This window comes from Roseibium sp. FZY0029, assembly GCF_036350355.1.
In the GTDB taxonomy this organism is placed as follows: domain Bacteria; phylum Pseudomonadota; class Alphaproteobacteria; order Rhizobiales; family Stappiaceae; genus Roseibium.
Map to the genome: position 1 here is coordinate 1 of NZ_JAZDVZ010000015.1, position 57,671 is coordinate 57,671.

Annotated in this window: 46 protein-coding genes (1 of these 46 running past the window's edge); 20 read left to right on the forward strand and 26 right to left on the reverse strand. The window is 60.1% G+C overall.

Annotated features, from left to right (window positions below; translation table 11 throughout):
• Positions 1-144: 144 nt before the first annotated feature.
• The 7 genes from V1T76_RS28075 to V1T76_RS28105 all read right to left on the reverse strand — a co-directional run bounded on the left by V1T76_RS28075 (position 145) and on the right by V1T76_RS28105 (position 7,332).
• Positions 145-900 carry an SDR family oxidoreductase gene (locus V1T76_RS28075; RefSeq protein ID WP_330563974.1) on the reverse strand — a complete coding sequence of 252 codons (756 nt, stop codon included), beginning with the start codon at positions 898-900 and terminating at the stop codon, positions 145-147.
• Positions 901-975: 75 nt separating this feature from the next.
• The gene (locus tag V1T76_RS28080; RefSeq protein WP_330563975.1) at positions 976-1,860 is read right to left on the reverse strand and encodes a dihydropteroate synthase; all 885 of its coding nucleotides are present in this window, start codon (positions 1,858-1,860) and stop codon (positions 976-978) included.
• 101 nt (positions 1,861-1,961) lie between these two features.
• Positions 1,962-2,384 (reverse strand): dihydroneopterin aldolase, encoded by a 423-nt coding sequence (locus V1T76_RS28085; RefSeq protein WP_330563976.1) that lies wholly within the window; start codon positions 2,382-2,384, stop codon positions 1,962-1,964.
• 106 nt (positions 2,385-2,490) lie between these two features.
• Positions 2,491-3,672 carry a mannonate dehydratase gene (uxuA, locus tag V1T76_RS28090; RefSeq protein WP_330563977.1) on the reverse strand — a complete coding sequence of 394 codons (1,182 nt, stop codon included), beginning with the start codon at positions 3,670-3,672 and terminating at the stop codon, positions 2,491-2,493.
• A gap of 82 nt (positions 3,673-3,754) precedes the next feature.
• A complete protein-coding gene (locus V1T76_RS28095; protein ID WP_006940425.1) occupies positions 3,755-4,495 on the reverse strand; it encodes an FCD domain-containing protein in 741 nt (246 codons plus the stop codon).
• Positions 4,492-6,312 (reverse strand): glycoside hydrolase family 2 protein, encoded by a 1,821-nt coding sequence (locus tag V1T76_RS28100; protein ID WP_330563978.1) that lies wholly within the window; start codon positions 6,310-6,312, stop codon positions 4,492-4,494. Before V1T76_RS28100 ends, V1T76_RS28095 begins: the two co-directional genes overlap by 4 nt.
• 39 nt (positions 6,313-6,351) lie before the next feature.
• On the reverse strand, positions 6,352-7,332 hold the full coding sequence (locus tag V1T76_RS28105; RefSeq protein ID WP_330563979.1) for a TRAP transporter substrate-binding protein: 981 nt from the start codon (positions 7,330-7,332) through the stop codon (positions 6,352-6,354).
• 247 nt (positions 7,333-7,579) lie between these two features.
• On the opposite strand from V1T76_RS28105, the gene V1T76_RS28110 reads away from it, so the two are divergent.
• From V1T76_RS28110 to V1T76_RS28125, 4 genes are read left to right on the forward strand one after another with little or no spacing between them, the layout of a single operon-like run.
• Positions 7,580-8,104 (forward strand): TRAP transporter small permease, encoded by a 525-nt coding sequence (locus tag V1T76_RS28110; protein WP_330563980.1) that lies wholly within the window; start codon positions 7,580-7,582, stop codon positions 8,102-8,104.
• A gap of 25 nt (positions 8,105-8,129) precedes the next feature.
• Positions 8,130-9,431 (forward strand): TRAP transporter large permease, encoded by a 1,302-nt coding sequence (locus V1T76_RS28115; RefSeq protein WP_330563981.1) that lies wholly within the window; start codon positions 8,130-8,132, stop codon positions 9,429-9,431.
• Between the two features lie 8 nt (positions 9,432-9,439).
• Entirely contained in the window at positions 9,440-11,830 is a 2,391-nt protein-coding gene (locus tag V1T76_RS28120) for a glycoside hydrolase family 31 protein (protein WP_330563982.1), read from the forward strand.
• A complete protein-coding gene (locus V1T76_RS28125) occupies positions 11,827-13,266 on the forward strand; it encodes a mannitol dehydrogenase family protein (protein WP_330563983.1) in 1,440 nt (479 codons plus the stop codon). Before V1T76_RS28120 ends, V1T76_RS28125 begins: the two co-directional genes overlap by 4 nt.
• Positions 13,267-13,339: 73 nt before the next feature.
• On the opposite strand, the gene V1T76_RS28130 is transcribed toward V1T76_RS28125, so the two are convergent.
• Genes V1T76_RS28130 through V1T76_RS28145 form a run of 4 tightly spaced genes read right to left on the reverse strand, consistent with a single transcriptional unit; the run spans position 13,340 to position 17,398 of the window.
• Positions 13,340-14,365 carry a trans-3-hydroxy-L-proline dehydratase gene (locus V1T76_RS28130; RefSeq protein ID WP_330563984.1) on the reverse strand — a complete coding sequence of 342 codons (1,026 nt, stop codon included), beginning with the start codon at positions 14,363-14,365 and terminating at the stop codon, positions 13,340-13,342.
• 24 nt (positions 14,366-14,389) lie between these two features.
• Entirely contained in the window at positions 14,390-15,493 is a 1,104-nt protein-coding gene (locus V1T76_RS28135; protein ID WP_330563985.1) for a cis-3-hydroxy-L-proline dehydratase, read from the reverse strand.
• Positions 15,494-15,515: 22 nt separating this feature from the next.
• Positions 15,516-16,448, reverse strand: a complete 933-nt coding sequence (locus V1T76_RS28140) for a 4-hydroxyproline epimerase (RefSeq protein ID WP_330563986.1) — start codon at positions 16,446-16,448, stop codon at positions 15,516-15,518.
• The gene (locus V1T76_RS28145) at positions 16,439-17,398 is read right to left on the reverse strand and encodes a dihydrodipicolinate synthase family protein (RefSeq protein ID WP_330564024.1); all 960 of its coding nucleotides are present in this window, start codon (positions 17,396-17,398) and stop codon (positions 16,439-16,441) included. Before V1T76_RS28145 ends, V1T76_RS28140 begins: the two co-directional genes overlap by 10 nt.
• 339 nt (positions 17,399-17,737) lie before the next feature.
• Between V1T76_RS28145 and V1T76_RS28150 the strand changes: the two genes are divergently transcribed.
• The gene (locus V1T76_RS28150) at positions 17,738-18,397 is read left to right on the forward strand and encodes a GntR family transcriptional regulator (RefSeq protein WP_330563987.1); all 660 of its coding nucleotides are present in this window, start codon (positions 17,738-17,740) and stop codon (positions 18,395-18,397) included.
• Positions 18,398-18,414: 17 nt separating this feature from the next.
• On the opposite strand, the gene V1T76_RS28155 is transcribed toward V1T76_RS28150, so the two are convergent.
• The 4 genes from V1T76_RS28155 to V1T76_RS28170 form a co-directional block, all read right to left on the reverse strand.
• Positions 18,415-18,741 (reverse strand): hypothetical protein, encoded by a 327-nt coding sequence (locus V1T76_RS28155; RefSeq protein WP_330563988.1) that lies wholly within the window; start codon positions 18,739-18,741, stop codon positions 18,415-18,417.
• Between the two features lie 32 nt (positions 18,742-18,773).
• The gene (locus tag V1T76_RS28160) at positions 18,774-19,454 is read right to left on the reverse strand and encodes a L,D-transpeptidase (RefSeq protein ID WP_330563989.1); all 681 of its coding nucleotides are present in this window, start codon (positions 19,452-19,454) and stop codon (positions 18,774-18,776) included.
• The gene (locus V1T76_RS28165) at positions 19,451-20,404 is read right to left on the reverse strand and encodes an ABC transporter substrate-binding protein (RefSeq protein ID WP_330563990.1); all 954 of its coding nucleotides are present in this window, start codon (positions 20,402-20,404) and stop codon (positions 19,451-19,453) included. The genes V1T76_RS28160 and V1T76_RS28165 overlap by 4 nt, the downstream gene beginning before the upstream one ends.
• Before the next feature lie 120 nt (positions 20,405-20,524).
• Entirely contained in the window at positions 20,525-21,889 is a 1,365-nt protein-coding gene (locus V1T76_RS28170; RefSeq protein ID WP_330563991.1) for an MBL fold metallo-hydrolase, read from the reverse strand.
• 375 nt (positions 21,890-22,264) lie between these two features.
• On the opposite strand from V1T76_RS28170, the gene V1T76_RS28175 reads away from it, so the two are divergent.
• Positions 22,265-23,428 carry a patatin-like phospholipase family protein gene (locus V1T76_RS28175; RefSeq protein WP_330563992.1) on the forward strand — a complete coding sequence of 388 codons (1,164 nt, stop codon included), beginning with the start codon at positions 22,265-22,267 and terminating at the stop codon, positions 23,426-23,428.
• 18 nt (positions 23,429-23,446) lie between these two features.
• On the opposite strand, the gene V1T76_RS28180 is transcribed toward V1T76_RS28175, so the two are convergent.
• On the reverse strand, positions 23,447-24,136 hold the full coding sequence (locus tag V1T76_RS28180) for a TetR/AcrR family transcriptional regulator (protein ID WP_330563993.1): 690 nt from the start codon (positions 24,134-24,136) through the stop codon (positions 23,447-23,449).
• Positions 24,137-24,261: 125 nt separating this feature from the next.
• Between V1T76_RS28180 and V1T76_RS28185 the strand changes: the two genes are divergently transcribed.
• Genes V1T76_RS28185 through V1T76_RS28195 form a run of 3 tightly spaced genes read left to right on the forward strand, consistent with a single transcriptional unit; the run spans position 24,262 to position 30,159 of the window.
• Entirely contained in the window at positions 24,262-25,506 is a 1,245-nt protein-coding gene (locus V1T76_RS28185) for an efflux RND transporter periplasmic adaptor subunit (RefSeq protein WP_442970199.1), read from the forward strand.
• Positions 25,506-28,643, forward strand: a complete 3,138-nt coding sequence (locus V1T76_RS28190) for an efflux RND transporter permease subunit (protein ID WP_330563994.1) — start codon at positions 25,506-25,508, stop codon at positions 28,641-28,643. The genes V1T76_RS28185 and V1T76_RS28190 overlap by 1 nt, the downstream gene beginning before the upstream one ends.
• 10 nt (positions 28,644-28,653) lie before the next feature.
• Positions 28,654-30,159 carry an efflux transporter outer membrane subunit gene (locus tag V1T76_RS28195; RefSeq protein WP_330563995.1) on the forward strand — a complete coding sequence of 502 codons (1,506 nt, stop codon included), beginning with the start codon at positions 28,654-28,656 and terminating at the stop codon, positions 30,157-30,159.
• A 102-nt stretch (positions 30,160-30,261) separates the two neighbouring features.
• Here V1T76_RS28195 and V1T76_RS28200 read toward each other — a convergent pair whose 3' ends face one another.
• Positions 30,262-31,146: a LysR family transcriptional regulator gene (locus V1T76_RS28200; RefSeq protein ID WP_330563996.1), complete on the reverse strand. Its 885-nt coding sequence runs from the start codon at positions 31,144-31,146 to the stop codon at positions 30,262-30,264.
• 105 nt (positions 31,147-31,251) lie between these two features.
• On the opposite strand from V1T76_RS28200, the gene V1T76_RS28205 reads away from it, so the two are divergent.
• The 3 genes from V1T76_RS28205 (at position 31,252) to V1T76_RS28215 (ending at position 35,585) form a co-directional block, all read left to right on the forward strand.
• Positions 31,252-32,814, forward strand: a complete 1,563-nt coding sequence (locus tag V1T76_RS28205; protein ID WP_330563997.1) for a proton-conducting transporter transmembrane domain-containing protein — start codon at positions 31,252-31,254, stop codon at positions 32,812-32,814.
• Between the two features lie 15 nt (positions 32,815-32,829).
• Positions 32,830-35,181, forward strand: coding sequence for a YbcC family protein (locus V1T76_RS28210; RefSeq protein WP_330563998.1), 2,352 nt, complete (start codon positions 32,830-32,832; stop codon positions 35,179-35,181).
• A 110-nt stretch (positions 35,182-35,291) separates the two neighbouring features.
• Positions 35,292-35,585: a hypothetical protein gene (locus tag V1T76_RS28215; protein ID WP_330563999.1), complete on the forward strand. Its 294-nt coding sequence runs from the start codon at positions 35,292-35,294 to the stop codon at positions 35,583-35,585.
• Between the two features lie 23 nt (positions 35,586-35,608).
• Here V1T76_RS28215 and V1T76_RS28220 read toward each other — a convergent pair whose 3' ends face one another.
• The 7 genes from V1T76_RS28220 to V1T76_RS28250 form a co-directional block, all read right to left on the reverse strand.
• A complete protein-coding gene (locus V1T76_RS28220) occupies positions 35,609-36,295 on the reverse strand; it encodes a hypothetical protein (protein WP_330564000.1) in 687 nt (228 codons plus the stop codon).
• 339 nt (positions 36,296-36,634) lie between these two features.
• Positions 36,635-38,185 (reverse strand): caspase family protein, encoded by a 1,551-nt coding sequence (locus V1T76_RS28225; protein WP_330564001.1) that lies wholly within the window; start codon positions 38,183-38,185, stop codon positions 36,635-36,637.
• Positions 38,186-38,476: 291 nt separating this feature from the next.
• Positions 38,477-39,817, reverse strand: a complete 1,341-nt coding sequence (locus V1T76_RS28230) for an HlyD family type I secretion periplasmic adaptor subunit (protein WP_330564002.1) — start codon at positions 39,815-39,817, stop codon at positions 38,477-38,479.
• A 43-nt stretch (positions 39,818-39,860) separates the two neighbouring features.
• Complete coding sequence (locus V1T76_RS28235; protein ID WP_330564003.1) at positions 39,861-41,807, reverse strand: type I secretion system permease/ATPase; 1,947 nt, start codon at positions 41,805-41,807, stop codon at positions 39,861-39,863.
• A 12-nt stretch (positions 41,808-41,819) separates the two neighbouring features.
• On the reverse strand, positions 41,820-43,787 hold the full coding sequence (locus V1T76_RS28240; RefSeq protein WP_330564004.1) for a hypothetical protein: 1,968 nt from the start codon (positions 43,785-43,787) through the stop codon (positions 41,820-41,822).
• 211 nt (positions 43,788-43,998) lie between these two features.
• Positions 43,999-44,751: a hypothetical protein gene (locus tag V1T76_RS28245; RefSeq protein ID WP_330564005.1), complete on the reverse strand. Its 753-nt coding sequence runs from the start codon at positions 44,749-44,751 to the stop codon at positions 43,999-44,001.
• 127 nt (positions 44,752-44,878) lie between these two features.
• The gene (locus V1T76_RS28250) at positions 44,879-45,592 is read right to left on the reverse strand and encodes a hypothetical protein (RefSeq protein WP_330564006.1); all 714 of its coding nucleotides are present in this window, start codon (positions 45,590-45,592) and stop codon (positions 44,879-44,881) included.
• A 730-nt stretch (positions 45,593-46,322) separates the two neighbouring features.
• Between V1T76_RS28250 and V1T76_RS28255 the strand changes: the two genes are divergently transcribed.
• Both V1T76_RS28255 and V1T76_RS28260 read left to right on the forward strand, forming a co-directional pair.
• Positions 46,323-47,042, forward strand: coding sequence for a helix-turn-helix transcriptional regulator (locus tag V1T76_RS28255; RefSeq protein WP_330564007.1), 720 nt, complete (start codon positions 46,323-46,325; stop codon positions 47,040-47,042).
• A gap of 2 nt (positions 47,043-47,044) precedes the next feature.
• Positions 47,045-47,554, forward strand: coding sequence for a hypothetical protein (locus tag V1T76_RS28260; RefSeq protein ID WP_330564008.1), 510 nt, complete (start codon positions 47,045-47,047; stop codon positions 47,552-47,554).
• A gap of 120 nt (positions 47,555-47,674) precedes the next feature.
• Here V1T76_RS28260 and V1T76_RS28265 read toward each other — a convergent pair whose 3' ends face one another.
• Together V1T76_RS28265 and V1T76_RS28270 are read right to left on the reverse strand one after the other, a co-directional pair.
• Positions 47,675-49,168 (reverse strand): aldehyde dehydrogenase family protein, encoded by a 1,494-nt coding sequence (locus V1T76_RS28265; RefSeq protein ID WP_330564009.1) that lies wholly within the window; start codon positions 49,166-49,168, stop codon positions 47,675-47,677.
• 2 nt (positions 49,169-49,170) lie between these two features.
• A complete protein-coding gene (locus V1T76_RS28270; protein WP_330564010.1) occupies positions 49,171-50,277 on the reverse strand; it encodes a mandelate racemase/muconate lactonizing enzyme family protein in 1,107 nt (368 codons plus the stop codon).
• Positions 50,278-50,407: 130 nt separating this feature from the next.
• Between V1T76_RS28270 and pdxR the strand changes: the two genes are divergently transcribed.
• The 6 genes from pdxR to V1T76_RS28300 all read left to right on the forward strand — a co-directional run.
• Positions 50,408-51,895, forward strand: a complete 1,488-nt coding sequence (pdxR, locus tag V1T76_RS28275) for a MocR-like pyridoxine biosynthesis transcription factor PdxR (RefSeq protein WP_330564011.1) — start codon at positions 50,408-50,410, stop codon at positions 51,893-51,895.
• Between the two features lie 115 nt (positions 51,896-52,010).
• Positions 52,011-53,087: an extracellular solute-binding protein gene (locus V1T76_RS28280; protein ID WP_006937073.1), complete on the forward strand. Its 1,077-nt coding sequence runs from the start codon at positions 52,011-52,013 to the stop codon at positions 53,085-53,087.
• 138 nt (positions 53,088-53,225) lie between these two features.
• Positions 53,226-54,350: an ABC transporter ATP-binding protein gene (locus tag V1T76_RS28285; RefSeq protein WP_330564012.1), complete on the forward strand. Its 1,125-nt coding sequence runs from the start codon at positions 53,226-53,228 to the stop codon at positions 54,348-54,350.
• Entirely contained in the window at positions 54,347-55,219 is an 873-nt protein-coding gene (locus V1T76_RS28290; protein ID WP_330564013.1) for an ABC transporter permease, read from the forward strand. The genes V1T76_RS28285 and V1T76_RS28290 overlap by 4 nt, the downstream gene beginning before the upstream one ends.
• Positions 55,220-55,231: 12 nt before the next feature.
• Positions 55,232-56,092, forward strand: coding sequence for an ABC transporter permease (locus V1T76_RS28295; protein ID WP_330564014.1), 861 nt, complete (start codon positions 55,232-55,234; stop codon positions 56,090-56,092).
• 8 nt (positions 56,093-56,100) lie between these two features.
• Positions 56,101-57,671: the 5' portion of a GMC family oxidoreductase gene (locus V1T76_RS28300; protein ID WP_330564015.1), read on the forward strand. The gene runs 52 nt beyond the window's last position; 1,571 of the gene's 1,623 nt are visible here — the first part of the coding sequence; it begins with the start codon at positions 56,101-56,103; its stop codon lies beyond the right edge, outside the window.

Genomic DNA, 57,671 nt, shown 5'->3' on the forward strand with positions numbered 1-57,671 from the left:
GCCGTCGATGAACCGGGTTATACGCACCTCACCCAAACCCGTCAACAACCGTTTTGAATTTTTTTGAAAGAAAATTTGCGCCCCTTTCCGGCCGGTGGATATTAACCTTTCGCTAACCATGAAAAGCCCCGGAAATGCTGGCCTTTACCCGATCGGGGAATTTCCGAAGCCCATCAGCCGCTGTCCGGCGTCCACAACCAGGGTATGTCCGGTCACCTGTTTTGCCCCCACCAGATAGACAACCGCTTCGACCACATCATCGGGGCCCAGCCCCTGCCCCATAGGGGTCAGCTTCTGCCTGGAGTCAAAGTTTTCCTGGGTTTGATCGCTCGGCAGGACCAGGCCCGGTGCAATCGCATTTACCCGAATCCCCTTTGGTCCCAGATCGAAAGCTGCCAGCCGGGTCGCGCCGTCGAGTGCGAACTTGCCACAGAAGTAGCTGAACCGTTCAGGCGACGCCGACAGCATCTGAGTATCGAGCATGTTCACGATCGCCCCACCGTCCGGCAGAGGATTCTGGTTGGCAAATGCCTGCATCAGAAACACCGGCGCCGCTGCATTGACGTTTATCAGGAACTGCCAGGTATCGATGGTGAGGTCCGAAAGGCTGTCTGTCGAAAACGCGGACGCGGAATTGATCAGCACGCTGACCGGTCCTCCCAGCGCTGCGGCAGTTTCGCCAATCAGTTCGCCAGCTGTTTCTGGCCGGCTCAGGTCTTTCTGCAACAGCACAGCTTTGCCACCTTCGGCGATGATCTCGTCGTGGAGCTCCTGCGCGCCTTCGGTGGAGGAGTTGTAGTGGAGACCCATGGCATAGCCCTGGTCCGCGAGACCTCTGGCGATTGCCTTGCCCAGCCGCTTTCCGACTCCCGTGACCAGTGCGATCCTGTCGTTTGCCATTTGCATTCCTCCGGCTGGCTCGGGTTGTCTCTATCCGCCCTTGTGAAAGTCTGGCTGAAAAGACCGGGCAGGTCTTCAGGCAAAGTCCTGCAGGTTCAGGACCGGCTGCACGCGCGGTACTTCATGGCTGCGCACCAGGTTGGCTTTCGACATGACCGCGAGAGTGGCCGCACTTGTCTGCGCCACCCGCACCTCGTCGCGGAACAGATAGACAGCGCCTGTCAACTGCACCGTCACAGGCCAGCCGAGTTCGCGCAAGCGGAAGGACTGAAGAATGCTGTCGGTCTGGTAGCGGATCCGGTCCGGCCCGTCCGGCAGATGCAGTGCAAAGCCGAATCCGGGGTCGACCCACAGCCGCTCGATGCCGGCTTCCGTCGCCAGGTGGATCCGCTCACGAAAGAATGTGAGCTGGTGGTCGAAGATATCTTCAGCCGGCGGCAAATAATCGTCGGACCGGGCGTTCTTGCCCGGTGTGTAACACAGCACGATACCGGCCTGGTGTTTGGCGATCGCCTCATAGAAGGCAGGATCGTCCACCCGTCCCGTAAGGTTGACGACCCCGGCTCCGGCTTCCAGCAAGGCAACGCCCACTTCCGGATGATAGGTTTCGACGGAAACGAGAATGCCTTCCTCGGCAAGCGCCTTTACAACGGGCCGCATACGGTCGATCTGCCGTTCGGCCGCGACGATGTCCGCTGTCTCGCCGGTCGATTCAGCTCCGATATCGACCATCGCCGCCCCCTCCAGCGTCATGCGCCGGCCGCGATAGAGCGCCGCCTCGAAGGTGTGGCAGACCGTTTCGCGATAGGTGCTGTCCGGCGACAGGTTCAACACGCCCATCTGATAGGTGCGGTCCTCGAACCTGCGGCCGAACTTTTCAAATTCGAAGGTCCTAATCGGCGCTTCGAGGGCGTCGCGATACTTGAGCCAGAGCGGCAGCAGGCGGTCGGCGGAAATCATGTGAGGCGGGGCTCCCGGTGTCGAACCTCTTGCCCGGCAGAACGCCGGACGGGATCAGGCAGGTTTCTGGGCAGATAGGCAAAAGCGGCAGGAGGGCAAGGTCACCTGGCCGGCCGGCGGCGCCGGATGCGAATGCCAACACCCGAAGCATCCTCGAAGATGTCCGGCTTGGTGACCTTCACGCTGACGTCTTCAACCAGCTCATTCTTCAGAACGAACTCGGCAACAGCTTCGGCCCAGTCCTCGACCAGATCGATGTGGCCGCCGGACGCCGCTTTCTGCTGGATGAATTCGACCGCGTCGGCATAAGAAACGAAGGCGCCGGTTTCGCGCACGATCCGACGGTAGCCGGCCACCGTCCGCATCTCGATATCGAAGCAGACGGTTTGCGTGCGGTTTTTCTCGCTGTCCAGAATGCCGATCTGCGCCGCGGCTTTCAGTCCTTCGATAAGGATGACATCACGTCCATCCTCGGCAAGGGTATCGCCATTCATTTCCATAAAGGTCTCCGGGCTTGCAGGCATCACCGGCTCCATCGCCTCTGCCGTGAACTGTGTCGGGGCGTGACCCCAGCACAGGGATGTAACCTGAACCGGCCCCCGGTCAAGCTCTCCGCCTTGCCCGAAAAACCTATTCCACTGCCGTACTGAAGGTGTCCAGAACGTCCACGGCACGTGTCACTCCGCGCAGCTCCGCCAATCCGCGCAGTCGTCCGATTGCCGGATACCCGGGCGTCGACACGCCATTGAGGTCGTTCAAAATGCGATGCCCATGGTCGGGCCGCATCGGGATCACCCGGCCTGTCTGACGTTCAACGCGCCGCAGGGCACGGATGATCGCAACCATGTCGATATCGCCCTCAAGATGCGCGTCCTCGTGAAAGCTGCGCGGGTCCTGCTCGCGCTTCGTTGCCCTCAGATGGGCGAAGTGGATCCGCTGGCCCAATCCATCGATGATTTTAGGAAGATCATTGCCGGCGCTGACACCAAGCGAGCCGGTGCACACGGTAAAGCCGTTCGCAATCGACGGGCTCATGCCCGCGATGCGTTGTAGATCTTCAAGCGAGCCGACAATCCGCGGCAGCCCGAAGAGCGAGCGTGGCGGATCGTCCGGATGGATGGCCAGCACGGCGCCTTCTTCCTCGGCGGCCGGCACGACGATTTCAAGAAAGTTCTGAAGGTTCCGGAAAAGCTCTTCCCGGCCGATACCGCGATAAGAGGCCAGGCGCTCGCGGAACGTATCAAGCGTGTAGCTTTCTTCCGAACCGGGCAGCCCCGCGATGATGTTGGCGGTCAGCCGATCCCGTTCCGCGCCGGACATTTGCGTGAACCGCTCTTCGGCAAGGGCAAGATCTGCCTCGCTGTAGTCGGCCTCAGCGCCCTCGCGCTGAAGGATGTACAGGTCGAATGCGGCATAGGCTGCAAATTCGAACCGCAAGGCAGTCGCCCCGTCTTCAAGTTCGTAATCGAGGTCCGTTCTGGTCCAGTCCAGAACGGGCATGAAATTGTAGCAGATGGTCTTGATGCCCTGGCGCGCCAGAGCCCGAACCGTGTCCGCCCAGTTTGACGCCAGTTTTTCCCATCCCGGCGCGCCGGTCTTGATACCTTCATGGACCGGGATGCTCTCGGTCACGGTCCACGTCAGACCGGCCCCCTCGATCATGCTGCGGCGGGAAGCTATTTCGTCTTCCGGCCACAGACACCCGTTCGGCATGTCATGCAGGGCGGTGACGATTCCGCGTGCTCCTGTCTGGCGGATATCCCTCAGGGAGATGGGGTCCTGCGGTCCAAACCAGCGCCAGCTCTCGATCATCGCCTTTGGTCTTTCTTGTTGTTATCGCTGAAGCGTTTTGCGTTAGGAAAAGGGTAGCCCATTACAGGTGCCAGGACGGCCCTCAGGGCGCGGCCCGGGCCGGTGTGTAAAGGTAACCATCGAAATCCGGGTCACCGACATCGGAAAGCTCAAGCAGGGTCAGGCGAACGTTTTCCAGATGCTGCCACATGGCCTGACGGGCCTTGTCCGAATTGCGATGGCGCAGCGCTTCCAGAATCTCGGCGTGGTCGTCCAGCCATTTGGCCCGGTAGCTGAGATCGAAGATACGGTCGTGCAGCCGCGCCCACATGGAACTGTTTTCGCGCTTGTTCCAGAGGTCTTCCACCTGGTCGACCAGAACGCTGTTCTGGGTGGCCTCGGCGATCTGCCGGTGAAACTGCCTGTCGGCGGTATAGTCTTCCTCGCCGTTCTCGATTGCCCTGCGCTCCAGATCGAGCGTCTCACGCAGGTGAATGATGTCGCTTTTGGTAATCGTGGTGGCGGCAAAGCCGGCGATGCTGCTTTCCAGAAGCTGGCGGGCCTGCAGCAATTCAAAGGGCCCGTAATCGGCCTTGGGAATATGCAGCGAAATCTTTTCGCCGGCCGCCACATAGCTGCCGGAGCCCTTGCGTACGTCCAGATAGCCTTCGATTTCCAGAACGATAAAAGCTTCCCGCACCAGGGACCGGCTTATGCCGAGTTCCACGGAAATCTGCCGCTCGGTCGGAAACTTGTCGCCGGGCCTGTAGCCCTCCTCCTCGATGCGCCTTGCGAGAAGTTCGGCGATTTCCTGGTACCGTCGCTTTGCAGGATCGCTGGTCATGAGGCCTTCCTTGCACCCTCCCCGGCCGTTGCAATCTCGCGATAATAGTCGGCCAGGATATGGAATGCTTTTTTCTTGGTTTTCTTGTCGGCGGCAATCAGCCCCTTGTGATTATAGCCGTTCTGGAAAATGTTTTGGCGCCGCTCAACACGGAAATCGTACAGGATCCACGGCGACATACCCTTGATATAGCCAAGTTCGCGCAGTGTCGCGATCTGCTTTCTGTAGACTTCGGCCATATAATCTTCGCTGAACAGACCGGATCTGGGGCCCTTTTCGCCGATAACCCCATCGGCGCCGGTTTCCGAGATCACCACCGGACGGTCCGGGTCGGAGTTCTCGCCGATTGCCGCTAGGTCGTCGAAATTCTCTTCGTACCAGCCGTAATATTCGTTGAGGCCGATGATATCGATATGGGCGGCCAGCCTGTCTTCGATCCGGTTGCGGGCATGGTTCACAAGGCAGGCGGCTGACGTCAGCCGTGTCGGGTCCAGGCGTTTGCAGGTTGCCGCCAGACCTTTCATGAAGGTGAGACGGTCATCGGTGTCCGGATTTTCGTTTCCGACAGACCAGATGACAACACTGGCCCGGTTGCGGTCGCGCTTGATCAGTTCGGACAGCTGGTTTTCAGCATCCCGGTATGTTGCCGGATTGGCGAAGTCGATGGCCCAGTAGACCGGAATTTCCTCCCAAAGCAAAAAGCCAAGTTCGTCCGCAATCTGCGCGGCCCGCTCATGGTGGGGATAATGCGCCAGACGCAGATAGTTGCAGCCGAGATCTCGCGCATGCTCAAACCGGCGGCGCAGATCTTCTTCGCTCGTCACCTTGCCAAGGGTCGCATCGTCCTCGTGCACGGAAATCCCGCGCAGGAACAAGGGCGCCCCGTTGAGAAGAATATCCGTTCCCTTGCGTTCGATCTGGCGAAAGCCAATCCGGTCATTCACCCGGTCTTCGCCGCAAGTCAGACGGACATCGTAGAGGACAGGTGTTTCCGGGCTCCACAGCTGCGGCCGGGCGGCAATATCGATCGCGCCCTTGCCGTCTTCATCCAGCGCAATGACCTGTTCGACGCCGAGCCCGGGAATTGACAGGGTCGCGGCCTCTGCCTCAGGACCGTCCACCGTAACCTCGGCCCTCAAGATGGAATAGGTGCCGTCCGGCACCAGATAGACAAAGACATCCTTGATCAGGGTCCTGGGCGTTTCAAAAAAGGAAACCTCCCGGTAGAGCCCACCATAATTGAACCAGTCGGTGTTGCGCATCGGCACGCGGTCGCGTGTCCGGGTGTTGTTGACACAAGCCATGATCCAGTTGCGGCCGGTTTTCAGCTTGCCCGTCAGCTCGACGCAGAAGGGCGTCGACGCACCGTAGTGGTTGCCCAGAAATTCGCCGTTCAGGAAGATCTTGCAGTCGTAGCTCGCCGCACCGAACCGGAGGAACTGACGTTTGGAGGTATCCACGGCCTCAATGTCGAGAGGCCGCGTGTACCAGGCGCTGCCTTCGAAGAAATACCATTTCTCCTTCACCATCGCCCAGTTGGAAGGCACCGGCACCGTTTCCCCCATGTAGGGATCATAGTCCCAGGGCTCCGTGCGGTCCTCGGGGGCCTCCGGCAGCATGGCGAACCATTTCTGCCGAAGGCCGGTGTCGAGAAGATCAACGCAGAAAGTCCACTCGCCATCGAGGCTTTCCGATGCCCGCCCGCCCATGAAGATCAAGCCGTCATGATTCAAAGACTGCGTGTTGAAAGGCACGTCATAGTCTTCGTCATGCAGCGCCTGCAAGGCGTTGTCGGCAAGATGGGAACGTTCGAGCATCGGTCGGTCTCCGGGGGGACTTTCAGGTGTTGTGGGGTGTTACTTCGCGGTAGCCTTGATGCGCTCGATCAGGTCAGCAACGACCGGAGACTTGGCCGCAGCTTCTTCATGCATCGGCAGAACGGCCTCGATAAACGGGCCTTTTTCCACTTCGATGAACTCCACACCGAGCTCGTTCTTGGCGGTCTCGATGGCTTCCGCGCTCATGGCGTCCCACTGCTTGCGGTGGAAATCCATGGACTCGCGCGCAGCCGTGCGCATGGCTTCCTTCTGCTCGTCGGTCAGATCGTTCCAGGAGCTGGTGGAGATCATCACGACAGACGGGATCATGGTGTGGCCGTCGTCGGAATAGAACTTGGAGACTTCACCGTGGCGGGCCGAGGTGAGGGCGATCGGGTTGTTTTCCGCGCCATCGACAACGCCTTGCTGCAGGGCACTGTAAAGCTCACCCCAGGCAATCGGAGTCGGGTTGGCACCGAGCAGCTCGACCATGCGAATGGCGGATGGGCTCGGTTGAACGCGGATCTTCATGCCCTTCAGGTCGGCCGGGGAATGGATCGGCTTGTTGGCATAGAAGGAGCGTGCGCCTTCAATGTAATAGGCAAGGCCGATAAAGCCCTTGTCTTCGGACGAGGCCAGAATGTCCGCGCCGATGTCGCTTGTCAGGACGTCGTAATAATGGTCCGCGCTGACGAAGATGTATGGCAGGTTCAACGCGCCGTAGGATTCCTCGAAGGCTTCCAGTTCGGAGGCGTTGGAGCGTGCCATGTCCAGGGTGCCGTTCTGCATCAGCTCCATGGATTCACGCTGGGTGCCGAGCTGTGCGTTGGCGTAGATGCGAATTTTAAGATCGCCGTTTGTCAGCTCTTCAACGCGGTCAGCCATGAACTGCATCGACTTGTGCAGCGGATGGTCTTCCGGGTTGTTGTGGTTGAGGCGAAGCGTCTTGGCGCTGGCGGCAGAGCTCAGAGCGACGACGCCCGCGGCCAGTACGGCCGCCAGCTTGACGAATTTCGACATGATTTCCTCCCAATTGCAGCTATGGCCGCAGGACTTGCGTTCCTGAGCGGAACGGATCGGTTGGCCGCGGGACTTGCAAGGCCAGACCGCCGCGGATGACGAATTGTTCGTCCAATTTTCAAAATCAGTCAACCTTTTTTGGAAAATTGGTTGACCAATTTAATTTCCTGACGCATGTCTTAAAGCGTCGGAGCCCACGCCGCGCCTGTTGCCGCGGCACGAACGAGGCCTGCGCGGGAGGAATATCGTGACAGTCATCACCAGAGGCGTGGACATGATCCTGCGCCTTGTCATCATCATCGCCTTCACCGTTCTGGTCGCCTGCGTCGTCTGGCAGGTCGTTTCGCGCTACGTGCTGCAAAGCCCAAGCACGGTGACCGACGAAATGGCCCGTTTCCTGTTCATCTGGGTTGCTCTGCTGGGCGGGGCCTACACTTTCGGCCAGCGCCGGCACCTCGCCATCGACCTGCTGCCTGTCGTTACCACCGGAGCTCTGCGCCTTCTGGTCAATTGCAGCATCATTGCCGCCATCGCGGTCTTTGCCGGTGTGGTGATGGTCTACGGCGGGTTCGATCTGGTCAGCCGCACGCTGGAAACCCAGCAGGTCTCGCCGGCGCTGCGCCTGCCGATGGGCCTTGTTTATGTCGCGATCCCCTTCTCCGGGATCTGCATTCTCTATTACTGCCTGACCTTTCTGGGCGACCTGTTTCGCACTGGCCGCGGCCCCAATGATCAGGGCGACACCGCCAGCATCGGCGGCCCTCTGGACTGACACCTGACCGGGAACGAGAAATCTCATGGATATCCAATCTGTCCTCGTCCTGTTCGGGACGTTCGCCTTTCTGATGATCCTGGGCGTGCCGATTGCCTTCGCCATCGGACTTGCAGCCTTTGCCACCTTCCTGCTGTTCATGTCGTTCGACCAGTCGGTCTATATCGTCGCACAGCAGGTTGCCTCGGGGCTCGACAGCTTCACCCTGCTGGCGATCCCGTTCTTCATCCTGGCAGGCAACATCATGAACCGGGGCGGCATTGCCCTCAGGCTGATCGAGTTCGCCAAGGTGCTGGCCGGCCGCCTGCCCGGCGCACTGGCGCATTGCAACGTCATTGCCAACATGATGTTCGGCTCCATCTCCGGCTCGGCCGTGGCCTCCGCCGCGGCCGTCGGCGGTGTCATGTCGCCGTTGCAGAAGAAGGAAGGCTACGATCCGGCCTTCAGCGCGGCGGTCAACATCGCGTCCTGCCCGACTGGCCTGCTGATCCCGCCGAGCGCAACCTTCATCGTCTATTCGCTGATCACCAACGGCACCTCCATCGCCGCGCTCTTCGTTGCCGGATATATTCCCGGTATCCTGATGGGGCTAAGCCTGATGGTCGTGGCCGGCATCATTGCCAAACGCCGGGGCTATCCGGTGGCAGAACGGCCGACCGGCCAGGAGGTGATCGCCAAGACCCTGGACGCCATGCTGCCACTCGGCCTGATCGTGATCGTCATGGGCGGCATCATCGGCGGCATCTTCACCGCAACCGAGGCCTCTGCGGTCGCCGTGGTCTATACGCTCTTCCTGGGCGTGATCTGGTACAGGGAAATTTCGCCGCGGGAACTGCCCGGCATCATTCTGGAAAGCGCGGTCACGACATCGATCGTGCTGCTGATGATCGGCTGTTCCATTGCCATGTCCAAGGCCATGGCCTTTGCGGACATTCCCTATTCGATCTCCGACACGCTGCTGGGCCTCTCCGAAAACCCGCTCGTGCTGCTGCTGATCATCAATCTGGCTCTGCTCGTGGTCGGCACCTTCATGGACATGACCCCGGCGCTGCTGATCTTCACCCCGATCTTCCTGCCTGTGGTGAAGGATCTCGGCATGGACCCGGTCCATTTCGGCGTCGTCATGACCTTCAACCTGTGTATCGGCATCTGCACACCACCTGTCGGATCGGCGCTGTTTGTCGGCTGCTCGGTGGGCGGCGTGAAGATCGGCCAGGTTCTGAAACCCATGCTGGGCTTCTACGCGGTGCTGGTCGCGCTTCTGCTTCTGGTCACTTACGTGCCTGCCCTCAGCCTGTTCCTGCCGCGCCTTCTCCTCGGCTACTAGGATCTGTCATGAAAGCCCTCAAGAACTGGCGTTACCTGGAGCACTCCAGCGCCGGGATCGCACTCGACGTCGAAAACCGGCACCGCCTGACGGTGACGGTTCTCGAGCAGACCCTCATTCGCGTCACCCTGTTGAAGGACGGCGCCTACCGGCTCGACCGGACATGGGCCATCGCACCACAGGGCGACGTTCCGTTCGAGGGCCGCTCACGCGACGACCTCACCGGCTTCTCCTGCCCGGACTTCCGTCTGGAGGAACAGGACGGCAGGCTGGTTGTGGAAACGGACACGCTGCGCCTGACGATCAACACGCCGCTGGCCCTCACCTGGGAAAGCCGGCCCGCTGCCGGAGCTCCCTGGCAGGAGATCGCCCGGGACCGGCCGCAGGACGCCTACATGATCGGGCGGCGTGACCAGCGCAACCACCATTTCATGCGGCGCAGCCCAGACGAACGCTACTACGGCCTAGGCGAAAAATCCGGCAGTCTGGAGCGCAACGGCAAGCGGTTCGAGATGCGTAATCTCGATGCAATGGGCTATGACGCGCGCTCGACCGACCCGCTTTACAAGCACATCCCCTTCACGATCACCGACAAGGGGCCGCTCGGTGCGGTCGGTCTTTACTACGACACGCTGGCGCCCTGCTGGTTCGATCTCGGCAACGAGAAGGACAACTACCACCTGCCCTTCCGCGCCTTCCGCGCGGCCGATGGCGACCTCGACTATTATTTCAGTTGGGCACCAAGCGTTCTGGAAATCGTCAAGCAGCACCACCGCCTGACAGGCGGCACGGCCTTCATGCCGCGCTGGGGGCTCGGCTATTCCGGCTCGACCATGGCCTATACGGATTCGGAAAACGCGCAGGAACGACTGATGGAGTTCCTCGGCAAGCTGTCGGAAGAGGACATGCCCTGCGACAGTTTCCAGATGTCTTCCGGCTATACCGCCATCAAGGGCAAGCGGTACGTCTTCCATTGGAACACCGACCGCTTTCCCGATGTGGAGACCATGACCCGGGCCTATGCCGAGGCCGGCATCAACCTTATCGCCAACATCAAGCCGGTGCTTCTGGACGACCACCCGCTGTTCGGGGAAGTCGCGGAGGCCGGTCTGTTCATTCGCGACAGTGAAACCGGGGCGCCCGAGCAATCGCCATTCTGGGACGGTTACGGCTCCCACCTCGATTTCACAAACGCGGACACCGTGCGCTGGTGGCAACAAAACCTGAAGGACAAGCTCTTTTCCAAAGGCATTGCCAGCACCTGGAACGACAACAACGAATATGAAGTGTGGGACGACGAGGCCATCTGCGCCGGTTTCGGCAAGCCGATCCCGGTCAACCTGATCCGGCCTCTGCACAGCCAGTTGATGACGCGCGCGTCCTATGAAGCCCAGGTCGCCGATCAGCCCAAAAAACGGCCCTATCTGATTTCCCGCTGCGCCTGCCCCGGCACGCAGCGCTACGCCCAGACCTGGACGGGCGACAATTACACAAGCTGGGAGACGCTGCGCTGGAACATTCCCATGGGCCTCGGCCTCAGCCTCTCCGGCTTCTACAACATCGGCCACGATGTCGGCGGCTTTGCGGGGCCCCGGCCGGAGCCGGAACTGTTCCTGCGCTGGGTGCAGAACGGCATCTTCCATCCGCGTTTCACCATCCATTCCTGGAACGACGACGGCACGGCCAACGAAGCGTGGATGTATCCGGAAATCACGCCGCTCGTGCGGGATGCGCTGAAATTCCGGGCGCAGTTGATCCCTTATCTTTACAGCCTCCTGCATCTTGCCGTGACCGAGGGCGAGCCGATGCTGCGGCCTCTGTTCCTGGATCACGCAAACGATCCCGCCTGCCGCGAGGCCGAATTCGACTTCCTGCTGGGCCGGGATCTTCTGGTTGCAACGGTGGTCGAGGAAGGCGCCACGTCCCGGCGGGTCACGCTGCCCGCCAACGAAGAAGGCTGGTGGGCGTTTGACGGCAGCACCTGGTACGAAGGTGGTCAGGTGATCGAGGTGCCGGTTGCCCTCGACACAGTTCCGCTGTTCGTGCGGGGCGGCACGGTTCTGCCGCTGGCGGCCGCAAACCTCAGGGCAACACCGTCTTCCGATACATCCCGGATCTGGCGCATCTATCCGCAGCCCGAAGGGGCACCGGACCGGAACTCGCAGTTCTACGACGATGACGGCGACACGGTGGAGGCGCTGGACGGGGAAAGCTGCCTGACCCGGCTTTGCCTGTCCCGGACGGCAGACGCGGTCCGGCTGGATTGGCAGAGGTCCGGCAACTGGCAACCTGCCTTCGATACCGTCACGCTTTGGCTGGCCGGTGCCGGCGCAGTGACCGTCAACGGAACCGCGCGGAAAGCGGGCGACACCATCGATTTCACTGTGAGCCCGTCATGACCAGCACCAAGCACCCAATGGAAACGGTTGATTACGACCGGACAAAGCTGCGCATCTGCCTGCTGCATATCGGCTTCGGCGCCTTTGCCAAGGCACATGTTCTGGTGTTTCACGACGAGATGCTGCGCCGGACCAAAAGCGACTGGGGCGTAGCGGTTACCCGCCTCAATTCCGGTGCCGACGACCTGACGCGCCTTGACGAGGCTGACGGGATTTACACCGTCGGCGAAATGTCGGGCGATGACCTCTCCCTGCGCCAGGTCGGCGCCATATGCACAACCGTCCACCCCAAGCGCGACGGCATCAATGCCCTGCCGGACCGGATCGCCGATCCGGACCTTGCCGTGATCACGCTGACGATCACCGAGAAGGGCTATTGCCTGAAGGATGGCAAGCTGGACGAAGACAACGCCGGCATCCGGCAGGATCTCTCAACGCCCGAAGCCCCTTCCACCGCCATCGGCGTGCTGGTGGAAGGTCTCAGGCGGCGACAGTCAGCCGGCGGTCTCGCCGGCTTGACGATCCTGTCGTGCGACAACCTTCCCGCCAACGGCGAGCTGTGCCGCCGTGCGGTTCTGGATTTCGCGGTGCGGCTGAGCCCTGCCTTGGCGGCCTGGATCGAGGACAATTGCACCTTTCCCTGTTCCATGGTGGATCGCATCACCCCGGCCATGACGGACAATTCCTTCGAGACCCTGGAGAACGCTCTTGGCCACAAGGACCGGAACGGCATCCTGTGCGAGACGTTCCGCCAATGGGTGATCGAGGACCGGTTTGCGGGCCCGCGACCGGACTGGCATCTGGCCGGCGCCGAATTCGTTGACGATGTCGCCCCGTTCGAAGAGATGAAACTCCGGATGCTGAACGGCACCCACTCGTTTCTCGCCTATCTTGGCGCGCTGGCGAGCAAGGAAACGATTGCCGATTGCATGGCAGATCCCGTTTTCCGCCAAGCTGCCCTGGACCTCATGCTGAGCGAACAGGCCCCGACGCTGACTGTCCCGGACGGTGTCGACATCAAGGCTTATGCCGAGGCCCTGATCGCGCGGTTCGAAAACACCGCCCTTCACCACAAGACCACCCAGATCGCCTCCGACGGCAGCCAGAAACTGCCGCAAAGACTGCTGGCGCCGATCCGGCAGCATCTGAAGGACGGCAGTCCCTGGACACTTTCCGCGCTCGCGGTTGCCGGGTGGATGCTCTATTGCCGCGGTGTTTCGAAAACTGGCTCTGCACTGCCGCTGAACGACCCCATGTCCGGCAGGATCGAAGCCATCGCCCAGGAAGCTGACGGCCTCGAATACGTCGACAAGATGCTGTCGCTTTCGGAAATTTTCGGCGATGACCTGCCGCGGTCAGAGCCGTTTACCAGCGCCCTCAAGTCCGCCTACCAAAGGCTGCAATCGACCGATGTCGCGTCGGCTCTGAAAGGCTAGATGCACGGAGAAAAGTTACGCAGGCGGTTCGAAAACCGGGCCGCCTGTCTTTGCCACCACCAACCTTCATCCCTCACGCACCCCAGGTATCGCTAAGCTTGTAGCCGCCCGGCCAGGGGTCGCTTGGGTCGAGCATGTGCTGGTGAATGCCGGTGATCCAGCCGCGGCCGGAAATTTCCGGAACAATTCCGGGCCGGTCTCCCGCCATCTGCTGAGCCACGATCCGGCCAGTGAAGGTGGATCCGATGATGGAAACGGCTTCGAAGGTGTCGCCGATTGTCATTTGGCCCCTGGCCGCCATCAGTGCCATGCGGGCGGAAACGGCCGTGCCCGTCGGTGAGCGGTCGACCTTGCCCGGCTGGATGGCAACCGCGGACCGGCCGGTGAGGCCGGTTGGGGTCTTGGACAGAGGGCCGCAAAAGGCACAGAAGGAGATGTGGTTCCAGTCGGCGTTTTCCGGGTGGGAAAAGCCGAGTTGTTCGTTGGCCGCGTTGGTGATGCGCACCCCCAGGCGGGCTATGTCCCTGGCCTCGTCTTCAACAATCCCGAACCCGAGCGCCTCCGCATCGACAACCACGAAACTGTCGCCGCCATAGGCTGTATCGACCGTCAGCGTGCCGATGCCTTCCACGTCCAGCGGCACCGCCAGCTTGTCGGCAAAGCTGGTGACATTCTGGACGAAGATGCGCTCCGCCTTGCCGTTCCGGCATTCGGCCTTCACCCGCACAAGCCCGCCGGGCGCTTCCAGAACCATTTCCGTGATCGGCTCGATCATCGGCACGATGCCGCCGTCAAGCAGCACGGTGGAGACGCAGATGGAGTTGGAGCCGGACATGGGCGGCGTGTCTTCCGGTTCCATGATGATGAAAGCGGCATCCGCCTCCGGATGTCTGGGGGGCACAAGCAGGTTCACATGGCGAAAGACACCACCGCGCGGTTCGTTCAGAACGAAATTGCGCAAGGTCTGGTCCTTGGCAATGAAGCTGCGTTGCTCCCAGAGCGTTTCCCCCGGCGGCGGCGCGACACCGCCGACGATCACATCGCCGACCTCGCCTTCCGCGTGGCAGGAAATCACATGGATGGTCTTGCTGCTGCGCATGGTTCCGCCTTTGACTGAGCCGGCTCAGGAATAGTGGGCGACGGGCTCGCCAAGAGTATCGAAGATCGGCGTGATGCCGAGACCCGGCAGGTCGGAGGCGGTCATTCGGCCATTGACGCGTTTCGGCGCGCCTTCCGCAATGTCAACCGTGCCATAGCTGTTGAAGTCGGTTGCCGAGAAGGTGAAATCCGACGGGGTCGAGCGGGCCAGATGGGCAATTGCCGCCGTGACGATGTCGCCGCCCCAGGTATCCTCGATGGTCATCGGAATGCCGTGGGCAAGGCAGAGATCGCGCATCAGCTTGGCCTTGGTCAGGCCGCCGACCTTGGAGATCTTCAGATTGATGCAGTCCATCGCGTCTTCTGCGATGCCACGCACCAGCGTGTTGGGCCCGTCGATCACCTCGTCCAGAATGAAGGGCAGCGCCGTCCGGCGGCGGATGGAGACGCTCTCCTCATATGTGAGGCAGGGCTGCTCGATGTAGACATCGAGCGAAGACACGGCCCCGACGACACGCGCGGCTTCATGCCGGGTCCAGCCGGTATTGGCATCGGCCACCAGAAGGTCCGACTTTTTCAAAACTTCGCGTGTGGCGTGGATGCGGTCGATATCGTCATTGGCATCGCCGCCGACTTTCAGCTGGAACTTGGTATAGCCTTCCGCGGCATAGCCTTCGATCTTCTTTGCCATGATCTCCGGGGCTTCCTGGCTGATCGCCCGGTAAAGCACAACGTCTTCCTGCGCCGCGCCGCCAAGCAACGTATAAAGCGGCTGGCCCGTTGCCTTGCCGAGCAGGTCCCAGCAAGCGATATCAATGGGTGCCTTGGCGTAGGGGTGACCGCGCAGGGCCGCATCCATCACCCGGTTGATCTCACCGATATTTAGCGGGTCCTTGCCGATCAGGTGAGGCGCCAGCTCCTGAAGGCCGGACCGCACGCCAAGCGCGTAGCTCGGCAGATAGGCGGAGCCGAGCGGGCAGCATTCCGCATAGCCCTTGAGGCCTTCGTCGGTCTCGATCTCGACAACGGTGCTGTCGAACACCTCCACGAAATTGCCGTTGGACCAGTTGTAACGCCCTTCTTTCAGCGGAAGATCGACCTGAAAGACGTTGATGCCCGTGATTTTCATGAAGTTCCTCCTTTAAAGGGCCTTACAGGCGTATCCCCGAGCGATAAGGGTCCGCTGGATCGAAAATCACCCTGGCATCGGACGTAACGTAGGCCTGTCCGGTAATGGTGGGAATAACGCCGCCGCCCGGACCGGGCTGATAGCTGATCTTGTAGGTGCTGCCGATGACGCTTTCCTGCACATAGTCCTGTCCCGGTGCCAGCGACCCGTCGGCGGCAAGGCAGGCCAGTTTGGCCGAACAGCCGGTGCCGCAGGGGGAGCGATCATAGGCGCCGCCCGGACACAGAACGAAGTTGCGGCTTTGCGCGGCCGGATCTTCTGCCGGTCCGAACAGCTCGATATGATCGATCCAGGCACCGTCCTTGCCGGTCACACCGGCCTTTTCCAGCGCAGTTCGGATTTTCAGGGTCAGATCCGTCAGCGGACGGATGTTCGCGCCCGTCAAGGCAATCGGGCTGTTCTTGACCAGGAAAAACCAGTTACCTCCCCAGGCGACGTCGCCCGTGACCGGCCCCACCCCTTCAACCTCAACCGTGACATCCTTCGCGAGCCGGTAACTCTCAATGTTGACCACGGATACCGTGTTGGCGTCGATCAGGTCAATCTCGACCACGCCGACCGGCGTTTCGAACTTGTGTCGGCCGGGACCGATCCGCCCGAGATGGGCCAGCGTCACGCCAAGGCCGATGGTGGCGTGACCGCACATGCCGAGGTTCTGCAGGTTGTTGAAGTAGATCACGCCGGCAGCGCATGCCGGGTCGGACGGCGGCACCAGCAAGGCCCCGATGATGGCATCGTGCCCACGCGGCTCCAGAACGACGGAGGCACAGAAATCGAGATGCTCCGCTTCCAGCCGGGCGGCCCGCTCCGCCAGCGTCCCGGATCCAAGATCCGGGCCACCGTCTAGCACGACGCGGGTCGGTTCACCCGCCGTATGGCTGTCGATTACGCGCATTCGGCAATCACGCCCCCTTTCGTGCTCCAGTCGGCGTACCAGGTCTTGAACAGCTTGTACTGTGCTTCGGCATAGTTGCGCTGCGCATCGCTGAGAGCATCGGTTTCGTTGAAGTGCAGCCGGTATTCGTCTTCACCGTTCAGCACCATCAGGTGCTTGTAGTAGAGCACAAGGTCCGGGCCTTCGTCGAAGCTGGAGAGAACGGCCAGAGCTTCTTCCAGTTCCTGCGCCCGCAAGCGCGCTTCCGCATGCCCTTCAGCAGCCTTTTCGCAAAGCGCCACCAGATGCAGAACTTCCTTTGGAAGGGCATTTCCAATGCCGGTGATCGCACCTGTGGCACCGCAATTGACGAAGCCATGGTAGACAGCGGTGTCGACACCGACCATCAGCGTCACCTGATCATCCTTTGAGGTGATGTTTTCAGCCGCATAGCGCAGATCTGCCAGCCCGCCGAATTCCTTGAAACCGACCAGGTTCGGGAATTCGCCGCGCAGATCGAAGAAGAGATCCGCGCGGGTGGCAAAGCCATAGTAGGGGCTGTTGTAGATCACTGCGGGCAGGCTCGGGACCGCTTTCAGAATATCGCTGAAGTGGTGGCGCTGCGCGGACACAGAACTGCCGCGGGACAAAACGCGCGGGATAAGCATCAGGCCACGCGCCCCGACCTTTGCCGCATGGACGGCGTGGGCAACGGCGGATCTGGTGTTGACGGCGCCGGTTCCAACGACAACCGGAACGCCGGCCTTCACCAGGCGTTCAACGCCTTCCATGCGCTGTTCATCCGTCAGGAGCGGCCAGTCGCCCATGGAGCCGCAATAGACAACGGCCGACATGCCGGCCTCTATCAGTTCCTTGCCCTTCTTGACGAGGGCATCGAAATCCGGCGACCGGTCGGCCCTGCACGGGGTCATCAGCGCGGGCATGCATCCGGAAAAGACATTGGACGTCATCATTCACTCCTGAATAGGCCAGACCTGACGGCGAACTCCTGCGCCATGAGGTCTGACGGTCAAATCTAGTTGCGCTTTATCAGCGCTTGTTCGCAAGACATTTTCGGTGGGGTCGGTTCAGGCGAACCGAAGATCCCGGCCGGTGGCCGATGCAATCCGGCCGCTTTCATTTTCAGGCTCCTGGCGGTTCCTTCCGCACCCGAACCAAGCAATATCGATACTCTCAGCGATTGATAATCCAAATTGGATCCAATATTCAATATATAATATTGGAAATCATTTTCGCTTCACCAATCAGGGCCCATCCCGTAAAAAGTGGCCTCAAGGAGACCAGGTCCTATGAAACTGAAAACGATGGATATTTCCGCGACCGCCTCGGCGTCGTCGATCGTGTTCGACGCCCTGCGGAAAGCCATTATCGAGGGCCAGCTCGAAGAAGGCGAACCTCTGCGGCAGGATGAGATCGCCCGCCTGTTCAACACCAGCCGCATTCCCGTGCGCGAGGCGATTTCGCGGCTGGAGGAACAGGGGCTCGTCAAGACACAGCGCTACAAGGGCGCCGTGGTCGCGGGTCTCTCACCGAAGGAAACAGCGGAAATCTTCGATCTCCGGGCCCTCGTGGAACCGGAAATCATCCGCAATGCCGTGCCCCTGATGTCGAGTGAGCTTTTGGCGGAAGCGCGGGAGAAATGCGCGGCCTTCTCCTCGGCCACCGATCCGATGACCTATGGCGACCTCAACCGCGCTTTTCATGAAACGCTCTACAGCGCCAGCGACCTGAAGTTCTTTCAGGAGATTTCGGACAACGCGATTGACCGGGTGGAACGACAGATCCGGGCTCAGCTTGTCATGTCCAACGGCATGGAACGGGCGGGACGCGAACATTTCGCCATCCTGGAAGCCTGCGAAAAAGGCGACGCGGACCTCGCCTCAAGGCTTACCCGGGAACATATCCAGGGCGCCAAGGCCTCGCTCCTGAAACACCTGCCAGGGGGCTGAGCCGGTGATGAAGTCCTTTATGCAGGACTGATCGACTGGACGGTGCCGGTTTCGTCGATAATGCAAACCGCCTGCCCGCCGTCGAACGTCAGGTTCACCTGATAGGCGTTTTCGCCCGAAGGCATGGAGCTGACAGGCAAAACATTGCCGCCGGCGACCTTCAACTCTTCCGCGGCCTTCGAGGCACAAAGCAGTTGCAGGTCGGTTGGTGCGGTTTCGCCTGACGAACGCACCGCGCCGGCAGTCGGTGTCTGGTTGGAGCTGGTGTTGCAGCCCGCGACGACGGAAAGACAAAGCCCGGCAGCCAGTCCCGCAGAAAGCCTGTTCGATACCCTGATGCTCATTTCAAGTTTCTCCCACCCCTCACCGACAGGTCTCAGACGCCCTTGTAAAGGGCAGCCCCCTGCATCAGCACAATAACCTTCGCGCCAACTTCCACGCGGCTGTAGAGATCCGCGACATCCTCGTTGTTCAGGCGAATACAGCCGGAGGAAATGTTGAGGCCGATCGTCCAGGGCTGGTTGGTGCCATGGATGCGATAGATGGAATCCTTGTTGCCGATATAAAGATACATCGCGCGGGCACCCAGCGGATTGTCCGGCCCGCCCGGCATGCCGTTCGCCCATTTGGCGGATTCCGGATCACGGGCAATCATTTCGGGCGGCGGCGTCCATGTCGGCCATTCCTGCATGCGGCCGATCTTGACGATGCCGGCCCAGCCGAAGCCGTCGCGCCCGACGCCAATGCCATAGCGAATCGCCTGGAAGTTGGGCTGCACCAGATAGAGGAAATGCCGGTCGCCATCGATGATGATCGTGCCGGGCTTTTCCGCCGTGCGGAACGGGACCACCTGCCTGCGGAATTCCTCAGGCGACTGGCCGTGCCGGTTATAGAATTTCGCCGCCGCGCGCGGCGTGTAATCCACCCACTTGCGTGTCGTCGGATCGTAGATCTGCGTCTGGAACGATTGCGCCAATGCCATGCCGGCAAAGACCAGCACGGCAAGGGCCGGCAGCCAGCCCAGCAAGGTGCGAAATGCGCTCGGCAGCTTGATCATTTGGTCCACTCCCCGATCCTGTCCGCATTGGCGGCTATCCAGTCTTTTGCAACATCCTCGGCCGGCTTGCCTTCCACGACCACGGCGTAGCTCATCGCGGTCACATCCTCCGGTGTCAGCTCCATTTTCGACAGGAACGAGGCCACCTCGGGCATTCCGGTTTCGAGGGAGGTTGCAAAGGCAACCTTGAAACTGGAGGCGTCCCAGGCGGTATCTGCATGAGACTTTGCCAGCCAGTCGTTGTCCTGGGCGCGGGTGACGATTGTCCAGCGCGCAGGGTCATATGCGGGTTCTTCCAGCTTCACGATGTCATGAAGTTCAAAGACGTGATGCGGCCCGTAACAGTAGAAGACCACCGGTTTGCCGAAGGAGACCGCTGCATCGACGGCTGCCATGGCGACATCTTCCGGCATTTCCAAAAGTGTCATGGTCTGATCGTAACCGTAGGAATGCGCCCGGATCCGTTCGATCTCGGTCGATGACCAGGTTGGCGCGCCAATCCAGATCTCACCTTTGCCGTCGCCGTCACTGTCGAACTGCGCGGCCATTTCCGGCTTCACCAGATCGGAGACCCCCTTGATGCCGGTCTGCTCGACCGTTGCCCGTGTCGCGCAGATATTTTGCGTTGCGGCGACACTCTTTGGACTGAGAGACAGGACGTTCTTTTCCTCGCTCAGCCGTGTCGCCATCGCAGACAGGTTGGGAAACCAGACTTCCGGGTGAACCTGGATTTCGCCCCTGCCGATATCGGAAAGGATTGTCAGCGTCCCACGCTCACGCAGTTCCGTTTCAACACCGAGACGCTCGTTCAGAACATCATGGATGATGTTGGCCGTAACCTGCGCCGACGGCCAGGCCGGCACGCCGATGACGACAGCATCGGCCCTGACCGGGCTGGCGGCAGCAACCGCCAGAAACGAGGACATGAGAATAGAACGCCACACAGCCATCACTCCCTGCGCACCTGAGCGTCTACCATAAACACCGAGGCAAAACTTACGCAACGGCAAATAGCAGGAGTAATTTATTCCCGAAGATTTATCGCACCGCCAGGCTTCGCAGGTCCTGCCTCAGTCCAGCAGGACGTCTTCACGGTAATCGGGCAGCCAGCACGGCCAGTCCAGCTCGCTCTCGATCCTGTAGCGCAGGGCATCGGCGGCATCCGGCTCGCCATGCGTGATGAAAGTCATTTTCGGCGGCCGCTCGAAATTGCCGAGCCATTGCATGATCTCGTCCGCATCCGCATGCGCCGAGAGCATGTGCAGATTGCCGACCTCCGCCCGGATCGGCACATCTGACCCGTGGATCCTGACGCTTGTCGCGCCTGACGTCATGGCCGCGCCGCGCGTTCCGCCGGCCTGAAAACCCGCAAACAGGATCATGTTGCGATGATCGGGCGCATAGTGTTTCAGGTGGTGCAGCACCCGGCCGCCGGTCGCCATGCCGCTGGCCGAGACGATCACCTTGGGCATGCGGTTCCGGTCAAGATCCTTGGATTCCTCGACATCGGCAACGTAATGTGCCGCTCCGTTCGACCAGTCGCATTCCTCCGGCGTCAGCCGGTGATCATCCGGGTGTTTGCCGTAGATGTTGGAGGCGCTGACAGCCATCGGACTGTCGAGAAAAATGGGCAGATCCGGAATTCGCCCTGTCTTCTTAAGGCTCTCGATGTGGAAAAGCAGTGACTGCGCCCGGCCGACGGCGAAAGACGGAATGACGACAGTGCCACCGCGCCGTGCCGTCTTGGTGATGGCCTCGGCCAGAATATCGTCGGCGTCCAGCTTCTCGTGCCGGCGGTTGCCATAGGTGGATTCGACCAGCAGATAATCCGCCTCGCGGATCGGCGACGGGTCGAACATCGTCGCATCGCCATAGCGCCCAAGATCGCCGGAAAAGACAATCCGCGTTCCGCCCCAGGTCAGTTCGACGATGGCCGCGCCAAGAATGTGACCGGCCCTGCGGAAGCAGACGCTGAAGGTGTCCAGCATGTCATGCACTTCATTGAAAGCGACCGGCCGGAACCGGTCGAGCGACACTTCAGCATCCTTTTTGGTGTAAAGCGGCAGAGCCGGACTATGCTTGGAGAAGCCATGCCTGTTGGCAAATTCCGCGTCCTTTTCCTGCAGAAATCCACTATCGGGCAGCAGGATCGCACAAAGGTCCCGTGTTGCCCTGGTGCACACGACCGGTCCCTTGAAACCGTTGCGCACCAGCAGCGGCAGATAACCGGAGTGATCCAGGTGGGCGTGTGTCAGGATGACCGCGTCGATGGTTTTCGGATCGACAGGCAGCGGTGCCCAGTTCTTGAGCCGCAATTGCTTGTACCCCTGGAAGAGGCCGCAATCGACCAGCACCCGCGTGCCGTCTTTTTCGAGCAGGTATTTCGAACCTGTAACCGTGCCGACACCCCCGAGAAAAGTCAGTTTCACGCTCATTGAGCTGCATCCTCCCGATTGTGTGCACAAGATTTCAGGTTCAAGGGCATCGCCTGCCCACCTGGTTCGGGAAGCAGGCATGAAATCAGCACCTTGCGCAAGTCTCCCTTTTGTCACGCCGTCCGCGGGACATCGGTTTTGGGGCCATTTTGTCCGCCTTGGGCGGCGGGTTTTCGCCGGAAACGGCCCCTGAAACGAGTGCTCGCATTGAAAAATGCTGCATTGCACCATATCTTGTTCTGACGATGCCGCGGCAGGCCTGAAGCCGGGTCCGCCGAACACCGCGCCCTATCGGCCGGGCATCGAACCCAAGCAAAAAAGTCATGAGGAAGCGTTTCGGGGTGGGACAAAACTTCGTGGAAAGGAACCCGGACCTTGAAACAGACCGTTTCACACAGCGCTTCAGGAGCGCCCAGGATACCCATAAACCTGGCGCTTCAAGGTGGCGGTGCCCATGGCGCCTTCACCTGGGGCGTCCTGGACCGTCTCCTGGAGGAAGAGACACTTCATATCAACGCCCTCTCGGGCACGTCAGCCGGCGCAATGAACGCGGCGGCGTTGCTGACCGGTCTTGTAAAAGGCGGACGTGAGGAGGCGCGCGCTTCGCTGGCAGGCTTCTGGAAAACGGTTTCCAGGCGCAGCCGGTTTACCCCCTTCAACATGACGACCTCCAGGGCAGTGCTCGGGGGATTGGGTATAGATTTCGAAAAACTGCCGTTTCTGTTCGGTGCGGGAATGAACTTCCTGTCGCCCTATGATCTCAACCCGGCAGGCTTCAACCCCTTGCGGGAAATCATCGAAGAAACCATCGACATCGGCGCCATTGCCCACGCCGACATTGCGCTGCATGTCACGGCGACCCATGTCGGCTCTGGTGAAGCGCGCATCTTTTCCAACAGCGCCATCAGCACAGACGTTCTGCTTGCGTCCGCCTGTCTGCCTTCCCTCTTCCACGCGGTCGAGATCGACGGCGAGCACTACTGGGATGGCGGCTATACCGGCAATCCCAGCCTGATGCCTCTCGTTCTGGAGCCGGGGGAAGCGGATCTACTGCTGGTGCAGACCAGCCCGACCGAACGGGCCGCGCTGCCACAGAATGCCCGGCAGATCGCCGCGCGCGAAAAGGAGATTTCCTTCAACGCGCCCCTGATCAAGGAATTGCGGCTTCTGGCTGAACTGCAGCACCAGGCCGGCACAAAATCACCGGCCGTCCGGCCGGGTTTCCTGCCGAGCCTGACCGGACGTACTGCCGGTTCGGGACGATCCGGCTCCACTAGTGAAGCCAACCGCCCCACAAGTTCCATCGCCGATCTGCGGGTCCACCGCATTGCCGGCGCCGTGATGAATGGCCACAGCGACCAGTCGAAGCTCAACTCCACCTGGCCTTTTCTGGAACAACTGCGCGAGGAAGGCCGCAGTGCGGCGTCGGAGTTTCTGCAGAAAAACGGCGCGCAACTCGGACGGCGCTCGACCCTGGATCTCAGCCAGTGGCTGCAAAGAACGGACGCTGCCCCTGTGCGCAAGGCAAAGGCTTCCTGAAGCCTGCAGCCTGAACGGTCAGCGTGGCAGCAGGCCGTTCAGGATGAGCTGGATCGTGTGATTGAGGTAAGTGCGAATATCCGACAGGCCGGTGATCACGTCGGGCGTCTTGGGACGGAACAGCCGGGCCGCGATGAGGACATCCAGGAGATATTTTGCCGTATCCCGGGAGGACTTCGCGACGATCCGGCCCTTCGCGACTTCCTCTTCCACCCAGGCCGTCACCAGGTCATGCAGCTCGCTGCCGCAATACTTCCTCAAGAGTACGCCCAGTTCCTCGTTGGCGACAGCCTCCACGTAGAACAGGCGCATTTCGGCAGCTTGCTGGAGATGTTGCTCGTCGCTCTGGTCGACCTTGAACACCGCCTTGAGGGCGTCTTCAAGCGTTTCGGTGTTCCGCGCCGCCGGAACATCGAGCAGGTTTGCGCGGTGACGAATGGCAAGTTCCGCGAACAGTTCGAGTTTCGAGGGAAACAGCTCGTAAAGCGTCCGCTTGGAAATACCGGCATTCTTGGCGATCAGCGCCATTGTGGTGCCGTTGTAGGAATGCTTCTGGAACGTGCTGAAGGCCGTCTCGACGACGCGCGCTTTCAGCGTTTCCTCGTCATGGACCTTCTGGCGTCCGCGCTGCCGCTGCTCGGTGCAATCGTCCTGACCAGCCGGACAGGCTTCCATTGTTATGTCTGTTTTTCCTGAAGAGCTCATCATGTCCCTCCCCCCAATACGCATAAATACCGAATTTCGATTGACGAGGGAACCTTTGTAAGAATATTGGTACCCTGGAGTTTTCTAATGCTCCACAGCATTTGCGACCAAAGAGGTTCCTCCCGGAAATGACGTGTATCTCTCTCGGTTCGAGCACTGCGTCCCTGTGCTCAACGAAGAAGCCGTTCCGTGCTTTTCTTTTTGCCTTTCTCGTCTCCTCCAGCCTGGCCTCCGGCAGTGCCTTTGCCCAGCAGATGGGTGGTGCGGCCCCCAAGCCGGAAGTCGGCGTTGTCGAGCTGCAGCCGGAGTCGGTGGCGATCACCGCAAAGCTTTCAGGCAGGATCGCAGCGTCCCTGGATGCGGAAGTCCGGCCTGAGGTTGGCGGCATCATCAAGGAGCGGCTGTTCAAGGAAGGAACCGAGGTTAGCGCCGGGGACGTGCTCTACCGGATCGAGGATGATCTTTACAAGGCAGCCCACGACAGCGCCCTGGCCACCTTGCAAAAAGCGGAAGCCGCCCTGCCGAGCGCCCAGACCAAGGTCGAACGGTACGAGGAACTGATCACGCAAAACGCGGTCGCCAAGCAGGAGCTGGATGACGCCAAGGCGGCCCTGGCCCAGGCGAAGGCGGACATCGCCTCAGCGAAGGCCAGTGTGCAAACCGCAAGGATCAATCTCGACAATACCGTGATCAAGGCGCCGATTTCAGGTCGCATCGAAGCCTCGAGGCTGAATGTCGGCGCCCTGGTGACGGCCAGCCAGGCTGCGCCGCTGACCATCATCCGGCAGCTTGACCCGATCAATGTCGACGTCACCCAGTCGAGCACCAACCTCCTGAAGTTGCGCAAGGCCGTGCGCGAAGGCCGGATCAAGCTGTCCGGCGAAAACGTGCAGGTGCGCCTGCTGCTGGAAACGGGTGAGGAATACTCGGAAACCGGCAAGCTGGAATTTTCGGAAGCCCACGTGGACCCGACCACGGGTACCTACACGCTGCGCGCCGAGTTCCCGAACCCTGACCGGCTTCTCCTGCCGGGCATGTACGTTCAGGCGATTGTCGAGGAGGGCATCGCCCAGAACTCCTTCCTGGTGCCGCAGCGCGCGGTGTCGCGCAATGCCAGAGGCGAGCCGACGGCGCTCTTCCTTTCCAAGGATGGCAAGGTTGAGGAACGCGTCCTCAGGGTGGAAGGCGACATTGGCAACAACTGGCTGGTCAACGAAGGCATTTCGCAGGGTGACAGGGTCATCGTTGAAGGAACGCTGTTCGTGCGGGCCGGCCAGGAAGCCACCGGCACTCTGGTGACCATTGACGAAGCGACGGGGGAGGTGGAAAGCCGCGGTGAGGCGGTGACAAACACGGGTGAGATTTCCGACTGATGTCAGCTTTCTTCATCGACAGGCCGATCTTCGCCTGGGTTATCGCCATTGTCACAATGCTGGCAGGCGCTCTGGCCATCACAACGCTTTCCGTTTCACAATATCCGCAGATCGCGCCGACCACGGTCAACATCAGCGCCAACTATCCCGGCGCCGATGCGGCGACGGTTGAAAACTCGATTACCAAGGTGATCGAGCAGGGCATGTCCGGGATCGATTACCTGGACTACATGACCGCGACCTCGTCGAACACCGGTTCGGCCCAGATCTCGCTGACATTCTCGTCCAAGGCCGATCCGGACGTTGCCCAGATGCAGGTGCAGAACAAGCTGCAGCTTGTCTCCAGCCAGCTCCCGCAGATCGTGCAGAACACCGGCATCACCGTCACCAAGTCGACCTCCGGCTTTCTGATGGTGCTTGGCTTCGTTTCGACAGACGGACGCCTGACCTCCACCGACATTGCCGACTACGTCGACAATACGCTCAACGACACGCTGAAACGTGTCGAGGGTGTCGGTGAAACCCGGCTGTTCGGCTCCGGCTATGCCATGCGCATCTGGCTCGATCCGAAGAAACTGCTGAAATACAACCTGATGCCGAGCGATGTCAGCTCCGCCATTCAGGCCCAGAACACCCAGGTTTCCGCCGGTCAGCTCGGCGGACTTCCTCAGGTCGAGGGTCAGCAGCTCAACGCCACCATCACCGCCTCCAGCCGCCTGCAGACTGCCCAGCAGTTCCGCGACATCATTCTGAAAAGCTCCGAAGACGGCTCGGTCGTTCGCCTCAACGATGTCGCCCGGGTGGAAGTCGCCAACGAAAGCTACAGCACCTCGGCCTTCTACAACGGCATGCCGGCCTCCGGCCTTGCGGTGTCGCTTGCGACCGGCGCCAACGCCATCGACACCGCCGAGCGGGTGCGCGAGACTATCGACCGGCTGTCATCGACGCTGCCTGCCGGTGTCGACGTGGTCTACCCCTACGACACCACCCCCTTCGTGAAGCTTTCCATCGAGAAGGTGGTCCACACGCTGCTGGAAGCGGTCGTGCTGGTGTTCCTGGTGATGTATCTCTTCCTGCAGAACCTGCGCGCAACCATCATTCCGACCCTTGCCGTACCTGTGGTTCTGCTCGGCACCTTCGGGGTGCTCGCCCTGTTCGGCTATTCGATCAACACATTGACGATGTTCGCCATGGTGCTCGCCATCGGGCTTCTGGTGGACGATGCCATCGTCGTGGTGGAAAACGTCGAACGCGTGATGGCCGAAGAGGGCTTGCCGCCTAAGGAAGCCACCCGCAAATCCATGAAGGAAATTACCGGCGCGCTGATCGGCATCGCGGTGGTGCTGTCGGCCGTGTTCGTGCCGATGGCGTTTTTCGGCGGGTCGGTCGGTATCATCTACCGCCAGTTCTCGATCACCATCGTTTCAGCCATGGTGCTGTCGGTGTTCGTTGCGCTGATCCTGACCCCGGCGCTCTGCGCGACCATCCTGAAAAAGGGCGATCACGGTCATAGCCGCGGCCCCTTCGCCTGGTTCAACAAGGGCTTCGATGCCAGTGCAAACGGTTACCGGGCGGCCAACGGCGGCATCCTGAAACGCGGCAAGCGCTTTCTTGTGCTGTTCATCGCCATCGGCGTTGCCATGGGCTGGATGTTCAGCCGCCTGCCGAGCTCCTTCCTGCCGCAGGAAGACCAGGGCATTCTGATTGCCATGGTCAACCTGCCTGTCGGCGCGACCCAGGGCCGGACGCTGACCGTGCTGGAGAAAGTGCGCACGCACTTCATGGAAAACGAACCGGATGCGGTCGACAGCGTCTTCACCGTCGCCGGCTTCGGGTTCGGCGGTCAGGGCCAGAACGTCGGCCTGGCCTTCGTGCGCATGAAGGACTTCACCGAGCGTGAGGACCCCAGACTTGCCGCCCAGGCGGTCGCCGGGCGCGCCATGGGAGCCTTCTCGCAGCTCAAGGACGCCCGCGTGTTCGCGCTTGCGCCGCCTGCCATTCAGGGCATGGGCAACACCAACGGCTTTTCCTTCTATTTGCAGGACATCAACGGCGCCGGTCACGAACGGCTGATGGAAGTCCGCAACCAGCTTCTGGGCATGGCTGCCCAGTCCGGCAAACTGGTGGCGACACGCCCCAACGGCCAGGAAGACCAACCGCAGTTCAAGGTCGATATCGACACGCAGAAAGCGCGCCTGCTGGACCTCGCCATCCCCGACATCAACAATACCTTGTCGATTGCCTGGGGATCCGACTACGTCAACGACTTCATGGACCGCGGCCGCATCAAACCCGTCTACGTTCAGGCCGATGCTCCGTTCCGGATGCAGCCGTCCGACCTGGACCTGTGGCACGTGCGCAATTCCAACGGTGACATGGTGCCCTTCAGCGCCTTTGCGTCCTCACGCTGGGCCTATGGCTCGCCAAGGCTTGAGCGCTTCAATGGCGCGTCGGCGGTGGAACTGCAGGGCCAGGCGGCGCCAGGCGTCAGTTCGGGTGACGCGATGGCGGAAATCGATACGCTCGTTTCCCAGCTTCCGACAGGCTTCGTTCACCAGTGGACCGGCCTGTCCTATCAGGAACGGCTGTCAGGCGATCAGGCCGCATCGCTTTACGCGATCTCGATCCTGATCGTGTTCCTGTGTCTTGCCGCACTTTACGAAAGCTGGTCGATCCCCTTCGCGGTGATGCTGTCGGTGCCCATCGGCGTCTTCGGCGCATTGGCGGCAGCGCTTATCTTCGGTCAGACAAACGACGTCTACTTCAAGGTGGGCCTGCTCACGACCATAGGACTTGCGGCGAAGAATGCCATCCTGATCGTGGAGTTTGCCATCGAACGGCAACGCCAGGGCAAGGACCTGCTGCAGGCAACCCTGGATGCCGCCCGTCAGCGGCTCCGACCGATCCTGATGACGTCCTTCGCCTTCATTCTGGGCGTGACGCCGCTGGCGCTTGCCACCGGGGCAGGTTCGGGCGCGCAGAATTCCATCGGTATCGGCGTCATGGGCGGCATGATCGCCTCCACCTTGCTCGGCATTTTCTTCGTGCCGCTTCTGTTCGTCACCGTGCGGCGCATCTTCAGCCGCAAGCAGACGAACGAAGCCACTCCTGACACGACAGGCAGCAAAGCCCATTGAGAGAGTTTCGATGACCCTTTTCAAATCTGATACCGGCCCTGCCTGCGCCGCCCCATCCCGACGCCACACGACCTGGCTGCGGCTGGGTGTGGGCCTGATGGCGGCAACCCTGCTGAGCGCCTGTTCCGTCGGCCCCGATTACCAGCGGCCGGACGTCTCCGTTCCCGGCAAGTGGCGCAATTCAACCAGCGAAACGCCGGCCTCCGTGCCTCAGCTTGCCAACTGGTGGACCCAGTTGGGAGATGCACAGCTCAACAGCCTGATTGCTCTTGCGGTTCAGAACAACCTGGACGTCCGTACCGCCAAGGCCAAGGTCCGCGAAGCCCGGGCCAGCTACAAGCAGGCTTCCGCCTCGCTCTTTCCGAGCCTTGACGGCGCGGCCGGCGTGAACCGGTCCAAATCGAGCGGGTCGGACAGCGTCAACACGCTGTGGAACGGCGGCTTCGATGCTGCCTGGGAGATCGACATCTTCGGTGCCAATCGCCGGGCGCGGGAAGCTGCCAAATACGGTCTCGACGCTGCCGAGGAAGAGCTGAGAGCAAGTCTCCTGACCCTGATCGGCGACCTTGCCACCAACTACGTCGAGGCCCGCGGCCTCCAGCAACGCGTGAAGCTGGCGCAGGACACAGCAAGGTCGCAACAGTCCTCGGCTGACCTCATTCGCAAGCGTTTCCAGGCAGGCTCGTCCTCCGGTCTCGACGTCGCCAATGCGGAAGGTCAGGCCGCGTCGACCGAGTCAAATATTCCTGCCCTGAAGACGGCTCTTGCCGCCTCCATGCACCGCTTGAGCGTCCTGACCGGTCAGCAGCCGACCGCGCTCACCGACCAGTTGATGAAAAGCAGCCGTATTCCGACACCGAAGCTGCCGATCCCTGTCGGTATTCCGGCAAGCATCCTGCTGACGCGCCCGGACGTGCGCCTTGCCGAACGCAAGCTTGCGGAATCGACTGCGAAAATCGGACAGGCGACGGCAGCGCGCTATCCCTCCGTCAGCCTGACCGGCTCCATCGGTACGGCGGCGGCTGACTTCGGCGATCTCGGCAAGAATTCGTCGATCAGCTGGGCCTTCGGTCCGTCCCTCTCCGTGCCGATCTTCAACGCCGGCAAACTGGCGGCAGGCGTGGAGATCGCCGAAGCCCAGCGCGACCAGTATTTCCTCGCCTATCAGGCTTCGGTTCTGACAGCACTGGAAGACGTCGAAAACGCACTTGTCGGCCTCACACAGGAACGCAAACGCGTCGCCAGCCAGGCCCGCGCAGCAGCGAACTTCAAGTCTGCGGCGGAACTGTCCAGATCGCTCTATCAGACCGGCGCGGCCAGCTTCCTCGATGCCCTCGACGCGGAACGGTCGACCTATTCCGCCCAGGACACGCTCATCCAGAGCCGTGTCCGCCTGACAACCTATTACATCGCCCTGCAAAAAGCGCTTGGCGGCGGCTGGACCGGCACAGTGGAAACCGACAAGCCGGAAGTGGTCGACAAGAACACCGGCCCGCATCTGTCCGTGGCTTACTGAGGCGCTCTCAGGACCACTGCCAGAACCGGACCTGACGGCTCCCGTCAGCCCTTCGACTGCGGTCTGAAAAGTCCGGACTGAGCAAAGGCTTCATGGCCCTGCTCAGTCCTTTTTGCTTTTGAAAGCCTTCAGCAAGTCGGCAACCAGCGGGTTGGGGAAGCGCCGGTGCAGAGTGACGGCGAAGAACTCTTCCTTGAGCCCTTCCAGCCTGCCCAATTCGATAAGCCGCCCGGAGGCGAGTTCGTCTCTGACGACGATCGGCGGAATGACGGCAAGGCCCGCATGCGCACGGGCAAGCAGGCGGATCATCGCCATGTCGTCGGCTTCCGCGGCCACTTTCGGGACAAGGCCCAGTTGCTCCACCATCGCGTCGAAGGAGGCCCGCAGGGCCGATTCCGGTGTCGGCAGGATCAACGGCCGAGAAGACAGAAGCTCGGGCAAGGGCCGCCCCGCCAGATCGGCAGCGGTCGCGGGTCCAATCAGGCTCACCGGCTGTTCAGAAAGCCCATGCGCCAGATAGGGGCTGGATGCATCGCGCGCCGGCACAAGGTTTGTCAGAACGACATCAATCGCCAGCGCTTCCAATGCCCGCAAAAGGTCTCCCTGCGCTCCGGAACGAAGCACCACTTCGACATCCGAGCGCCCGATCAGGGGTTCGATAAAACCGATCTGAAAGTTTCGCGACAGCGTTGCAAGGGAGCCGACCCGCAAAGCCCTGCGCTCCGTGCCGGTGTTGCGGAGCGTCGCCGTGAGGTCGTCCGCGGTGCGGAAGATCGCTTCCGCGTGATCAAGGGCGATCCGGCCGGCCTCCGTCATCACGAGACCTCTGCCGCGCCGTTCAAACAGGTCGTGACCAAGGGCGGCTTCCAGGGTCTTTATCTGCGAGGAAAGTGCCGATTGCGAGAGGTTCAGCACCCGGGCTGCACCCGTTAGCGTTCCATCGCGTGCAACTGCCCGGAAAAGCCGAAGATGATGAAGGTTCAGCACGACAACACTTCCAAATTATAGAACGGTTTTGACGATAATATGTAATTTTTTGCAAGAAAGCGAGACGGTATACCCACGGCGTCTTTCAGCGTCCGTGAGGTTCCCATGTCGCACCTGTTTCCCCTGCCCCTTCTGGCCCCGCTGCTGCTGCTGGCATCTGCTACCCTGTCGACAGTGCGCCCCGGCCGCCGCCCGGGTTCCTATCCCCAGATCTCGGAAGCAAGCGCTTTCATCGCCTTTCTGATTGCGCTTTCAGGCCTTGCCCAGCTTCTGGTTTTCGGCACTTCCGAAATGGTTTTGTTCGAAGGCGCGTTTGCGCTTGTCTTCAGGGTCGATGCGATCAGCGTGACCATGACTCTGCTGGTGGCTTTCATCGGCTGGGTGGTGATGCGCTATTCCCGGACCTACCTCGACGGCGAAGCGCGCGAGGGAGCCTTCCACGGCTTGATGCTCAGCGCCCTGGCGGCCGTCCTCCTGGTCGTGCAGTCGGGCAGCCTGCTTGTGCTGGTGGCCGGCTTTGCCGCAATCGGCCTGTGTCTGCGCAGGCTTTTGCTGTTCTACCCGCAGCGCGCTGCTGCCCAACGGGCAGCAACCAAATTCGCGCTTGTCTGGCATGCGGGCGATCTTTCGCTGCTGCTGGCCGCTGGTCTGTTCATGCTCAGCTCCGGTTCGACACAAATCTCGCAACTCTCTGAAATCGTCGGGACGAGCCTCTCTCCTATCGAGCATCTGGCGGTCACGTTTCTGGTGCTGGCAGCCGTCCTGAAAACCGCTGCCTTCCCGCTGCACGGCTGGCTGACGGAGGTCATGGAGGCACCAACCCCGGTTTCCGCCCTGCTTCACGCAGGCATCATCAATGCTGGCGGGTTCCTGCTGATCAGAACCGCCGACCTGGTTCAGGCCAGCCCAGGCGCCATGGGCGTGCTTGTTGCCTTGGGCGGTCTCACCGCACTCTTTGGTGCTGTGGTGATGCTGACCCAAAGCGCAGTCAAGACCGCCCTTGCCTGGTCAACGATTTCCCAGATGGGGTTCATGCTGCTGCAATGCGGCCTCGGCCTGTGGCCGCTGGCTCTCCTGCATGTGGTCGCGCACTCCCTCTACAAGGCGCACGCTTTTCTCTCCTCCGGAGGCGCTGTCCTGGCGGTTGGCAAGTTGCGGCGGCCCGGCCCCATCGCGGTCCCGAGCGTTGCCAACGTTCTGCGGTCCTTCGCAATCGCCCTTTTTCTCTACGCCATTGTGTCCTTTGCCTTCTCGATGATCGCCGGACCGAAAACGCCCCAGGCGCTCGCCATCGGAGCAATGCTGATCTTCGGCGTGGCCTATCTGGTGGCGCAGGGCCTGGCAGATGCGGCTCCCGCCGACCTGACGTACCGCACCTCACTGGCAGCGGTCCTCGTCGCCTTCGCCTATTTCGGCTTTCAGCAAGTCGCCAACTTGCTATGGGGCGCAACCCTGCCAAAGGCTCCGGTCGCCGGTCCGCTTGAATGGGCCCTGATCGTCCTGGCGGTCCTTTCCTTCGGCATCGTCGCCGTGGCCCAGACCCTGTTTCCTCTCTGGTCCCATCACCCGTCCACGTCCGGCTTGCGCGTTCACATCGCCAACGGACTCTACCTCAACGCGCTCCTCGACCGCTTCATCGGCGGCTACCGGGTGGCGAAATCCAAGTAAGACGAGGCAATCGAGATGTTTATCAAACACACACAATTCGCTTCGGCGCGGGTTTCAGGCATCCTGGCAGCAGGGACGGCGGCCATTCGGGCGATCCCGCCGGCCTTTCCGCTGGACGCAACCGTTGCCGTCAATCCGTTCCTCGGACAGGTACGGGAAAATCTCGCAGAGGCCTCCGTCCGCCTGGCCAGAACAGCAGGCATCAAGCTGACAAGGTCCAGAAGCAGCTACAACGCCGACATCGCCAGCGGCCGCATCACCGACGAAGACCTGATGGCAGCTCTGAGTGCCTGCCAATCAGAGACCAAGCCGGCAGATCTGGCGCAGCTCAAGGCGCTTGTTCAGCAGGAAGGGTCAGCGCCTGCGGCTGCGCCGACAATTGCCGATCTGGCAGCTTCGGTTTCCGGCATCGACTGGCCGTCGGTCATCGAAAAGTCGGTCGGCCTCTGGGCAGCCGGTTACTTCGACCGCGGGCAGGCGCTTTGGTCTCCGGCTCCGGGCGAGGGCGCCTATGCCGCCTGGCGCTCGTGGGCGAGCCGCGACCTGACACCGGAAATTGCCGGTCTTTCGGGCTTCTGCTCCCATGTCAGCGCATCGCCGGACACTTCCGAACAGGCCATCCTGCAGGTGACCGGCAGGCTGGCAATCAACGTTCCGGCGGCCGAGACCGTGTTTCATCGGCTGCTGACGGATCTGGGAGGCTGGGCGCAGCATGCGCGCTGGCTGCTGTGGCAGGCCGAGCAGGACGGCAAGACGGATGGGACACTCGGCGACCTCCTGGCCGTTCGGCTGATCTGGGAAGAAGCGCTTTTCAACCGGTTCCCGGCCGTTGCCGAACAGTGGCAGACCACGCTGCAACGGCACGAGGCTCCGCTAGTTCCGACCGAGCACCAGGTTGTCGACGCCATTTTGCAGGACGCGGCCGAGCGGGCCTATCAGCGGTCTCTGGGCCACAGCCTGACCAACAAGGCTGCAAGCACCGGCACCCGGCCAGCCCTTCAGGCGGCGTTCTGCATCGACGTGCGCTCGGAAGTCTTCCGGCGGGCACTTGAGAACCAGAGCCCCTCCATCGAAACACTTGGCTTTGCCGGCTTCTTTGGCCTTCCCGCCGCTCACCGGGACCACGGCTCGGATGTTCAGGAAAACCACCTGCCGGTGCTATTGAAACCGACGCTGACTTCAACCAGCCACGGCTCCGCGCGCGAGGAAAAGACGGCACGCATCGGTGCGCGGACCGTGCGGGCGCTGGACAGGTTCCGCCAGGCCGCCGTCTCGTCCTTTGCCTATGTGGAAGCCGCAGGCCCGCTGTATGTGACCAAGCTGGTGAAGGACTCCCTTGGCTTCCCCGCAAAAAGGGCCGAAACCCGTCCTGCGCCCAGGCTCGATCCAGCGCTGGATGCCGAGACCAAAGCGGCAACCGCTGCTGCGGTTCTGAAGGCCATGAGCCTGACAAAAGATCACGCGCCGGTGGTGCTGCTGGTCGGCCACGGAGCCAATGTCAAAAACAACCCGCATGAGAGCGCCTATCATTGCGGCGCGTGCGGCGGTTATTCGGGAGAAGTTTCGGCGCGGCTGCTTGCAAGTCTGCTGAACGACGCGGAAACCCGCGCAGGCCTTGCCACGCACGGCATTGACCTGCCGGGAGACACAAGGTTTGTCGCTGCTCTCCACGACACCACGACCGATGAGATCACTCTCTTCGACACGGACCATCCTGACCGGATCGACGGGCACGACCTGCTGAAGACGTGGCTGAAACGGGCCGGTGTTGAAGCCCGGGCGGAACGTGCCCTGCGCCTGCCGGGCGCCAATGCTGCTTCCGTTGCCTCACGGGCGGTCAACTGGGCCGAAATCAGGCCCGAATGGGGTTTGGCTGGCTGCGCGGCATTCATCGCCGCCCCCAGGACGGTAACCTCGAAAGCGCACCTGGAAGGCCGCGCGTTTCTGCACAGCTACGACTGGCAGTCGGACAAGGACTTCAAGACGCTTGAGCTCATCCTGACCGCCCCGGTGGTCGTCGCGAGCTGGATCAGCCTTCAATACTATGGCTCGGCGGTCGCGCCGGATGTATTTGGCGGCGGCAACAAGCTGATTCACAACGTTGTCGGCGGCATTGGTGTCGTTGAGGGCAACGGCGGCCGTCTGCGACCCGGACTTCCCGCACAGGCCCTGCACGATGGCGAAAAGGGAATGCACACTCCGCTGCGGCTGTCAGTTCTGATCGAAGCCCCAGAAGCGGCAATCTCCGATGTCCTGGAGGCGCACCCGGAGGTTCGGATGCTGTTCGACAATGGCTGGCTGCACCTTTTCGCACTGAAGGACGGGCAAATCGCCGCCCGTTATCAGCCTGGCGGCACCTGGGCTTAACAACAGCCTGTGCGCCGGCTTTGCCCAGGCAACGCCGGCGCACAGCGTGCGAATTGAACTCTATGGCTGCTCAGACGTTCTCAAAGGAGAGCTTTCCATTGGAGGACAAAATGCACCCACATAAAAATGCCCGGGCGACCGCGACTTTGGCCGCCGCAATGCTCATTGTCTGCGGCTCAGCGCTTGCAGAGGAAAAACCTGAGGACTGCCAGGTCGACACCGGCACGAAATCGCAAGACAGGGTTCCCACGGAAACGGAAGAAACCGTCAGCCTGTCGGACTGTAATGGCGTCTTGAAACCGGCTCCTGTCGGAGACCGCGAGCTGGTCGAACCTGCGCCCAAAGCCGGTGAGACGCCGATCATCTCGCCGAACGAGATACCGGACCAGCAGCCGGCGGATTGATGCGCCACCGGCCACAGGGAATTTCACGAGCGCAGCAGACGCTTGGTCGACCCGACGGCCGTTGCGATCTGGGAATAATGCGTCTTGCGTTTTTCTGAGTTTCCAGCCGAGCGCAGCAGGATGGTGACGCTCTCCTCGATGGCTGCCGACGCTTCGCTGCGGGCCTTGGCGAGGTTGGCCTTGGAAACAGCCCGGTAACTGCGCTGCCCGACGGATGCGCGCGGCGCGCTTCGATCCTGATATTTCGAAACAATGCCATCGAGCTTGCGGGACAGGTTTCTGAGTTCCCGAGCCGCATCCCGGTAATTGGGACGGTTCTCGATTGTCGAAGCGGCACGCCCCAGAACATTTCTCAGACAGTCGAAGCGGTATTCGGGACGAATGGAATTCCGGCACTCGTTGGTGCCGTTCTGGATGATCCAGACCACGCCGCGTGTGATCCTATCGTCCAGATCGTAGACCGAACTCAGGCTCGGATCACGTTCCTGACGATCGAGGTCATAGGACGGTCCGACCGGTTCGGAATAGGTATCGGAATATTGCGATTGTGCAAGCAGCAAATCCTCCAGGACGGACTCCAACGGATCGTTCTGCACAAGAGCTGGACCACCCGGCACCGCCACCGCATATGCCGGCACGATTGCGGCAGTCATGGCCTGCCCTGCAAGGGCAGCAGCCGCCACACCGGCAATAATTCTGTTCTTAAACATAAGATCCCCCAATCAAATTACTCAAACACTTCGAACAATTCGTCAGAGACACTGTATCGGGGCGGCCAGACATCGCGCTTTACACCTTGACCGCACATCAAAGGTAGAAAAACCGTAATTAATATTAGAAAAATGTCCGCACTGTCTTCATTGAAATCAGGGATTGATGTTTCCCGACTTGTTTCTTTTGATTGTTCTTCTCCAATTCTAATCCCTTGAAACAAAAGAACAAGACAAAAGTTACTTAGCGTTAACAGGAGAAGCGATCGCGTGTTGGCCATGCCCCGGTCCGGCGTCTGTCTGGCGTCTGTCTGGCGCCGGTCGGAACAGCTGCGCGCCCTATTCCGAAAGCCCGTAAGCCTTCCGCAAACCTCTTTGGGTCTGCGGGCCGAACTGGCCGTCGATCGTGCCTGTGTAGAACGCACGTTCCGACAGCTTGCGTTGCAGGGACCGCCGTGTCGTGGCCTTGAACATCTTCGGGTTTTCCGAGAGCTGGTTCAGAACCTCCTCGTTGCCCGATCGCAAGGCCCGGTAGAGATATTCCGCCGCATCGTTCGGTTCCTTGCCCTCGACAACGCCATCATCGATCAGGGCCGCGTAATTGAACATGGCTTCCGGGTGCCGCTGATCGGCGGCCTGTCCGAACAGTTCGATTGCCTTTTTGGGATCACGCGCGATCCCCAGACCACCCTGATAATACAGAAACCCCAGGTCATTGATGGCATCGGCAAAGCCCTCGTCCGCAGACTTGCGGAAAAGGGCGAGCGCCTTGTCGACATCCTGCTCGACGCCGATGCCGCGTTCATACATGCGGGCAAGCTCGAACATGGCTTCAGGGTCGCCGGCTTCGGATGCCTTTTCCAGAAAGGCTGCCGCGCGAGACGGATCGTAGCGGTCCTCGCTCGGGTTGAGCCGCATATAGGCCAGGCCCTTCAGGGCCCTGCTGTCGCCTTCCCGTGCCGCCACCTGCAACTGTTCTTCCTGACTGACCTCGAGACGGCCCCAGGCATTGCGCCGGTCCGCCGCCGCAAGCACATTGACCTCCTGACTGCCGCCGGCCAGAAAATACGGTTTGCCGGAGAGCGAGCCGTAGGTGTGCGGCTCCTGCGCGTTGGCGGTGGCCTTCAAGACGGAATCGCGCACCTGCCGGAAGGCGAGACCTATTTCCAGGTCCCTTATCTTCAAGGTCTGGGCCAGCGCCGATGCAAATGGACTGTTGTCGCCAGCCCCATCCAACGCGACGGCACCGGCTTCTGCGGCATAGGCCACAAGGGTGCCGCGCTCGGGCGATGGTGCAGCCAGGCCGCGCCCCTGGAGGCCTTGCCTGACGGTCAGCGTTTCCTCTCCGCCCACATCGGCGAACGGATCGTTGCGGCAGGAGTCCAGGATCACGATCCTGAGCTGGCGCGCCTTGTCGACGGCTTCCAGGATATCGTCGAGAGAAACGGAGGTATCGGCAACCTGTTGTCGGCTGCCGGCCTTGGCATCCGACGGGACCAGGAAGTTACGGCCGCCCACTTCGATGCCGTGCCCGGCAAAATAGACAAGGGCAACATCGGCCGTCTCCGCCTCGAAAGCAAAGCGGTCCAGAAGATCTCGAAACTCGGCGAGACCAATGTTGAAATGCTCGGACACCTCGAAATTCAGCTCGTTCAATGTGTCCGAAATGAGCTTGCCGTCATTGGTGGTGTTGCTCAGGTCGGGCGCGTTTTCATACCTGGCGATCCCGACCACCAGCGCCATGCGCCGTTCCGCAAACGGATCCGTTGCCGCACGCGCGGTCGCCGCCGTGACAAGCACCAAGGCCACCAGGCACCAGACAGCCAATCCGTTGATATCAAGACCCTTCAACAGCCGTTCGACCCGCTTTCGCATTTGGCGCAATCGCATGAAACACCGGTTTCCGCATTCAGCCCAATGCCGGAAACACTGCTTTCATCATTGAGGGAATGCCCGGTGAAGACAAGCCCCTCTTTTCGTTGCGTCACCTGCCCAGGGCTTCCATCAACTGACAGACTCCGTTTACAAAAAAAGGACCGGTTCGCGTCAAACGAACCGGTCCAAGGCGGACATTGCCTGAAGACCACATCAGACAATCCGGATTGGAGAGCTCCTTTGAAACGGAGCCGCAGACCCTTTCCCAGAACCGCGCCCTTGCGGGAAAGGGCACGGTCCTGTCGCTCACTCCTCGCGGAAAGCGCGTGACATGCTGTCGACGATCGGTTTCGTCAGATATTGCATGAAGGTCCGCTCGGCGGTCTGGATCATGATCTCCGCAGGCATGCCCGGAGTCGGAACGAAGTTCAGCACCCGCGTAAGCTCGCCGGGTGCAATGTCTATGCGGGTCACATAGACCTCGCGCATCATGCCGGTGGTGTTGTCGGTGATCGCGTCTGCCGACACATATTGCACCTGACCCTGCAGCACCGGCGTGGTCCGCTGGTTCAGGGCAGACAGACGGATGGTGGCCTGCTGTCCGATATGCACGCTGTCGATGTCCGTGCGCGAAATCAGGGCCTCGATGATGAGGGGTGCGTCGGACGGCAGGATTTCGACAATCGTCTTGCCGCTTTCGATGACGCCGCCAGCCGTGTGGTAATGCATGCGCACGATAGTACCCGCAACCGGAGCCTGAATGACGGCCCGCTCCAGGACGTTGCGCGCCTTGCGGGACTGTTCGCGCGCCGCATCCAGTTCGGCCTCGATGGACTGGAGGTCGTCGAGCACTTTTTCATTATAGGCGGCCCGAGTCTGCTTGACCTGCTCCTGATGCTGCAGCACCTGGGCGTTGGCCTCCTGCATGGCCGAGGCCAAACGGCCGATCTGCCCTTCTGCTTCGGCAATCGCTCTTTCAAGGGCGTTCAGGGTCGGCTTCAGCAGAAGACCCTTTTCAAAGAGATGTTTCTTGCCCTTGTGCTCTTCCTTCAGGATCTCAAGCTGCTTGATCATGGAATCATGCTGTTCGCGATAACCGTCGTGGCGGTGCTGAAGGGATTCGATCGTGCTTTCCAGAATGCGGATATCGCTCGTCAGCTTGGTTCGGGACCCCAGGAAGCTGAGTTTCTGACCCGCGATGATGGTGGCAATATCCTTGTTGTTCTTCTGGTCGAGCAATGTTTTTGGAAACTCAACTTCGTCCAGCCACAGATATTCGGCGCGCAGACGTGCGTTGATCGCTTCAAGGCGGGCCAGCTTGAGCCCGAGTTGCCGTTCGTTGGCCGATGCGACGGTTTCATCGAGAAGAACGATCGGATCGCCCTGCTGGACGCGCTCGCCTTCCTGCACCAGGATCTCCTTCACGATCCCGCCTTCATAATGCTGAACCTGCTTGTTCTGTCCGGTTGCGACAAAGGTTCCACTTGAAATCACGGCGGCAGCCAGCGGCGCGGTAAAGGACCAGGCGGCAAAACCTCCGATGAAGACCACCAACAGGATGACCCCAATCAGCGTGTGCCAGAAGATGGACCGCGGCACGGCCGAATACCAGTCCATCGGTTCGTAATGTGTCAGAGCGTTGCTCATCTTTTCCCCCAAGGCTTGAGCCGTCCCATGCGGCTGCCGGCGCTTATCCTTGTTGCTGAACCGCCTTCTGCTTCTTCCGGTCGGCCAGGAGCTCAAGCACCTCGTTGCGTGCACCGAACATGCTGATGGAGCCGTCCGCCAGGACAAGGATCCGGTCGACGCACTTCAAGAGGGACGGCTTCTGGGTGATGGCGACGACGGTGATGCCCTCGGCCTTGGCATGCGCCATTGCCCGGGCAAGAGCCTCGTCGCCATTGGTGTCCAGATTTGAGTTGGGTTCGTCCAGAACGACGAACCGCGGATTGCCGAAGAAGGCCCGGGCGAGCGCGATGCGCTGCTTCTGGCCGCCGGACAGCGGCGCACCGTCCGCCGCAACGACGGTTTCATAGCCGTGGGCGAGCTCGGAAATCATGGTGTGCACATCGGCAAGGCAGGCCGCTTCATAGATCTGCTCGTCCGAGGCATCTTCCCGCATGCGGCCGATGTTCTGCTTGATCGTTCCGGGAAAGAGCTGAACATCCTGCGGCAGATAGCCGATGTTTTCACCGAGCTGCCGCTGGTTCCAGTTGCGTAGATCCATCAGATCCAGACGCACCGCGCCCGACGTCGGCAGAATCGACCCTACCAGCATCTTGCCGAGCGTTGTCTTGCCCGCGCCCGAGTTGCCGATGATTGCCAGGGAATCGCCTGCTTTGAGCGAAAAGGTGATGCTGTTGAGCACGACCCGCTTGGTGCCTTGGGGCACGTAAAGCAGACGCTCGACATCAAGCCGGCCCTGCGGTTTCGGCAGGACGAGGCGCTCGGAATTGAGCGGCGAGGACTTCAGCAGTGTCGAGATCCGGCCATAGGAATTGCGCGACAGCAGATACTGGTTCCAGCCTTCGATCGCCCCTTCGATGGGTGCCAGAGCCCGGCCACCGATAATGGAGGCCGCAATCACCATGCCACCGGTCAGTTCGCCCTGGATGGCGAGGAAAGATCCCCAGCCGAGCATTGCGACCTGCGTCAGCAGGCGGACGGCCTTGGTGATGGAGGCGGAGACGATGTTTCTGTCCTGCGCACTTACCTGCGCGCGCAGCGAAGCCGCCGTGTCACGCCCCCAGAGGTGGACAGCTTCCGGGATCATGGCCAGGGCATTGATGATCTGCGAGTTTCTGGACATGGCGTCTAGATGCAGATTTGCCTTGCTCTGGTTCTGGTTGGCATCGCTGAAATGGCGGGAGGTGATCTTCTGGTTGATCACCGCAATCACGAGCAGGATCACGCAGGTGCCACCGACGATCATGCCCAGATGCGGATGAATGAGGTAGATCGCCACAAGGAAAAGCGGTGCGAAAGGACCGTCCAGAAACGCCATCATGGTGCCGGACACCAGGAAGCCCCGCAATTGCTGCAGGTCATTCAAGATCTGGTATTCCTTGCCATTGCTGTTGAGCGAGGCGCGCGCGGCGGCCGCAAGGATGGGCGAACCCAGTTGCGATGCCAGCTCAACCGCCGTGCGCATCAGGATAAACCGGCGAATGGCATCGAAGGCTGCCTGCAACAGAACCGCCCCGATGATCACACTGGTCAGCATGACCAGAGTGTCGAGCGAGCGGCTGGTCAGAACCCGGTCGGAGATCTGGAACAGATAGACCGGGATCGACAGCACCAGCACATTGATGACGCAGGAAAACAAGAGCACGATGAGGAGATTGCGCCTGACGGCGGCAATGCCGTTATCAAGTGCCTTGGACAGGTCCGGAGGTGTCGTCCGGCGGTGAAAGTCGGGTTTTTCGCCCTTGGCCTTTCCCGCACCGGACCAGCCGGACTTGCGCTCGCCTGCCGGTTTTGCCTTTACGTCACCCGCTTTCAGGGTCGGCGCGCCTGCGGCTGCGTGTTTCGCACTCACCAGCCGTTCATCACCGGTTTTGGTATCCGGACCCAGAACTTGCGGTTCGCGGGCACGGTTCGCCTGCTGCCCATCGGCAACATCGTAAGAAATGGTCATGAGCTGCCTCCCCTAAGCAACCATTGTCGCCATCGGATCGACACAAACCTCGTCCGGCATCTGGTTCAGATTGACTGTTTCAATGTTGCTGTCGGTGTCGGTCAGCATGCCGTCCGCCAGAAAGACCACGGCCTCGGACGCCAGAAGCGCACCGCCCTGTTCGGGCTGCGAGACATCTGCGGTCAGGATTTCCGCCTGATAAAGTAAAGCTTCCGAATAGGTCTCGCCGCCGACTCGAACAACGGTGTCCACGCTGGCTTCCTGAATCACCGCGGCGTTGTACAGCAGGTTCGAATCGCCGTTGATGCTGGTGTCTTCGCTGCCGACATCCACCCCGAGTGTGGCAATGCTGTCGCTGTCGCCCAGGATATTGATCTGCTCGAGGTAATTGATGTCGTAGACGTCGCCGGAGACATAAAGCACGTTCAGCTGATTGAAGGGCGAGGCCGCCCCGCTGTATATCCCTGACAGGAAGTCGCCGCCAAGATCGTCTTCACCGGCGTTCGCCAGAAGGCTTGTGCTCAGTGGATCCAGATCGACAATGGTGCTGTTGAAATTGGAAACGATGTAAGCCTCGTTCCAGAGCAGATTGTCGATCTGCCCTTCCGGCCCCGACAAGGGCACGCTGTCAGTTCCCTCGGAAATGATCTGGTCGAAATTGACCAGAATGTTGGTCTGGCTGATGACATTGGCCGAATAATAATTTCCGCCGATCAGGATCAGATCGAAAAAGTTGCTCAATTCCGTCAGGTTGAGGCCATTCGTGACAACGTTGCCGCCGGACGAGATCATCGTGCCGGAATTGTCTTCCTGGTAAACGATGGTGTCATTATCGATCACGTAGTTTTTCTGGGTCAGCCAGTTCACGAAGGTCATGTCGCCTTCGTGGTAGGTAACGTCCCAGAAGGCATGGTTGCCGACGGGCGTGGCGTCCATCGGCAGGTCCGACCCGGCGGTGTTCATGATCGAGGCGATGTTGTAGCTGCCGGTCGTCGGATCCGACGCGAAGGCATCAAGTCCCGCCAGATGCGGCGACGCCAGAACATTGGTCTGACTGATGATGTCGAGATCGTAATAGTCGCCGGCAACGGCGATTGTCGCCGCCTTGCCCCAGACCTCCAGGACAACGGCCTGGTTGATCAGCGTATTGTTGCCTGCGTTGATTTGCAGCGACGTGGAGCTTGCAGATGTCTCCTCCAGCAAGGCGATTTGGCCTGAAGCATTCTGCGGGGCGTCGTCCAGCAGTTCCTCCGGCTCCCCGTCGCCGTCCTCGTCCGGCGTGCGGCCCTTCAACTGTTTGATGACCTCATCCAGACGGGCAGCTTCCTCGACGACCACACCGTTCTGATAAAGCTGGCTGGTCTCCTCGCCGGTTGCCAATACCTGCTGGCCGACGCCGGGAGCCGCTGTCTGCATGGCCCTGGCCGTTTCCGCCCAGGCGGCGACAGTTGCACCCAGGTCGCCTGCCGGATTGTCGCCTTCCGAAAAACCGAACCTGCCGGTAATTCCGGCGGCCTCCAACGCATCGAAGAAAGTTGTGAGCGAAGGCGCTTCGGAATTGAACCGATAATTGAGCCCGGTATTGGACAGATAGTCGTTGTCCTCGAGCATGTTTTCCGACCGGGACAGCACCGCAAAACTGTTGGGAAGCACCTGGTGATGGTAGGTTATGAAGATCGTGCCGCCTGTCAGTGCGATGGTATAGGGATTATAGGTCCCCTCATTCGGTGGCAGGGTCAGGTTTGCCCGCATGCCGATGCCGTCCCACTCGTGGAAATTCAGGGCGGCCGGGATGTCGTCGTAGGTGCGGTAGCCATCGAATTCGTAATGAATATCCGGGTTGAGATCGAGCAGACGGTAGTCCGGCCAGACCGTCAGGAGCGCCTCCATCGTGTCGGCCGCCTCGGCCTGTTCCGCGGCCAGCTGGGCGGCGCGAAATTCCAGATATTCGAGGCGGGCCCGGGCCTCCTCGAGCGACATCGAAAAGCTTCCTACAAAATGCGAAATCGCTTCACGCGTAAGGTCGTCATAAAAAAACATGTCAGCCCCCAAAACTGGGTGATGGGTCTTATTGGCAGTCAAACTCGCACGAATTAAAAACCGAGAAGCCGCATCCAGGAGGCGCGGAGCGAATGGCGCCGCGCCTCCTGCTGTCGTCAGGAATTGAAAATCAATTCGAGTGTGAAGGGCATCAGCTCAGGGAGCCGAGGTCTTCCCCGGTCACGAGGCTGTCCATGTTGCCGCCGACAATGGTCATGTCGACGGAGTTGTTCAGGATGTTCTCGCCCTGGACCAAGGTGTTGGTGAATGCCGACGTATCGTTGGAAGCGGATGCTTCTGCAGCATTGAGACCCTGAACCAGTGCATCGTCATCGGCGATAACACGGACGCTGCCGGAACCGAGGTCATCGATTTCCAGATTGCCTTCCAGGTCGAGGGACATTCCATGGAACCCGGCCTGACCGAACCAGTTGCCGGCATGGGCGCCAAAGGCGCTCATTTCAGCACTGAGGCTTTCCGTTCCGCTGGAACCGCCGGCGGATATGCCGTCATCGGTCGTGGAATCGCCACCCTTGGCTTTCAGCGTCTGGTTGAAGCCACCGCTGTTGACCGCCGTCGTGTTCTGAGCCGAGTCGTTGTCCTGGAGCTGGTTGGTGTTGTTGAGTACGACACCGGCATCGTTGCCACCACCATTGAGGGCCTCGTTCAGAATGTCCTCAACGCTGATGTCATCACCAGGAGAGTAGTCGATGCTGCCGTTGACGCTGACGAGCATTTCGTCAACTTCAGCGCAATCTTCCAGGTCGATGTCCACGACATCGTCGTCGTCATAGACAAAGCCTTCTTCGAAGTGCATGTCGACTTTGGCCATGTTGACGATCTTCGATTCATCGACCGCATCGAAATCAGAGTAATTGAATTGAGTTCCACGCTTACCAGACATGATTAAAGTCCTTGTTCAAGGCGGTGAGCCAGGCCTCTATAAGGCTGACGATCGCACCGCATTCTGACTTGGAGACGGGCGCAGCCGGGTTTTCGAAAACAGGAAACCGCCGCGCCTTGCGAACATCTTAGAGGTCGTCTTCACCAACGCTGTCGGTGTAGAGATCACCACCGACGATCGATGTATCGACCGAGTTGTTGAGGATGTTCGCGCCTTGCACCAGTTCGTTGACGAATGCCTCGGTTGAGTTGGCCGCATTGGCTGCTGCCATCACTTCACCAATCACCGTCGCGTCATCAAGGGCATCCACGGTCATTGAAGAACCGCCGAATGCCAGACCATCATCCGCTACGGCCGAGCCGCCGGTTGCGGTGAGGTTCTGCGCGAAAGAAGACTGGTTGGCGACGTAGGTATCCGTGGCCTGGTCATTGTCTTCCAGCATGTTGCTGTTGTTCAGGACGAAGCCGGTATCGTTTCCAGCGCCGTTCAAGGCGTCGTTCAGGACGTCTTCGACATTGATGTCGTCGCCCGGATCGAAGTTGATGTCGCCTTTTGCAATCAGCATGTCCCCGACACTGGCGTGATCGCTCAAATCCAGGTCAATGTTGTCGACGTCCGAAGGGCCGTTTTCGAAATCAACGTTGATGACGGGATTGAAATCACTGTCGACATACTTGAACACCTGATTGTTTACATCCTGGGTGTTGTCGTCGTCAGAGTATTCCCACTCATAACTCTTCGAGTTGTCGATATTTACCTCGTGATTGTATTCACGAGAGAAATCCGGACGATACGACTTATCGATGTTCAGCTCGTTTTTTTGCCAAACGTATTCGCTCATGGTTCTGTCCTCAGATCGGACAGCTCGGCAGATCGTCTTCTATCGATTTGCATAGAACTGTCATGGTTTAAAAGGAGCGTCTCCACTCCCAATCAAATGGAAAGTGGTAAAACGAACCACATCAGCCTACTCAATAGAGATAGGCTGCTCCATTTACTCGTCGGCCACAAGTCAACTTCGGGAAATCCATTCCAAAAACATGGAATATACCGAAGTCAGGTGACTTTCTGACCGAATAAAACAATGACAGAACAATCCACACTCAATAAGCCGGAAATCTTAGCTAAATATTAACCTTACCATTTCCGCTGGGGTCTAGCGGGATAGATAAATCATGCGAGACGGAAAAGTCTCTATTTTTCAATTATTTAAATCAATTCGAAAGCCGCGACTAAATCGAATTATTAATATAACCTAGGGTAAGCTTGATATATACAAGCCCCGGGTGAGGAGAAATTCAGATCGGGGAAACATTGCACAAATCACTGTTAATACTGCGCTTTGGGCGGCATGTTGATTTTAAACTTGCCTCGCATGGCTCGTGTCTATCCCTGATCTGAATAAATAAAGTAAGAACTTTTATTATTTTCAAATCTGAAGGCGAAAGCCGACGGCAGAATAAGCCGGCTCATTATTTAAAAAACACAATTCTCCCAGACCCTGCTTCTGGCAAATGCAAGTGAAAGAGGGACCAGTTTAAATTATAGCTTAGTATGTAGGGATGACTGTAATGGCTACCACAAATTACGAAAAAAAGGGTTCTATCTATTATGTTGGTGCGTCCGAAAAGTTTCCGAAGGAACTGGAAGGCGTAATTGAACGAGAAATAGACGATGGACGTTTTGTCCGCATCAGTCAGAAAATCGATCTTTACCGCTCCGAACGCCGGGGAGAATTTTCCAAACGCCTTTTCCTGATCGACGAAGGTTTCAGCGCCGAACGCAGGGAGTCGGTGGCGTGTCTGCGGAAAAACTTTCCGGAGGCAAACCTTTGCATGTTGATCAACGACGATCTTTCCTTTCCCGCGATCATCAGCGACTATTTCCAGGAAGGTCTGATCAAGAGCGTCTTGCCCATGAACCTGCGGATCGACCTGTGGCTTGGTGCCATCCGCCTCATGCTGAACGGCGGTCACTACCTGCCGGCCGATGCGATCAAATACATGGGGTTCGAACGGCCTGCCGGTGCCGCTCCCGCCTTGCAATTGCGCCAGCCACGCGGGCGAACCAGGACCCAGTTCAGCAAACTGACCAAGCGGGAAACCGAAGTTCTGTACCTTATTTCAGAGGGCTACCAGAACAAGAATATTGCCAGCAAGCTGTCCTTGTCGGAACACACCATCAAGCTTCATATTCATCACATCATTTCAAAGCTCGGCGTTTCCAACCGAACGGAAGCCGCGGCGATTTTCATTCAGACGGAAAAACATTCCCCCAGTCTTGAGGCCTGAAGATGAGTGCCGCCGAAATGTCACCAGTGGCGGATGAGTTCCAGACGTTTCTGACCCTCATGGGCCGCCTGAACTACACATGGACCAACACGGAAAGCCTGCTGATCCACATGATCGCCGGGCTTGCCGGCGTCACCAAGGAAGTTGCGACGGTCATCTTCCTGACCCTCAACACCTCGCGCGCCAGGATTGATCTGGTCGAGCGGTTGGCCAAGCTGGACGACCAGAAGCCGGATCTGCGAGAAAGCGTGCTGAACCTGACGCGGGACATGCACAAGATATTGAAATTAAAAAATAAATATAATCACTGCATTTATTCGTTCGACAACGAAGGCCGCAATGCCTCCACCATCTTGATGCGCATCAGCGACCAGAAACACAAGATTGAATACGGCAAGTCCAGCCCGATCAACGCCCGTGAAATCACGCTGGTCAGGGAGACGATCCAGAAGACCCATGCGCTGAACAAGTCTTTGTGGGAGTTTTTCAAGCTGCGCAAGTTTCCAGTCTGAACCTGCTGCCGCACCCGTTTCCTGAAGAAAAAGAGGCCGGATCGGCGAACCGAACCGGCCTTTCAGGGGAGGTAACAGGATGTTTGAGCCGGTTCGGATCAATCTGATCCGGACCTTTGTCTAACCGATCCTGGCGGCAATGCTCTTGGTCTTGCAGTAGCTCTTCAGCCCCTCCAGACCTTTCTCGCGCCCGAAACCGGACTTCTTGTTGCCGCCGAACGGCACCTCTATGCCACCGGCAAAATACTCGTTGATGTAGATCTGCCCGGCGTCGATCTTGCGGGCGAGCTGGTGGGCTTTTGCGAAATTCGAAGTGTAGACGCCGGCGACCAGTCCGTACTGGCAGTCATTGGCCAACGCCAGTGCATGATCTGCGTCATCAGCCACTTGCACTGTCAGAACAGGCCCGAAGATTTCTTCCTGCGCCAGCTCGTCATTCGCGGCAACGCTGTCGACGATTGTGGGCTGATAGAACCAGCCCTTGCCGCTTTCCGGATCGGCTGCAATGGCACCGCCCGTCACGACATCGGCTCCCCGCGCCCTGGCTCGATCGACAAAACCGGCAACCTTCGCAAGATGCTCCGCCGAATTGACCGGGCCGACATCCGGGTTGCCGAGACCATGCCCGAGCTTCAGGGCCTTGGTGCGTTTGACCAGCTCTGCAACAAAATCCAAGTGGATGCTTTTCTCGATCACAAGGCGGGATCCAGCCGAGCAGATCTGGCCGGCATTCTCGTAAATCGCGCCGAGCACACCGGACAGCGCCTGTTCGCGGTCGCAATCGCCGAGCACCACCACCGGCGATTTGCCGCCGAGTTCCAGCACCACCCGGGTGATTTCGTCCGCAGCCGCCTTCATCACCGCCTTGCCCGTCTGCACCGATCCGGTGAAGGTGATGTGATCGACGTCTGCATGGGCTGTCAGCGGAGCCCCGGTTTCAGCACCAGTGCCGGTCACGACATTGCAAACCCCGTTCGGCAATCCGGCATCGTGCAGGATCTTCGCCAGAAGCAGCGCCGTAAACGGTGTCTGTTCGGCAGGCTTGGCCACGACGGTGCAGCCTGCTGCCAGCGCGGGAGCAAACCCGCGTGCGGCCGTTGAGATCGGAAAGTTCCACGGAATGATCTGGGCGGTCACGCCAACCGGCTCGTGAACCGTGTACCCGACATAGTTCGGGCCGAGCGGAAAACTGTCTCCCTGCAGCTTGTCGCAGGCACCTGCGTAATATTCAAACGCCCGGGCCGCGCCGCGCACATCGCCCTCAGCTTCCTGAAGCGCCTTGCCGCTGTCCAGCGTTTCGGCAACGGCCAGAAAATCGAGATTTTCCAGGATCAGGCGGGAGGCTTTCAGCAAAATGCGGGATCGTTCCACCGGCGCCATGTCGCGCCAGACCGTCTCGAAGGCAATCCTTGACGATTGGACCGCCTGATCGACATCCTCGGCAGTTCCGGCGGTAAAGCGGGCGAAGGCCTCACCTCGGCCCGGATCGAAACTATCCATCGTGCGGTTATGAGACGGCTGGGTGAAGCGGCCGTCGATGAAATGACCGAGCGGCAACGCCTTCAGCGTGCCCGTTGCCTGGTATTCGGCGATGAGTTCACTTGCTGCGGGCATCGTTAGCCTTCCAGGGAGCTGATCTTGTAGGTGGATTTGGCCAGCCATTCCGGGTTGATCTCGACACCCCAGCCCGGCGCATCGGTTACCGTTGCATGGCCTTCTGAAATCTCGAACGGAGAGGAGGTGAACAGGCCATACTGCCACGGATAATAGTCTGCTTCCTCGATGGAAAATTCGAGATACTTGCCTGCATTCGGGATCGCCCGCAGCAGATGCATGGTGAACAGCGTCACCAGCGACAGGTTGGCAGCATGCGGCGTGCAGGGGATGCCTGCTTCATGCGCCATCTGCGCCACCTTCATGGTGCGGACCATGCCGCCGAGATAACAGACGTCCGGCTGAATGATATCGACGACCCGGTCATCGATCATGCGCTGCCAGTCCACCAGCGAGCAGTCCTGTTCGCCGCCTGTCACGTCGATGTCCAGCGCATCCGTCACCTGCTTGGTCTGGTCGTAATGCCAATAGGGGCAGGGCTCCTCGTAGTGGGAAATGCCGTTGGCTTCCAGGAACCGGCCGATCTCGATGGCTTTTGCCGGTGAATAGCATGAGTTTGCGTCGACCAGCAGCGCCGTATCGTCATCAAAGGCCTTGCGCATGGTCGGCACGATTTCTTCCGTCCGCCCCGGCCATTCGTCCTGGTCTCGGCCGCATTCCGCGCCGATCCGGAACTTGAAGGCATCAAAACCAAAAAGGTCCTGCTGTTTCTTCAGCCGCTCTGCTTCGTCCTTCGGCGTGATGTCGCGTTTCATGGACGACCCGTAGGCCCGCACCTTGCCCGGCGTTCCGCCCAGCAGTTCACAGACCGGTTTTCCTTCCATCTTGCCGCGCAGGTCAAACAGCGCGGTGTCCAGACCGCACATCGCCCGGCGCAGATAGGACCCGGGAAACTTGTGTTCCCGCTCCGGAATGATGTCCATCAGATGCTCGATGCCGAAAGCATCTTCGCCCAGCGCGTAAGGCGCCACCTGACGATGGACGACTTCGGCTGTGATATCCGCGTAGTAGGGCGCAACCTGCCCCCATCCGGTCGCGCCGTTTTCGGCGGTCGCGCGGACAAAGCAGACAAACTCGTTTGTAAATGTTTCTATTGATTGTATTTTCATTGTCTTATCAGGTCCTCGAACGGACGGTCCCGATGGATAAGTGTTGGCTCAAGTCCCGACCCTTATCCAAAATTGGACTTGATAGAAGGTCCGTTTTGCGCAATCTCTCATACCAATTTGGGAGAATGCGATGAAACGCCATGCCGGCGCTGTGCTCTCGTCGATCAAGATCGACAAGACAGCCGAAAAGAAAATTTCGATCCAGCTCTACATGGCCCTGCGCGACCTGCTGCTGACAGGCGCCTTGACCCCGGGCGACCGGATGCCGGCAACACGCACTCTGGCGCAGGAGATCGGCGTTTCCCGAACGACGGTGATCGATGCCATCGACCGCCTGATTGCAGAAGGCCTGCTGGAGGCACGGGTCGGTGCCGGAACCTTCGTCAGCGAGGCTCTGAACGCAAGGCTTGCGCCGAAGCCGTCGCCGGAGGCCAGCGACATCACCCCTGTCGTGCCGCGCCTGTCCCACGCCACCCGGCATGCGATACCGGACTTCACCCTGCGCTCGCGTCTGCCGCACAAATCGCAGGCCTTTGTTACCGCCCTGCCGGCGCTCGACGCCTTTCCGATGGCGCAATGGGCGAAGCTCTCCGCACGGCATTGGCGCAAGGACCGCGACCACATTGCCGGCTATGGCGAACCCTTCGGCTATATGCCGCTGCGCCGGGCCATTGCCCGCCAGCTCAATGCGTCCCGCGGCATCAAGTGCGATCCGGAACAGATTTTCATCACCAATGGCGCCCAGCGCGCCTTTTCCCTGGTCGGCGGCATGCTGGTCAATCCGGGTGAACCGATCTGGTTCGAAAACCCGGGCGCCATCGGCGCGCGCAACGCTTTCGTCGCCATTGGTGCGAGGCCAATTCCGGTTGCCGTTGATGAGGAAGGGCTCTGTGTCGAGGACGGGCTTGCCAAGGCACCCTATTTCCGGCTCGCCTTCGTCACCCCGTCCCACCAGCAGCCGCTGGGGCACGTCATGAGCCTTTCCCGGCGCCTGGCGCTTCTGAAGGCCGCCAATGAAGCCGACGCCATGATCGTCGAGGACGACTATGACGGCGAGTTCTACTTCGGCGACCAGCCGCCGCCGACCCTCAAGAGCATCGATACCCATGGCCGGGTGATTTATATCGGCACGTTCTCGAAATCCCTGTTTCCGGCCCTCAGGCTCGGCTTCGTGCTGGTGCCGGAAGGTCTGGTGGAAAGTTTTGAACGTGTCTGCCTGACCTGGCTTGCAGGTGTGCCGACCGTCACACAGGCGATTGTTGCCGAATTCATGGATGAGGGCATGTTCGCAACGCATATCCGCACCATGCGCCAGCTCTACAAACACCGCCACGACACCCTGATGGCAGAGGCTGAGAGCCTTGCAGGAGAGATCGACCTTCAGCCGACCAGCAGCGGCTTTCATGCGGTTGGCCTCGTGTCGGACAGATATGACGACGACAGGATCGTGAGTGAAGCGGCGAAACACGGCATCACCACCGCACCGCTCTCCCGTTACGCCCTTGGACAGATACCGCAGCGCGGCATCGTGCTCGGCTTTGGCAGCTCCGGGCAGGACGACATCCGCAAAGGCATGAAGGTTCTCAGGAAAATCCTGCCGGATTGCTGCGCCAGCTAAAGTACCTCCCTTGCCAATTGGACTGCTAAATTATCTGCAATGGATATATTTGGCAGGCCAATTCCAACCTAGGCTTTTTCCTGGTTAGTACGCTAAGTGCATTCAGGAGGACGTCATGCATTTGAAAACAACACTAACCGGCCTGTTGGCCGCAACCATGCTTGCGGGTGCCGGCTCTGCCCAGGCAGAGACCCTGCGCCTGTTGACCTGGGGGTCCTACGCCCCCGACGAACTGGTCCAAAAATTTGAAGAAGAATATCCGGACATCGACGTTGAAGTCACCTTCTCCAACAACGAGGAAATGATTGCCAAGCTGCGCGCCACCGGCGGTGCGGGCTTCGACCTGGCCCAGCCGAGCCATGACCGCATCTACGCGGCCCAGCTGGAATATGACATCTACAAGCCGATGGACCTTTCCAAGATCGATACCAGCGTCATGGAAGCCAAGCTGCTGGAAGGCGTGAAGGCGAACACGACGATCGAGGGTGAAGTCTATGCGGTTCCCCACCAGTGGGGCACGTCCGGGCTGATGGCCGACAAGACCAAGGCTCCGGATCTTTCAAGCTGGGCCGATCTTTGCGACCCGGCCTACAAGGGCAAGACCTCGATGCGCCTGAAGCGCACGATCCTGCTCGGCACGGCCTTCTCGATGGGGGAAGACCCGTTCGCGGCCTATTCGGACCTCGAGAAATACCAGGGCATCCTGGACAAGGTCGCCGACAAGCTGATCGAGTGCAAGGACAACATCAAGGCCTACTGGAAGGGTGGCGACGACCTGTCTGCCATGATGCTGTCAGGCGAAATCGTGGCCTCCGAGACCTGGGATTCCACCGCCTACAAGCTCTATGACCAGAACCAGAACATCGTCTTCGTTCCGCCGAAGGAAGGCGCACTTGCCTGGATCGACACCTTTGCCCTGCCGCGCAAGGGCAAGGCGGATGATGCCGCCTACAAGTGGATCAACTTCGTTCTGCGGCCGGAAAACGTGACCATCATGTCCGGCAGCACCGGCGCGATTGCCGCGGTCAAGGGTGGCACCGACCTGCTGCCGGAAGACAAGAAGGCAGCCGTCAACGCGGCCTTCACCGCGGCCGATATCGACAATCTCAAGTTCTTTGCCAACATTCCTCCCGGCGTGGAAGACATGGAAGGCAAGACCCTTGAGAAGATCAAGGCAGCCACCGGCGGCTGATCAGGCTCAGGGCTGCCGGAACCGTTCCAGAACCCTTCCGGCAGCCCTTGCCTTTCGAAACAATCAAAACACCGGAGAGAAGCAGCCGGGACCGCCCGGTGCTCCAAACCCCGACCCCTTTCCAGTTGGCCCGCATTCATGAAACCTACCTCTCACGCCTACGATCTTGAATGTCTCGACCTTGCCAAGAGCTTTGGCGGATTTCGTGCCGTCAAAGGCGTCTCCTTCGAGATCCCCAGTGGTTCGTTCTTCTCCATTCTCGGCCCTTCGGGCTGTGGCAAGACGACCCTGATGCGCATGATCGCAGGCTTTGAGGAACCGACCTCCGGCGACATCAAGATCAAGGGCAAGTCGGTGCTCGGCGTGCCGCCCAACCGGCGCAACGTCAAGATGGTGTTCCAGCATCTGGCGCTGTTCCCGATGATGAACGTCTACGAGAACATCGCCTATGGCCTCAGGTGTGCAGGCGTGAACAATGCCGACATCAAGCGCAAGGTTCAGGACGTGCTGGAGCGGATCGCCCTGCCCGACGTCGGCGAACGCGAAATCCACCAGTTGTCCGGCGGCCAGAAGCAGCGCATTGCCATTGCCCGCTGCATGGTGCTCGACCCGGATGTGCTCTTGCTCGATGAACCGCTCGGCGCGCTCGACCTGAAGCTGCGCGAAGCGATGAAGATCGAATTGAAACTACTGCAGCACCAGTTCAACACGACCTTTATCTACATCACCCACGACCAGTCGGAAGCGCTAGTGATGTCCGACAATGTCGCCATCATGAACCAGGGCCTGTTCGAACAGATCGGCACGCCGCAGGATCTCTACCACCATCCCAAGACCGCCTTCGTCGCCGGCTTTGTCGGCGACAGCAACCGCTGGTCGGGCACGGTGAAATCCGCGGACGGCACAGGCGGCAAGGTGGAGACGGACCAGGGCCTTTCGATGAGCTTCAGCGCCGGCGCGGGTCAGACCATTCGTGATGGCGACAAGGTCGAGATTTTCGTGCGGCCGGAATTCATCCGCACGGTGCGCGCGTCAGAAGCCGATCAAGCGCTGGCAGAGGGCGACAACCAGATGAGCGGTGTCATCGACAGCCTGCTGTTCAACGGTGCCAACAGCCGCGTGCTGGTGCGCACAGGCAGCGGCGAGCTGATCGAATCCGATGTCACGGTGACCGGCAACAACGATCTGAAACCCGGCGAGGACGTTCGCCTGGTCTGGTCGTCGCGCCAGGCCATGTGCTTTGCCTGCCCGGGGAGCGCATGATGCAGAACAAGGACATCAAACGGCTTTCCCTGATCCTGCTGTTCTCGCCCTTTGCGCTCTGGATCCTGCTTCTGATCATCCTGCCGCACATCGGCATGGTGCTGCTGTCGTTCCGCGAGAAGGTGGCCCCACGCGTTTATGAATACAGCTTCGCCAACTATCTGGATTTCATCAACGAGCCGATCTACTGGAACACCCTACTTCGCACCGGCTCCATGTCGCTGCTGGTCACCGCCCTGGCCCTGCTGATCGGCTTTCCGATTGCCTATTACATTGCCAAGATCGCGGGGCCGCGTGCCAGGGGTGGGCTGTTCCTGCTCTGCCTGATCCCGCTCTGGGTCAGCGACCTGATCCGTTCCTTCGGCTGGATTTTGCTCCTGCGTGAAACCGGAGTGATTTCAAACTTCCTGCTGTGGACCGGCCTGATCGGCGAGCCTGTCGAGTTTCTCTACAACGACATCGCGGTCATCATCGGTCTCGTCTACACCGTGATCCTGTTCATGATCGTACCGCTGGTTTCCACGCTCGACGGCATGGACAATTCCATGATCGAGGCCGGGTATAATCTGGGTGGCAACGGTTTCACCGTCTTGCGCCGGATCATCATTCCCTACGCGATGCCGGGCATCGTGGCCGGCTGCATCGTCACCTTCATGCTGACGGCAGGCTCCTACCTGACGCCGATCCTTCTCGGCGGCAAGAACTCGAGCTGGTTCACCGAACAGATCTACAATCAGTTCATCACCCGGTTCAATTGGGAGGGCGGCGCGGCCTTCGGCATGCTGCTTCTGCTGTTCACCTCTGTCGTGATCTGGCTCGGCCTGAAACTGTCCGGCCAGACCCTCGCCAACACCGTGGCCAAGAGCTGAGGAGGACAGACGATGCTTGCGCAAAAGAAATCCTCTCCGTTCCTGATGGGCTACCGTCTTTATGTCGTTGCCTTCTTCATCTTCCTGGCAGCACCGCTGATCTCGGCCGGAGCGTTTGCCTTCAACGACAGCCTGTTCCCGGCGCTGCCGTGGCAGGGCTTCACGCTGGACTGGTTCTTCAGCGATACCGAGCCAAAACTCGGCATGTTCCACGATCGGCGCTTGTTGCAGGGCCTCTATTATTCCTTCGTCATCGCGATCTTCGTTGCCGCGCTCTCCGTCTTTGTCGGCACGACCAACGCATTCCTGTTCGTGCGCGGCGAGTTTCCGGGCAAGAACTTCTTCTACATTCTGATGGTGGTGCCGCTGGTGATCCCGGGGGTTATTCTCGGTATCTCCATCCTCGTGCTGGCCAGCGACACCGCCAACTACATGGAAAACAGGTTCGACCTGGAGCTTGAGTTCCTGAGGCCGGGGCTGCTGCTTGTTGTGTTCGGGCAGTTTTCCTTCATCACGACCATCACCTCGCTGGTGATCACCGCCCGGCTGAAGAAATTCGACGCCACCATGGAAGAAGCCGCCTTCAATCTGGGGGCGAGCCGGGTGCGCGTGTTGCGCACCGTGACGCTGCCGTTCCTGCGACCGGCGATGATTGCTGCGGGCATCGTTGCCTTTCTGGTCTCTTTCGAAAACTTCAACACCACGCTTTTTCTTGTCGGCTCGGAAGCACCGCTGACGATCACCATGTATGACCGGATGGCAAAGGTCGGCTCCACGCCGGTTCTCAATGCCGTCTCCTTCGTGCTCATGGTCGGGTCCGGACTGCTGGCGCTGCTGTCCATCGCCATCCAGCGCGACAAGACCTCTCAATAGGAGCATTCATGACGGAGTTCGACTTTGTCATCGTCGGCGCGGGCTCGGCAGGCTCGGTGCTTGCCGACCGGCTGTCGGAAGACGGCAAATACACGGTCTGCCTGCTGGAGGCCGGGGGCTCGGATCTCAATTTCTGGATCTGGATGCCGATCGGCTATGGCAAGGCGTTCTATAACCGGAACATCAACTGGATGTACCACACCGAAGCGGACCCCGGCCTGAACGACCGTTCGGGCTACTGGCCGCGCGGCAAGGTGCTGGGCGGCTCCAGCTCGATCAATGCCATGGTCTATATCCGCGGCCAGCACGCGGATTTCGAGGACTGGAAGGCCCTTGGCAACACAGGCTGGGGCTGGCAGGACGTTCTGCCCTATTTCAAGCGCTCGGAAACAAACTGCAACGGCGCGGACGACTATCGCGGCGGCGATGGCCCGCTTTATGTCTCTTCCATGGACAAGGACGTCCATCCGCTTTGCGAAAACTTCCTGGCCGCCAGCGAAGAGGCCGGTTTCAGCCGCAATCCGGATTTCAACGGCAAGACCCAGGAAGGGGTTGGCCTCTACCAGATAACCGCGAAAAGCGGGTTCCGCATGTCGACGGCCCGCGCCTATCTTTCCCGCGCGAGAAGACGGCAGAACGTTTCCATCCTGACCAGGGCACACACCACTCGCCTGATCCTTGAGAACGGACGGGCCACCGGTGTTGTCTACAGCCGGGGTGGAACCGAACACACCGTCAAGGCCCGCCGGGAGGTGATCCTGAGTGCCGGCGCCGTCAACTCGCCGCAGATCCTGATGCTGTCCGGCATCGGCGATGGTGCGGAGCTGCAGGCCAAGGGTATCACCCCCTCCGTGCACAGGCCGGCCGTTGGCAAGAACCTGCAGGACCATCTCGGCCTCGATTACCTCTATAGGTCCAGGGTGCCGACGCTGAACCAGCAGCTTTACCCGTGGTGGGGCAAGCTTGCCCAGGGGATCCGTTATGTCCTGACCCGTAGCGGCCCGCTGTCGCTCAGCGTCAACCAGGCCGGCGGCTTCGTCAGAAGCAATCCGGATTGTGAACGGCCGAACATCCAGCTGTATTTTTCGCCCGTCAGCTACACCAAGGCCCCCAAAGGCCAGCGCCCGCTCATGAACCCGGACCCGTTCCCGGGTTTCCTGCTCGGCTTTCAGCCGACGAGGCCGACCAGCCGCGGCCACATCTGCCTGCGCTCGGCCGACCCGTTCGACATGCCTGAGATCCACCCCAATTCGCTCAGCACCAACCGCGATCTCACCGAAATGATCGAAGGCAGCAAGTTGATGCGCAAGATCGCCGAATGCCCTGCCATGCAATCGGTCATCGACGAGGAAATCACCCCCGGCCCGAGTGTCCAGACCGATGAGGACATGCTGGCGGACGTGCGCAGCCGCTGTTCCACCGTCTTTCACCCCGTCAGCACCTGCCGCATGGGGCCGTCGCCGGAGGAGAATGTCGTCGACACGCGTCTGAAGGTTTACGGCGTCGACGGGCTTCGGGTCGTTGATGCCTCTATTTTCCCGACGGTCACGTCCGGCAACACCAACGCACCTGCGATCAT

Coding starts and splice junctions, on each gene's coding strand:
- V1T76_RS28075 (WP_330563974.1), bottom strand. CDS start 900: ATGGCAAACGACAGGATCGCACTGGTCACGGGAGTCGGAAAGCGGCTG.
- V1T76_RS28080 (WP_330563975.1), bottom strand. CDS start 1,860: ATGATTTCCGCCGACCGCCTGCTGCCGCTCTGGCTCAAGTATCGCGAC.
- V1T76_RS28085 (WP_330563976.1), bottom strand. CDS start 2,384: ATGCCTGCAAGCCCGGAGACCTTTATGGAAATGAATGGCGATACCCTT.
- uxuA (WP_330563977.1), bottom strand. CDS start 3,672: ATGATCGAGAGCTGGCGCTGGTTTGGACCGCAGGACCCCATCTCCCTG.
- V1T76_RS28095 (WP_006940425.1), bottom strand. CDS start 4,495: ATGACCAGCGATCCTGCAAAGCGACGGTACCAGGAAATCGCCGAACTT.
- V1T76_RS28100 (WP_330563978.1), bottom strand. CDS start 6,312: ATGCTCGAACGTTCCCATCTTGCCGACAACGCCTTGCAGGCGCTGCAT.
- V1T76_RS28105 (WP_330563979.1), bottom strand. CDS start 7,332: ATGTCGAAATTCGTCAAGCTGGCGGCCGTACTGGCCGCGGGCGTCGTC.
- V1T76_RS28115 (WP_330563981.1), top strand. CDS start 8,130: ATGGATATCCAATCTGTCCTCGTCCTGTTCGGGACGTTCGCCTTTCTG.
- V1T76_RS28120 (WP_330563982.1), top strand. CDS start 9,440: ATGAAAGCCCTCAAGAACTGGCGTTACCTGGAGCACTCCAGCGCCGGG.
- V1T76_RS28125 (WP_330563983.1), top strand. CDS start 11,827: ATGACCAGCACCAAGCACCCAATGGAAACGGTTGATTACGACCGGACA.
- V1T76_RS28130 (WP_330563984.1), bottom strand. CDS start 14,365: ATGCGCAGCAGCAAGACCATCCATGTGATTTCCTGCCACGCGGAAGGC.
- V1T76_RS28135 (WP_330563985.1), bottom strand. CDS start 15,493: ATGAAAATCACGGGCATCAACGTCTTTCAGGTCGATCTTCCGCTGAAA.
- V1T76_RS28140 (WP_330563986.1), bottom strand. CDS start 16,448: ATGCGCGTAATCGACAGCCATACGGCGGGTGAACCGACCCGCGTCGTG.
- V1T76_RS28145 (WP_330564024.1), bottom strand. CDS start 17,398: ATGACGTCCAATGTCTTTTCCGGATGCATGCCCGCGCTGATGACCCCG.
- V1T76_RS28150 (WP_330563987.1), top strand. CDS start 17,738: ATGAAACTGAAAACGATGGATATTTCCGCGACCGCCTCGGCGTCGTCG.
- V1T76_RS28155 (WP_330563988.1), bottom strand. CDS start 18,741: ATGAGCATCAGGGTATCGAACAGGCTTTCTGCGGGACTGGCTGCCGGG.
- V1T76_RS28160 (WP_330563989.1), bottom strand. CDS start 19,454: ATGATCAAGCTGCCGAGCGCATTTCGCACCTTGCTGGGCTGGCTGCCG.
- V1T76_RS28165 (WP_330563990.1), bottom strand. CDS start 20,404: ATGGCTGTGTGGCGTTCTATTCTCATGTCCTCGTTTCTGGCGGTTGCT.
- V1T76_RS28170 (WP_330563991.1), bottom strand. CDS start 21,889: ATGAGCGTGAAACTGACTTTTCTCGGGGGTGTCGGCACGGTTACAGGT.
- V1T76_RS28180 (WP_330563993.1), bottom strand. CDS start 24,136: ATGATGAGCTCTTCAGGAAAAACAGACATAACAATGGAAGCCTGTCCG.
- V1T76_RS28185 (WP_442970199.1), top strand. CDS start 24,262: ATGACGTGTATCTCTCTCGGTTCGAGCACTGCGTCCCTGTGCTCAACG.
- V1T76_RS28190 (WP_330563994.1), top strand. CDS start 25,506: ATGTCAGCTTTCTTCATCGACAGGCCGATCTTCGCCTGGGTTATCGCC.
- V1T76_RS28195 (WP_330563995.1), top strand. CDS start 28,654: ATGACCCTTTTCAAATCTGATACCGGCCCTGCCTGCGCCGCCCCATCC.
- V1T76_RS28205 (WP_330563997.1), top strand. CDS start 31,252: ATGTCGCACCTGTTTCCCCTGCCCCTTCTGGCCCCGCTGCTGCTGCTG.
- V1T76_RS28210 (WP_330563998.1), top strand. CDS start 32,830: ATGTTTATCAAACACACACAATTCGCTTCGGCGCGGGTTTCAGGCATC.
- V1T76_RS28215 (WP_330563999.1), top strand. CDS start 35,292: ATGCACCCACATAAAAATGCCCGGGCGACCGCGACTTTGGCCGCCGCA.
- V1T76_RS28220 (WP_330564000.1), bottom strand. CDS start 36,295: ATGTTTAAGAACAGAATTATTGCCGGTGTGGCGGCTGCTGCCCTTGCA.
- V1T76_RS28225 (WP_330564001.1), bottom strand. CDS start 38,185: ATGCGATTGCGCCAAATGCGAAAGCGGGTCGAACGGCTGTTGAAGGGT.
- V1T76_RS28230 (WP_330564002.1), bottom strand. CDS start 39,817: ATGAGCAACGCTCTGACACATTACGAACCGATGGACTGGTATTCGGCC.
- V1T76_RS28235 (WP_330564003.1), bottom strand. CDS start 41,807: ATGACCATTTCTTACGATGTTGCCGATGGGCAGCAGGCGAACCGTGCC.
- V1T76_RS28240 (WP_330564004.1), bottom strand. CDS start 43,787: ATGTCGCTCGAGGAGGCCCGGGCCCGCCTCGAATATCTGGAATTTCGC.
- V1T76_RS28245 (WP_330564005.1), bottom strand. CDS start 44,751: ATGTCTGGTAAGCGTGGAACTCAATTCAATTACTCTGATTTCGATGCG.
- V1T76_RS28250 (WP_330564006.1), bottom strand. CDS start 45,592: ATGAGCGAATACGTTTGGCAAAAAAACGAGCTGAACATCGATAAGTCG.
- V1T76_RS28255 (WP_330564007.1), top strand. CDS start 46,323: ATGGCTACCACAAATTACGAAAAAAAGGGTTCTATCTATTATGTTGGT.
- V1T76_RS28260 (WP_330564008.1), top strand. CDS start 47,045: ATGAGTGCCGCCGAAATGTCACCAGTGGCGGATGAGTTCCAGACGTTT.
- V1T76_RS28265 (WP_330564009.1), bottom strand. CDS start 49,168: ATGCCCGCAGCAAGTGAACTCATCGCCGAATACCAGGCAACGGGCACG.
- V1T76_RS28270 (WP_330564010.1), bottom strand. CDS start 50,277: ATGAAAATACAATCAATAGAAACATTTACAAACGAGTTTGTCTGCTTT.
- pdxR (WP_330564011.1), top strand. CDS start 50,408: ATGAAACGCCATGCCGGCGCTGTGCTCTCGTCGATCAAGATCGACAAG.
- V1T76_RS28280 (WP_006937073.1), top strand. CDS start 52,011: ATGCATTTGAAAACAACACTAACCGGCCTGTTGGCCGCAACCATGCTT.
- V1T76_RS28285 (WP_330564012.1), top strand. CDS start 53,226: ATGAAACCTACCTCTCACGCCTACGATCTTGAATGTCTCGACCTTGCC.
- V1T76_RS28290 (WP_330564013.1), top strand. CDS start 54,347: ATGATGCAGAACAAGGACATCAAACGGCTTTCCCTGATCCTGCTGTTC.
- V1T76_RS28295 (WP_330564014.1), top strand. CDS start 55,232: ATGCTTGCGCAAAAGAAATCCTCTCCGTTCCTGATGGGCTACCGTCTT.